Annotated in this window: 58 protein-coding genes, 1 pseudogene and 1 other annotated feature; of the genes and pseudogenes, 45 read left to right on the top strand and 14 right to left on the bottom strand. The window is 35.1% G+C overall.

The window, feature by feature from the left end; genetic code table 11:
* Window positions 1–264: 264 nt before the first annotated feature.
* Window positions 265–480: a hypothetical protein gene (locus tag ABH968_RS19480; RefSeq protein WP_370046630.1), complete on the bottom strand. Its 216-nt coding sequence runs from the start codon at window positions 478–480 to the stop codon at window positions 265–267.
* A 227-nt stretch (window positions 481–707) separates the two neighbouring features.
* Window positions 708–906 (top strand) — a binding site (T-box leader).
* Window positions 907–1,467: 561 nt separating this feature from the next.
* Here ABH968_RS19480 and ABH968_RS19475 point away from each other — a divergent pair.
* The 5 genes from ABH968_RS19475 (at window position 1,468) to ABH968_RS19455 (ending at window position 5,487) form a co-directional block, all read left to right on the top strand.
* The gene (locus ABH968_RS19475; RefSeq protein WP_370046628.1) at window positions 1,468–1,776 is read left to right on the top strand and encodes a hypothetical protein; all 309 of its coding nucleotides are present in this window, start codon (window positions 1,468–1,470) and stop codon (window positions 1,774–1,776) included.
* A gap of 136 nt (window positions 1,777–1,912) precedes the next feature.
* Complete coding sequence (locus tag ABH968_RS19470; RefSeq protein WP_370046626.1) at window positions 1,913–2,512, top strand: hypothetical protein; 600 nt, start codon at window positions 1,913–1,915, stop codon at window positions 2,510–2,512.
* Between the two features lie 38 nt (window positions 2,513–2,550).
* The gene (locus ABH968_RS19465) at window positions 2,551–3,276 is read left to right on the top strand and encodes an AAA family ATPase (protein ID WP_370046624.1); all 726 of its coding nucleotides are present in this window, start codon (window positions 2,551–2,553) and stop codon (window positions 3,274–3,276) included.
* The gene (locus ABH968_RS19460) at window positions 3,276–4,499 is read left to right on the top strand and encodes a GNAT family N-acetyltransferase (RefSeq protein WP_370046623.1); all 1,224 of its coding nucleotides are present in this window, start codon (window positions 3,276–3,278) and stop codon (window positions 4,497–4,499) included. The genes ABH968_RS19465 and ABH968_RS19460 overlap by 1 nt, the downstream gene beginning before the upstream one ends.
* Before the next feature lie 589 nt (window positions 4,500–5,088).
* Entirely contained in the window at window positions 5,089–5,487 is a 399-nt protein-coding gene (locus tag ABH968_RS19455) for a DUF5412 domain-containing protein (RefSeq protein ID WP_370046622.1), read from the top strand.
* A 22-nt stretch (window positions 5,488–5,509) separates the two neighbouring features.
* Here ABH968_RS19455 and pdxR read toward each other — a convergent pair whose 3' ends face one another.
* Window positions 5,510–6,901, bottom strand: coding sequence for a MocR-like pyridoxine biosynthesis transcription factor PdxR (gene pdxR / locus ABH968_RS19450; protein WP_370046620.1), 1,392 nt, complete (start codon window positions 6,899–6,901; stop codon window positions 5,510–5,512).
* Window positions 6,902–7,013: 112 nt separating this feature from the next.
* On the opposite strand from pdxR, the gene ABH968_RS19445 reads away from it, so the two are divergent.
* From ABH968_RS19445 to ABH968_RS19420, 6 genes are all read left to right on the top strand, one after another.
* Complete coding sequence (locus ABH968_RS19445; RefSeq protein ID WP_370046618.1) at window positions 7,014–7,454, top strand: GNAT family N-acetyltransferase; 441 nt, start codon at window positions 7,014–7,016, stop codon at window positions 7,452–7,454.
* A gap of 15 nt (window positions 7,455–7,469) precedes the next feature.
* A complete protein-coding gene (locus ABH968_RS19440) occupies window positions 7,470–7,898 on the top strand; it encodes a GNAT family N-acetyltransferase (RefSeq protein WP_370046616.1) in 429 nt (142 codons plus the stop codon).
* A 588-nt stretch (window positions 7,899–8,486) separates the two neighbouring features.
* On the top strand, window positions 8,487–9,095 hold the full coding sequence (locus tag ABH968_RS19435) for a CPBP family glutamic-type intramembrane protease (RefSeq protein WP_370046615.1): 609 nt from the start codon (window positions 8,487–8,489) through the stop codon (window positions 9,093–9,095).
* Window positions 9,096–9,367: 272 nt separating this feature from the next.
* Window positions 9,368–9,553, top strand: coding sequence for a helix-hairpin-helix domain-containing protein (locus ABH968_RS19430; RefSeq protein WP_370046613.1), 186 nt, complete (start codon window positions 9,368–9,370; stop codon window positions 9,551–9,553).
* Window positions 9,546–9,713 (top strand): hypothetical protein, encoded by a 168-nt coding sequence (locus ABH968_RS19425; protein ID WP_370046611.1) that lies wholly within the window; start codon window positions 9,546–9,548, stop codon window positions 9,711–9,713. The genes ABH968_RS19430 and ABH968_RS19425 overlap by 8 nt, the downstream gene beginning before the upstream one ends.
* 8 nt (window positions 9,714–9,721) lie before the next feature.
* A complete protein-coding gene (locus ABH968_RS19420) occupies window positions 9,722–10,345 on the top strand; it encodes a hypothetical protein (RefSeq protein ID WP_370046610.1) in 624 nt (207 codons plus the stop codon).
* Between the two features lie 89 nt (window positions 10,346–10,434).
* Here the strand turns inward: ABH968_RS19420 and ABH968_RS19415 are convergent, their stop codons facing one another.
* Window positions 10,435–10,932 carry a DUF1648 domain-containing protein gene (locus ABH968_RS19415; protein ID WP_370046608.1) on the bottom strand — a complete coding sequence of 166 codons (498 nt, stop codon included), beginning with the start codon at window positions 10,930–10,932 and terminating at the stop codon, window positions 10,435–10,437.
* Window positions 10,933–11,266: 334 nt separating this feature from the next.
* Between ABH968_RS19415 and ABH968_RS19410 the strand changes: the two genes are divergently transcribed.
* The 6 genes from ABH968_RS19410 (at window position 11,267) to ABH968_RS19385 (ending at window position 16,844) form a co-directional block, all read left to right on the top strand.
* Window positions 11,267–12,007, top strand: a complete 741-nt coding sequence (locus ABH968_RS19410; RefSeq protein WP_370046606.1) for a sulfite exporter TauE/SafE family protein — start codon at window positions 11,267–11,269, stop codon at window positions 12,005–12,007.
* A gap of 328 nt (window positions 12,008–12,335) precedes the next feature.
* Window positions 12,336–13,271, top strand: a complete 936-nt coding sequence (locus ABH968_RS19405; protein WP_370046605.1) for a PD-(D/E)XK nuclease family protein — start codon at window positions 12,336–12,338, stop codon at window positions 13,269–13,271.
* Window positions 13,272–13,550: 279 nt separating this feature from the next.
* A complete protein-coding gene (locus ABH968_RS19400) occupies window positions 13,551–14,297 on the top strand; it encodes a hypothetical protein (RefSeq protein ID WP_370046603.1) in 747 nt (248 codons plus the stop codon).
* 254 nt (window positions 14,298–14,551) lie between these two features.
* Window positions 14,552–15,313 (top strand): hypothetical protein, encoded by a 762-nt coding sequence (locus ABH968_RS19395; protein ID WP_370046601.1) that lies wholly within the window; start codon window positions 14,552–14,554, stop codon window positions 15,311–15,313.
* A gap of 260 nt (window positions 15,314–15,573) precedes the next feature.
* A complete protein-coding gene (locus ABH968_RS19390; RefSeq protein WP_370046599.1) occupies window positions 15,574–16,323 on the top strand; it encodes a hypothetical protein in 750 nt (249 codons plus the stop codon).
* A gap of 293 nt (window positions 16,324–16,616) precedes the next feature.
* On the top strand, window positions 16,617–16,844 hold the full coding sequence (locus ABH968_RS19385) for a hypothetical protein (RefSeq protein WP_370046598.1): 228 nt from the start codon (window positions 16,617–16,619) through the stop codon (window positions 16,842–16,844).
* Between the two features lie 355 nt (window positions 16,845–17,199).
* Here the strand turns inward: ABH968_RS19385 and ABH968_RS19380 are convergent, their stop codons facing one another.
* On the bottom strand, window positions 17,200–18,624 hold the full coding sequence (locus ABH968_RS19380; RefSeq protein WP_370046596.1) for a VanZ family protein: 1,425 nt from the start codon (window positions 18,622–18,624) through the stop codon (window positions 17,200–17,202).
* 442 nt (window positions 18,625–19,066) lie between these two features.
* Between ABH968_RS19380 and ABH968_RS19375 the strand changes: the two genes are divergently transcribed.
* The 3 genes from ABH968_RS19375 (at window position 19,067) to ABH968_RS19365 (ending at window position 20,401) form a co-directional block, all read left to right on the top strand.
* Window positions 19,067–19,366 (top strand): YfzA family protein, encoded by a 300-nt coding sequence (locus ABH968_RS19375; RefSeq protein WP_370046594.1) that lies wholly within the window; start codon window positions 19,067–19,069, stop codon window positions 19,364–19,366.
* A gap of 121 nt (window positions 19,367–19,487) precedes the next feature.
* Window positions 19,488–19,868: a VOC family protein gene (locus ABH968_RS19370; RefSeq protein WP_370046592.1), complete on the top strand. Its 381-nt coding sequence runs from the start codon at window positions 19,488–19,490 to the stop codon at window positions 19,866–19,868.
* Between the two features lie 62 nt (window positions 19,869–19,930).
* Window positions 19,931–20,401: a hypothetical protein gene (locus ABH968_RS19365; RefSeq protein ID WP_370046591.1), complete on the top strand. Its 471-nt coding sequence runs from the start codon at window positions 19,931–19,933 to the stop codon at window positions 20,399–20,401.
* 110 nt (window positions 20,402–20,511) lie between these two features.
* Here ABH968_RS19365 and ABH968_RS19360 read toward each other — a convergent pair whose 3' ends face one another.
* From ABH968_RS19360 to ABH968_RS19350, 3 genes are all read right to left on the bottom strand, one after another.
* On the bottom strand, window positions 20,512–20,757 hold the full coding sequence (locus ABH968_RS19360; protein WP_370046589.1) for a YkuS family protein: 246 nt from the start codon (window positions 20,755–20,757) through the stop codon (window positions 20,512–20,514).
* Between the two features lie 957 nt (window positions 20,758–21,714).
* Window positions 21,715–22,860, bottom strand: a complete 1,146-nt coding sequence (locus tag ABH968_RS19355) for a hypothetical protein (protein WP_370046588.1) — start codon at window positions 22,858–22,860, stop codon at window positions 21,715–21,717.
* Window positions 22,861–23,446: 586 nt separating this feature from the next.
* The gene (locus ABH968_RS19350) at window positions 23,447–24,586 is read right to left on the bottom strand and encodes a hypothetical protein (protein ID WP_370046586.1); all 1,140 of its coding nucleotides are present in this window, start codon (window positions 24,584–24,586) and stop codon (window positions 23,447–23,449) included.
* A 190-nt stretch (window positions 24,587–24,776) separates the two neighbouring features.
* Here ABH968_RS19350 and ABH968_RS19345 point away from each other — a divergent pair, with 190 nt between their 5' ends.
* The 3 genes from ABH968_RS19345 to ABH968_RS19335 all read left to right on the top strand — a co-directional run bounded on the left by ABH968_RS19345 (window position 24,777) and on the right by ABH968_RS19335 (window position 26,249).
* The gene (locus ABH968_RS19345; RefSeq protein WP_370046584.1) at window positions 24,777–24,974 is read left to right on the top strand and encodes a transmembrane Fragile-X-F protein; all 198 of its coding nucleotides are present in this window, start codon (window positions 24,777–24,779) and stop codon (window positions 24,972–24,974) included.
* A gap of 32 nt (window positions 24,975–25,006) precedes the next feature.
* Window positions 25,007–25,672, top strand: coding sequence for an HAD family hydrolase (locus ABH968_RS19340; RefSeq protein WP_370046582.1), 666 nt, complete (start codon window positions 25,007–25,009; stop codon window positions 25,670–25,672).
* A gap of 85 nt (window positions 25,673–25,757) precedes the next feature.
* Window positions 25,758–26,249 carry a hypothetical protein gene (locus ABH968_RS19335; protein WP_370046580.1) on the top strand — a complete coding sequence of 164 codons (492 nt, stop codon included), beginning with the start codon at window positions 25,758–25,760 and terminating at the stop codon, window positions 26,247–26,249.
* Window positions 26,250–26,368: 119 nt separating this feature from the next.
* On the opposite strand, the gene ABH968_RS19330 is transcribed toward ABH968_RS19335, so the two are convergent.
* Both ABH968_RS19330 and ABH968_RS19325 read right to left on the bottom strand, forming a co-directional pair.
* Window positions 26,369–27,616: a nucleoside permease gene (locus ABH968_RS19330; protein ID WP_370046578.1), complete on the bottom strand. Its 1,248-nt coding sequence runs from the start codon at window positions 27,614–27,616 to the stop codon at window positions 26,369–26,371.
* A 264-nt stretch (window positions 27,617–27,880) separates the two neighbouring features.
* Complete coding sequence (locus ABH968_RS19325) at window positions 27,881–28,699, bottom strand: purine-nucleoside phosphorylase (protein WP_370046576.1); 819 nt, start codon at window positions 28,697–28,699, stop codon at window positions 27,881–27,883.
* Window positions 28,700–28,984: 285 nt separating this feature from the next.
* Here ABH968_RS19325 and ABH968_RS19320 point away from each other — a divergent pair, with 285 nt between their 5' ends.
* On the top strand, window positions 28,985–30,202 hold the full coding sequence (locus ABH968_RS19320) for an ROK family protein (RefSeq protein WP_370046574.1): 1,218 nt from the start codon (window positions 28,985–28,987) through the stop codon (window positions 30,200–30,202).
* Between the two features lie 203 nt (window positions 30,203–30,405).
* Complete coding sequence (locus ABH968_RS19315) at window positions 30,406–31,065, top strand: hypothetical protein (RefSeq protein WP_370046572.1); 660 nt, start codon at window positions 30,406–30,408, stop codon at window positions 31,063–31,065.
* A 445-nt stretch (window positions 31,066–31,510) separates the two neighbouring features.
* On the opposite strand, the gene ABH968_RS19310 is transcribed toward ABH968_RS19315, so the two are convergent.
* Window positions 31,511–32,086, bottom strand: coding sequence for an LOG family protein (locus ABH968_RS19310; protein ID WP_370046570.1), 576 nt, complete (start codon window positions 32,084–32,086; stop codon window positions 31,511–31,513).
* Between the two features lie 143 nt (window positions 32,087–32,229).
* Between ABH968_RS19310 and ABH968_RS19305 the strand changes: the two genes are divergently transcribed.
* The 3 genes from ABH968_RS19305 (at window position 32,230) to ABH968_RS19295 (ending at window position 33,790) form a co-directional block, all read left to right on the top strand.
* Window positions 32,230–32,547, top strand: coding sequence for a MazG nucleotide pyrophosphohydrolase domain-containing protein (locus tag ABH968_RS19305; protein ID WP_049667163.1), 318 nt, complete (start codon window positions 32,230–32,232; stop codon window positions 32,545–32,547).
* A gap of 25 nt (window positions 32,548–32,572) precedes the next feature.
* Window positions 32,573–33,016 carry a GNAT family N-acetyltransferase gene (locus ABH968_RS19300; RefSeq protein ID WP_370046568.1) on the top strand — a complete coding sequence of 148 codons (444 nt, stop codon included), beginning with the start codon at window positions 32,573–32,575 and terminating at the stop codon, window positions 33,014–33,016.
* Window positions 33,017–33,283: 267 nt separating this feature from the next.
* Window positions 33,284–33,790 (top strand): response regulator, encoded by a 507-nt coding sequence (locus ABH968_RS19295; RefSeq protein WP_370046566.1) that lies wholly within the window; start codon window positions 33,284–33,286, stop codon window positions 33,788–33,790.
* A gap of 77 nt (window positions 33,791–33,867) precedes the next feature.
* On the opposite strand, the gene ABH968_RS19290 is transcribed toward ABH968_RS19295, so the two are convergent.
* Window positions 33,868–35,040: a multidrug effflux MFS transporter gene (locus tag ABH968_RS19290; protein WP_370046564.1), complete on the bottom strand. Its 1,173-nt coding sequence runs from the start codon at window positions 35,038–35,040 to the stop codon at window positions 33,868–33,870.
* 585 nt (window positions 35,041–35,625) lie between these two features.
* On the opposite strand from ABH968_RS19290, the gene ABH968_RS19285 reads away from it, so the two are divergent.
* From ABH968_RS19285 to ABH968_RS19275, 3 genes are all read left to right on the top strand, one after another.
* On the top strand, window positions 35,626–36,489 hold the full coding sequence (locus tag ABH968_RS19285) for a GNAT family N-acetyltransferase (protein ID WP_370046563.1): 864 nt from the start codon (window positions 35,626–35,628) through the stop codon (window positions 36,487–36,489).
* A gap of 107 nt (window positions 36,490–36,596) precedes the next feature.
* On the top strand, window positions 36,597–37,127 hold the full coding sequence (locus ABH968_RS19280; protein WP_370046561.1) for a GNAT family N-acetyltransferase: 531 nt from the start codon (window positions 36,597–36,599) through the stop codon (window positions 37,125–37,127).
* 191 nt (window positions 37,128–37,318) lie between these two features.
* The gene (locus ABH968_RS19275) at window positions 37,319–37,534 is read left to right on the top strand and encodes a hypothetical protein (protein WP_370046560.1); all 216 of its coding nucleotides are present in this window, start codon (window positions 37,319–37,321) and stop codon (window positions 37,532–37,534) included.
* 63 nt (window positions 37,535–37,597) lie between these two features.
* Here ABH968_RS19275 and ABH968_RS19270 read toward each other — a convergent pair whose 3' ends face one another.
* A complete protein-coding gene (locus ABH968_RS19270) occupies window positions 37,598–38,770 on the bottom strand; it encodes a YhgE/Pip domain-containing protein (protein WP_370046558.1) in 1,173 nt (390 codons plus the stop codon).
* A 154-nt stretch (window positions 38,771–38,924) separates the two neighbouring features.
* Between ABH968_RS19270 and ABH968_RS19265 the strand changes: the two genes are divergently transcribed.
* Window positions 38,925–39,545 (top strand): TetR/AcrR family transcriptional regulator, encoded by a 621-nt coding sequence (locus tag ABH968_RS19265; protein ID WP_370046556.1) that lies wholly within the window; start codon window positions 38,925–38,927, stop codon window positions 39,543–39,545.
* A 211-nt stretch (window positions 39,546–39,756) separates the two neighbouring features.
* Window positions 39,757–40,533, top strand: coding sequence for a class I SAM-dependent methyltransferase (locus ABH968_RS19260; protein WP_370046554.1), 777 nt, complete (start codon window positions 39,757–39,759; stop codon window positions 40,531–40,533).
* 107 nt (window positions 40,534–40,640) lie between these two features.
* On the opposite strand, the gene ABH968_RS19255 is transcribed toward ABH968_RS19260, so the two are convergent.
* Complete coding sequence (locus ABH968_RS19255; protein ID WP_370046552.1) at window positions 40,641–41,042, bottom strand: glucosamine 6-phosphate synthetase; 402 nt, start codon at window positions 41,040–41,042, stop codon at window positions 40,641–40,643.
* A 450-nt stretch (window positions 41,043–41,492) separates the two neighbouring features.
* On the opposite strand from ABH968_RS19255, the gene ABH968_RS19250 reads away from it, so the two are divergent.
* The 12 genes and pseudogenes from ABH968_RS19250 (at window position 41,493) to yiaA (ending at window position 56,830) form a co-directional block, all read left to right on the top strand.
* Window positions 41,493–42,083 carry an undecaprenyl-diphosphatase gene (locus tag ABH968_RS19250; RefSeq protein WP_370046550.1) on the top strand — a complete coding sequence of 197 codons (591 nt, stop codon included), beginning with the start codon at window positions 41,493–41,495 and terminating at the stop codon, window positions 42,081–42,083.
* A 717-nt stretch (window positions 42,084–42,800) separates the two neighbouring features.
* A complete protein-coding gene (locus tag ABH968_RS19245) occupies window positions 42,801–43,250 on the top strand; it encodes an HTH domain-containing protein (protein WP_370046548.1) in 450 nt (149 codons plus the stop codon).
* A 461-nt stretch (window positions 43,251–43,711) separates the two neighbouring features.
* Window positions 43,712–45,841 carry a type IA DNA topoisomerase gene (locus ABH968_RS19240; RefSeq protein ID WP_370046546.1) on the top strand — a complete coding sequence of 710 codons (2,130 nt, stop codon included), beginning with the start codon at window positions 43,712–43,714 and terminating at the stop codon, window positions 45,839–45,841.
* Between the two features lie 259 nt (window positions 45,842–46,100).
* Window positions 46,101–46,943 carry a ferritin family protein gene (locus tag ABH968_RS19235; RefSeq protein WP_370046544.1) on the top strand — a complete coding sequence of 281 codons (843 nt, stop codon included), beginning with the start codon at window positions 46,101–46,103 and terminating at the stop codon, window positions 46,941–46,943.
* A 103-nt stretch (window positions 46,944–47,046) separates the two neighbouring features.
* On the top strand, window positions 47,047–47,577 hold the full coding sequence (locus ABH968_RS19230; RefSeq protein ID WP_370046543.1) for a GNAT family N-acetyltransferase: 531 nt from the start codon (window positions 47,047–47,049) through the stop codon (window positions 47,575–47,577).
* A gap of 557 nt (window positions 47,578–48,134) precedes the next feature.
* Entirely contained in the window at window positions 48,135–48,566 is a 432-nt protein-coding gene (locus tag ABH968_RS19225; protein WP_370046541.1) for a MarR family winged helix-turn-helix transcriptional regulator, read from the top strand.
* Window positions 48,567–48,637: 71 nt separating this feature from the next.
* The gene (locus ABH968_RS19220) at window positions 48,638–50,401 is read left to right on the top strand and encodes an ABC transporter ATP-binding protein (protein WP_370046539.1); all 1,764 of its coding nucleotides are present in this window, start codon (window positions 48,638–48,640) and stop codon (window positions 50,399–50,401) included.
* Window positions 50,394–52,220, top strand: a complete 1,827-nt coding sequence (locus ABH968_RS19215; protein WP_370046537.1) for an ABC transporter ATP-binding protein — start codon at window positions 50,394–50,396, stop codon at window positions 52,218–52,220. Before ABH968_RS19220 ends, ABH968_RS19215 begins: the two co-directional genes overlap by 8 nt.
* A gap of 243 nt (window positions 52,221–52,463) precedes the next feature.
* A complete protein-coding gene (locus tag ABH968_RS19210; protein ID WP_370046535.1) occupies window positions 52,464–53,339 on the top strand; it encodes a phosphotransferase family protein in 876 nt (291 codons plus the stop codon).
* A gap of 685 nt (window positions 53,340–54,024) precedes the next feature.
* A pseudogene (locus ABH968_RS19205) lies at window positions 54,025–55,484 on the top strand (IS1182 family transposase).
* Between the two features lie 196 nt (window positions 55,485–55,680).
* Window positions 55,681–56,106: a hypothetical protein gene (locus ABH968_RS19200; protein WP_370046533.1), complete on the top strand. Its 426-nt coding sequence runs from the start codon at window positions 55,681–55,683 to the stop codon at window positions 56,104–56,106.
* 241 nt (window positions 56,107–56,347) lie between these two features.
* Window positions 56,348–56,830, top strand: coding sequence for an inner membrane protein YiaA (gene yiaA / locus ABH968_RS19195; RefSeq protein ID WP_370046531.1), 483 nt, complete (start codon window positions 56,348–56,350; stop codon window positions 56,828–56,830).
* Window positions 56,831–57,242: 412 nt separating this feature from the next.
* Here yiaA and ABH968_RS19190 read toward each other — a convergent pair.
* On the bottom strand, window positions 57,243–57,671 hold a 429-nt coding region (locus ABH968_RS19190; RefSeq protein WP_370046529.1), incomplete at its 5' end, for a 3D domain-containing protein.

The raw sequence follows: 57,671 nt of genomic DNA, 5'->3' as shown, positions 1-57,671 counted from the left end.
TTAGTCTGATGTAAGAATATCCGTTTGATACATGCTTATTTCAAAAAAATAGGGGGATTCTGAACTAAGCATTGCAGAGTAAAGAAATAATCTATTGATAATGATAATCGTTATCAATAAAAAAGTCAAATTCTTTTCTTGATAATATTTGTTTTATTGAGAACATTTCACGATGGAATTTTTTCTTAAAGTTCGATCCCCGTTTTTTAAAAAAGTTAAAACGCTACCATTAATTGATAGCGTCGGTAGGTAAATAGGGAAGAGCTATCTCTTTTTCTTGCCAATCTCTTTTACTGGTTGTTTTTTAGGCACTTTTTCAAAAATGATACTTACGTGATAGTTGCTGTCGTCGATTTGAACAATCTGGACAATCTTTGCTTTACGTCCTTTAATTTTAATGTTCTCTTCTACGGTAGGTAGACTTACTAGTAACTGGCTTAAAACGGACGTCTTGTTTTCATAAAAATGAGTTACAAACATATTTTTTCTCCTTATAACTTTTTTATTGAACCTAGAAAAAAAGCCCTTCCTTAATTATTTGTATGTAATGTAAAGAGACAGAATTTTTACGAGGTTATTAGCAGGGGGAAGGTTTTACTCAATGTATGAAAAGAACTTATCATATAGAACATTTGTTATACTGCAGGGAACCAATTTTGGATAGACGCTTGACGAAAAAGTAGAAATCAATTATGATGTATCGAAATAATTTAACAATGATTGGAAGTAGTAATGAATGTAGTTTGCTTTAGAGAGGTGATGGCTGGTGAAAATCATCGCAAACCATTTGTGAACTCGTTCAGGAGTTTTTATGCGAATGTAGTAAGCATAAACGGCAGCTACCGTTATAGTAAAGTGAGCTTTTTAGCTAATCAGAGTGGTACCGCGGATAACTTCGTCTCTATATTTATTTGAGATGAAGTTTTTTTATCTTCTTTCAGCAAATGTCTTTTGTAGCGAAAGCGAAGCGTCAGCCACATAAGTCTCCGACCTCTATAGGTGATGAGATGAATGCGGATTTAAGCTACTTTTCAGCGGGTGTCCAAACCCCCGCTGAAATAGAGGAACTCAGTCTAAGAACGTCACGTCCTGTGGCAATTTATCTGTGCGAAAGCGAAGCGGCAGCAACAACACACGACTGAGTGACCAACATCGTGTTGGCCTAAAGCCTCCGGCGGATGTCACAGAATCGGAAAGGAGTTAATAAAGGATGTTAGCCTAAAAATCATCGCATCCATGCGATAATGGCTAACTGACCTGCTTCGGTGCCGCTGCCGCTACGCTTTCGCGCAAAAAACATCTGCAGGTCTAAGCACAAAGCCGATTCTGGACGCAATTATGCCGAGGCATAATTGATTTGGGAAATTGAGAAACGCTCGAATACCAGATCGCTCAGAAAAGATGAATTGCTTCATCGACAAAATTCTCGGGCTGTGTGTGTTTATAAAAATAAATAGGGGGAAATGTATGGAGATTACAAAAAAACAGGCAACTACAGTAGGATTAGTAGCTCTTGTATTTTCAGCACTTTTAACTTCGATGAGCCAGGTTTTCTATGCAAAGCAGGTGCAAGAAGTACCGACATTTTTATTTACGGGTATTAGTTTTTTCATGACAGCTATTTATTTCTCTTTTTTTGCACGCAAACATAAACAAGCTAATCGGTGGAAGGGAAATATTAATGATGTAGTGAAGTTGAATGTCGCATCTGTGTTAGCATTTATGGGCTTTTATTTCGCTTTAACTTCTTTCAGCGGGTGTCCAAACATCCGCTGAAAGAAGTTAAAGCCTCCGGCGGATGTCACGGAATCGGAAAGGAGTTCTTTGTGCAAGCACAAAGCCGATTCCGGACGCAATTATGCCGAGGCATAATTGATAATATGTAGAGTCAGCGATTGTAAGTGCACTTGAGATGGGCATTGGACCACTTTTTGTCTTGGTGTTAGCTGTTTTTGCCAAGGAATCCATTCCGAAAGCACAATGGGTAATTGCCACGGGGGCATTTATTGCTTGTACTATATTAATATTAGCGGTTGTTAGTGGGAAATCAGCTGTTCAAATGGACCTAACATTGCCCGTGATAGTAGCATTAATAGCGAGTGTTGGCTGTGGAGTTGGAGCGGTACTTTGTACGATGTATTCTAAGAGATTAAGTGAGGCTGGTTGGACTACTTCAATGATTTTAGCCAATCGTTATTATGGCATAATTTTATTATCTTTTTTCGCGACTTTCGACATATTTTTTAAATATTTCTCGGGAAATATTTCATGGATAATCGCAGTAACAGCAGTGGGTGTCATGCTTCCAATGTATTTATTGCAGATAGGCATTCAGTATTGTTCACCTTTAATCGTAATGATGAGTTTATGCTTTGTTCCAATATTTACATTTTTCTTTCAGATGTTTGATTCAAGGCTATCATGGTCGCCAATTTCCCTTTTAGGAATAAGTCTATTGTTTATTTTGGGAGTGTGTAGCTTGTATTTGGAGAAAAGGGCGGTTTCAGAGTAGCGAAATCGCGTTATAATAGTAGTAAGGGAGGAAACGAAATGTATTTAAAATCATGTAAGGTAATACAGGGAGATATTGTTGATAAAGACCAGTATCCCTTTAATATACCAAGTTTGCAGGATTTACAGGAGCTAGAGTTTCCTACGAATGTGACCTTCTTTGTTGGAGAAAATGGCTCTGGGAAATCAACCCTATTGGAGGCTATAGCTGATCGCTGTGATTTTAATACAGCGGGTGGCGGCCGTCAAAATTTATTTGAGGTACATAAAGCGGAATCTGCACTCGGGGAATTCATCCGTTTATCCTGGTGGCCAAAGGTTTCCAATGGCTTTTTCCTACGTTCGGAAACGTTTTATCAATTTGCGAGTCATATTGATTTGTTAGAAGATCCAAGAAAATATACCGCATTTGGTGGTAAGTCCCTACATCATCAATCACATGGCGAGTCCTTTTTATCGCTATTTATGCATCGCTTTAAAGGGAAAGCCATCTATTTATTGGATGAGCCTGAAGCGGCATTGTCACCGACTAGACAGCTTAGTCTCCTTAAAATTATGAAGGATTTAGAGCATGAGGCACAATTTATTATCGCTACGCATTCACCTATTTTGCTTGGCTATCCAAATGCTACAATTTATAGTTTTGATAGTGGGGAGATTGAGTCTATCCGTTATGAGGATACTATACATTACATTGTTACAAAGCGCTTTTTAAATGCACCGGAAACCATTTTTTCAGAGTTATTTGATGAGGAGAGGGAATAATGAATCAACGTAAAGGCTTAGTTATGCGAGAAATTCGATTGGATGAAATGGCACAGTCAATAGATTTGCTTAATTATGTTTTTCAAATGTCAATGTCCATTCATAAGGATCGTCGCTTTGTGAATGCTAAAAGTAAGCAATTTAATGAGGGGCATGCAATTGGTTGGTTCGATGGTTCACATCTTGTATCTCAAATTTTAAGCCTACCTTTTGAGGTAAATGTTCATGGTAGGATTTATGAAATGGGAGGCATTACTGCGGTTGGAACGTACCCTGAATATTCTGGGCATGGTTTGATGGAGAGCCTTATTATTGAGAGCCTGGAGCGGATGCGCAATGATGGACAATATATATCCTATTTATTTCCATATTCTATCCCTTATTACCGAAAAAGGGGCTGGGAAATTATGAGTGATATTGTGGAATTTCAGGTCAAGGATACGCAGCTTCCTCACTATAAAGGCTTAAACGGTAAAATCCGCCGTGTCGATCCGAAACATGAAGATGTTGTGACCATTTATGCGCGCTATGCCAAGAAGACGCATGGTGTCATGGTACGTAATAGCATTGCTTGGAATGAAAAGTTTCAGGAGGATTTTTGGGAAGAAAAATTTATTGATAGTGATGTGAACCTCCAGGCAGCCGTGTATTATGATGAGGATGATATGCCACAGGGTTATATGTTTTACCGCATTATGGAAGAAAATTATTACATTGATGAGATTGTCTATTTGCAGGAAGAGGCGCGTAAAGGCTTATGGAATTTTGTCTCAGCACATAGCTCGATGATTTACAATGTCTATGGTAAAACAACTGGCAATGAAGCCGTTGCCTTTTTGTTAGAGGATAGTGAAATTATTCAAAAGGTATCCCCTTATTTTATGGCACGAATTGTAGACGTAAAAGAATTTCTGTTACAATACCCATTCGCGGGAAATGATTTTCAACTTCGACTCGCTGTTAGTGATCGCATTGTAGCATGGAATAATGGCACATTTGTCATAACGAAGCAAAATGGAAAAGTTGCCGTTGAAAAGGTGAGTGAGACACAGTCTGAAAATGCTATTCAGCTAACGGTTCAAACACTTGCCACGATGTTACTAGGCTATAAACGACCGAACTATTTAGAAAAAATCGAACGTTTACACGGCAATGCCATTGAAATTGCACTACTAGAGACGGTACTACCAGTAGGCATTCCAACGTTTATTGATTATTTTTAATAAAATTATGGGAATTTGCGCAGAGGTAGCTGTGCAGATTCCTTTTTTTATGGGTTGAAAAGAAAACTGATCGGGTCAACGCAAGAACTGATCAGGTCTAAGAGAAAACTGATCGGGTTAGCGCGAGAACTGATCGGGTCCAAGAGAAAACTGATCCGGTCATCGTGAGAACTGATCGGGTCCAAGAGAAAATTGATCAGGTCAGCGCGAGAACTGATTGGGTCCAAGAGAAAATTGATCAGGTCAGCGCGAGAACTGATCGGGTCCAAGAGAAAACTGATCAGGTTAGCGTGAGAACTGATCAGGTCCAAGTGAAAATTGATCAGGTCAGTGCGAGAACTGATCGGGCCCAAGAGAAAATTGATCAGGTCAGCGTGAGAACTGATCGGGTCCAAGAGAAAACTGATTAGGTCAGCGCAAGAACTGATCGGGTCCAATAGAAAACTGATCAGGTCAGCGTGAGAACTGATTGGGTCCAAGAGAAAACTGATCAGGTCCCGAAATAACTGCTCTGATGAATGTATTTCCTAATTCAGGAAACAACTACTCTGCTGAAATCGTCTCTATATAAAAAGATTGGGGGATACAGATGAACGATGCCGAGAAGTTAGAAAGCAAGAAAATATATATAAAAACGCTTCTAGTGCTACTTATTTGGATTTTGTTTTTTGCTGGTATTATAGGATATTGTATTTATTGGTTATTTTTTGATTGGACTAGATTTAAACAAGAGCTGATTGCTGAATCTACATCACCACAAGGAACCTATACAGTGAAAGCTTATGTTTCAGACGCTGGTGCGACAACTTCTTCAACAGTGTTGGGAGAATTAGTTTTCAATCATGAAAAGAGAAAGTCTAAGAAAATATATTGGCAATATCGAGAAAGTCGAGCATACATTGACTGGAGAGATGATGATACAGTAAGTATTAACGGTGTGACATTGAATGTGCCTGATGAAACATATGATTATCGAAATAATGAGTAGCCATAACCATTACAGTTATGGCTTATTTTTCTGTGATCCAAGCTTTTTTTAACAGTTGTACGCCAAGGATGATTTCCTCCATCTTTAACTTACTAAAGCCTAATTGTATAATAGGCACAGCGCTTGGCTGTTGTAGAAAATATGGGCTCGTAGGGTAGACCTTGACTCCGTATTGTTGTGCATTTTGAATGAGATGTTCTTCTGAAAATGGCGTATGCACCTTGATCAATATATATAGCCCAGATTGTTCTCCAAGTATCGTAATTTTTTCTCCGAATTGCTTTTTAAGTTCCTCTACAAGAGTATTTATTTTATGTTTATAAGTGATACGCATTCTTTTAATATGTCGTGTCCATTCGCCTTGTTCCATGAATTTCGCCATTGTTAATTGATGTAAGGACGAGGCGTTATGTTCAAAATGAGCAAAGCGTTCTTTATATGGCTGAACAAGTGCTTTCGGTAGCACCATATAGCTTAAACGAATAGCTGGTAAAAATGATTTTGAAAATGTCCCCATATAAATCACACATGACTTGTCGATTGAGGCGAGAGCTGGAAATGGCTGTTGCGTATAACGGAATTCCCCATCATAATCATCCTCAAGTATATAGCCATCAACATTTTTGGCCCACTGAATTAAAGTTTGCCGTTGCTGAATACTCATAGAAACACCGTATGGAAAATGATGAGAAGGTGTGACATAGAGTAAGCGTGAATGTAAATGCGCTAAATGTTCAAGCTGCGCACCGTTTTCTAACACAGGTAATGTCTCTATCTGAAAGCCATGCAGCTTAAATGCTTCTCGGGCACCGTTATAGCCAGGGTCTTCTAATATAATACTTGGGAAATCCTGCTTTAAAAGAAAGCCTAGATAAATTAACATTTGTTGGGTGCTGCTACCGATAATAATGTCCTCTTCATTTACATGAACGCCACGAGCTTGAAGCAAATAATGCACAATCTGTTTCTTTAAAAGTGGCTCACCGAAAGGGTCGCCATATTCATAGCACTTTTGTAAAGGTAATACTTGATTGGCGATTTGACGCCAAATTTTCAGAGGAAAATGCTGTTGATCGACTGCACCAGCACGAAAGTCAATAATGATATCTCTACTGTTATTATTCGTATTTTGAGTAATGCTTGGTCGTTCCTCCTCCTGAAGAAAAACTTGTTCAAATTCATTCATGAAATATCCCTTTCGCCCTTCACCACGTATGTATCCTTCCGCTACGAGCTGTTCATAGGCAGTTAAAGTTGTATTCCGACTGACATGTAAAGTTTCAGCTAACCTTCGAATAGAGGGAAGAGAATCATTCGTTTTCAATTTCCCTTGTTCGATTAACCATTTGATTTGCTGATAAATTTGTTTATATTTTGCCTCTTCATCTGTGAATAAGAAAATTAAATCCTTCATAAAGTCCCTCCTTGACATGTTGGAATGTCTAGAACTGTTTCTTTTTGAATGTCAGTTTGTTTTTTATCATAATACTAGAATTACATATTAAAAGAAATGGGGAGAAACGAAAATGGAGATTTGTACAGTAACGTTAGCAAGAGTTGGAGACGTAGTGCCATTATTTAATGCCTATCGAGAATTTTATGGTCAACTATCCGACTTAGATCAGGCTGAGCAGTTTCTCATGGAGCGTTTAAATAAGGAGGAGTCGGTAATTTTTCTAGCTTATTTGGATGCGCAGCCAGTTGGTTTTGCCCAGCTCTATCCTATTTTTTCATCTGTTGCAATGAAAAAGGCCTTTATTTTAAACGATTTATTTGTGGCAGAGCATGCCAGGAAACAAGGAGTAGCGCAGGACCTAATTGAACAGTGTTATTCATACTGTTTACAGAATGATGCACGTTATATAGCTTTAGAAACAGCGACAGACAACGTTCGTGCTCAAAAACTATATGAGAAGCTCAGGATGAAAATAGATGATGGAGTATTTCATTATATTAAATATTGGTAAAAGGAGGTTCGAAAAATGACAGTAACAATTAAACAATTAACAACGCAGCAGGAATGGATGGAAGCGTATACCGTTTTGGTGCAGCTTCGTACAGAATTAACATTAGAAAAGTACCTTCTATTATTAAAGGAAATGATCCAAGACGGCTATATGTTATTTGCTTTATACGAAAACAAGAAAATGGTTGTTGTCGCCGGATTAAGTTGGAGAGTCAACTTTTACAGTGAATGCCATATGTTTGTCTATGATTTAATAACGGATGAGGCCTATCGTTCAAGAGGCTATGGTGAGAAATTATTGCATTATCTTCACCAATTGGGCAAAGAAAATGGCGCGCACTATATTGCTTTAGAGTCTGGCATTCAAAGAATGAGTGCGCATCGTTTTTATGAAGATCGATTAGGATATGAAAAATGGTGCTATTCTTTTCGAAAAGCATTGTGATGAAATATTGAACGGAATCCGAATAAAGAGTGAAAGCGACTAGAGTTTTTCTAGTCGCTTTTTAAATACTTATATACTGATTAACAATTAATATTTAGTTATAAAAGATAATTATTTAACGATTATCATTAAAATTATCTTGATTTCAACTCGGCTATTTAATATGCTTAACAAGAAGAAGGACAGCAATATAGAGTACCGGCTACTTTTCCACATTAAGCGGCGGAAAAGTAGAAGTTACCGGCGCAATTCGAACATTAAGCGGCGGAAAAGCAGGAGTTAGCGGCGAAGCTTCCACATTAAGCGGCGGAAAAGCAGGAGTTAGCGGCGAAGCTTCCACATTAAGCGGCGGAAAAGCAGGAGTTAGCGGCGAAGCTTCCACATTAAGCGGCGGAAAAGCGGGAGTTAGCGGCGAAGTTTCCACATTAAGCGGCGGAGAAGCAGGAGTTAGCGGCGAAGCTTCCACATTAAGCGGCGGAAAAGCAGATGTTACCGGCGAACTTCAAACAACAACCAGCGATTTCCAGAAAACACCTCATCATCGCTCGTCATTCTTCATGTAAAACATTTTGAACAGGGGGAAAAATTATGGTTTTGGAAAGTGCAATAAGTGCAATTATTCAAGTCATTTTATTTTCAGTTATACCGTTTATTTGGTGGTTTTTCTCAGCAAGAAAGGAACAATCATTTTTAAGGTGGCTCGGCCTTCAAAAGCCTGTCATTGAAAATAAAGGGAATTATTTTGTATGGTTTTTATTCATTATTGTTTTATTATCCGCACCACTTTTTATAATTACCTATTTCTACCTAGACAGTTCAATCTTAGCGTCCAATCGTTTTATAGGACTTGGTTTTTCAGCGCTCATACCAGCCTTCTTCTATGCAATTGTACAAACAGGATTGTCAGAGGAGCTTATTTTCAGAGGCTTTTTAATGAAAAGATTCATGAATAAGTTTGGTTTTCAAATGGGAAATATCATGCAAAGTTTACTTTTTGGCATTTTACATGGATGGATGTTTTATTCTTTTGTTCCTTTTGGAGTTGTAGTATTAGTTGTTATGGCAACCGCGTTTGCAGGTTATTTAATGGGATGGATAAATGAACGAAAATCCAATGGTTCCATCATAACAAGCTGGGGCATACATGGTATTGGCAATCTGATTGCCTCCTTCGTGGCAATGTTTAATGTGCTCTAAAGACCTAGCTCATTTGCATTTCATCATGTTCGATTGCATAATAAAGCAGAGAGGTGATAGAAATGCAATTCATCGAGCAGGTAGTAAAAGGATGCTTGATTGTCGGTTTTATATTATTGGGAGGGCGTATGATCACTGCAATATGCCATTATTATAATATAGCTTTTACGACTTTTTTCGTTGATTATCATGTTGCCTCACTAGTTATACTATTAATAGGTATTTTAAGAACTGAGATACTTAATAGACGAAAAAGGAAGGGACGAGCATAAATGACGGAATGGCCAAAGGGAGTAGCGAAGCCTGCTATACGTGCATTGAATGCGGCAGGCTATACACAATTAGAGCAATTGGAAAAGGTCGATTTATCAATGTTGAAAAATTTACACGGGATGGGACCGAAAGCGCTGGCGGCCATTGAAGTAGCATTGAATGAAGGTAGGAAGCATAGTGAATAAACTGACATTATTTTTATTGGCAATGGTGGTCTATTATATTTTTGTTGTTTTCGTGATTAGCAAGTTATTTATTATTCCTCTCATGAAGTTTATGGCGCTTGTATTCTTCCTTGGAGCAGGCTTTATTTTTTCTCGGAAAATGCGGAAGAAACTACAGTAGGAGGAATTATGAAAATTACAAAACTAGCCATATTTTATTTGTTCATTTTTATTTTAACAATATTACTATCACTAGCAGGAGTTCGCCTATCCATTACAATCGGCATCATTGCCCTTATTGTGATCGCAATGATTTATAGACATATACATATTTTATTTAGGACAAATAATATGAAGATGGTAGATAAACTAGTAAAAGATCGTAAAAATGATCCGTTTTTTGCCTATCTTTACGCTGTTGCTTATGGTACAAGGGAAGACCAACTTCACTCATTAGAAACAGCCATCGTAAAATATAAGCAGCCAGCTATGAAGTATAACTGTAAATTTATAAAGGCAATCATGGAAGAGAATTTAGAGGAAGCAAAGGATGCGGCTAATAAAATAAATAAAGAGCCTTTAACTAGCTATGCAAAATGTTATATCGCTGCCTTTGAAGGACGAACAACTGACATGCGAAGTGATCAGCTTACACAGCCGTGGATGCAGCCAGCAATTGAAGCGGTTTATGCATACAAAATGAAGAATGAAACAGCCCTTCATCATTATGCCCAGGAAAGCATTGAAATGGCTCGTGGTGTACAAAAATATGTGTTAATACATACATTTGAAAAAATGAAAACGGATCTGTAAAAAATAGGATACTTGATGCTTTTGGGTGTCAGGTAGCCTATTTTTTTACTGTTATTTATCATACATTAGTACAGCGTTAAGGGTATGCTTTATTTCTTCTTACTCAATAAAATCCCACGAACGACTCCCATTATAAATATAGTACATAGTACAAATAAAAATAAATAAGAATGCCACTGCTGTAAAATACGGTTATGACCTAAAGCGACTGTTAAGTCATTGAAAAGTGAATATGTAAAGTACAGTAGTATACTATTTTTGATGAGACAAAAAGTAATGATTCCATTTTGTCTCTGTACATGTGAGAGAGTGGGCTTACTTTTACGTAGGGTAGGATAAGCGGCTCTAACCTCTAAGTATTGTAAAAGTAAAAATAGCATGAAGGCAATAAAGGGTAAATAAAAAATAGCGATTTTTGGGCCAAATTGTGCATGCTCACTCGAAAAGCTTTGCAAAACAGGTATAGATGCGGGGAGCTTATTGTATTGAATAAGCGTTGCCGTAATGCCAGCTAAAAAAATGGTCGCGACAATAAGCGTTAATGACTTACAAAAACGCGGTGTAGGTGTTTTTTGTTGTTCAAGCATTCGTTCACCTCATAGTTCATTATCTATTATGCCTCTGCATAATTGCGTCTGGAATCGGCTTTGTGCTTAGGCCTGCGCGAAGCAGGTCAGTTAGCCGTTATCGCATGGGTGCGATGATTTTTAGGCTAACATCCTTTATTAACTCCTTTCCGATTCCATGACATCTGCCGGAGGCTTTAACTTCTGTAGCTGACGTTTCACTGTTGCTACTAAAAGATTTGTAGCTGACGCTTCGCTTTCGGTACAAAAGACATTTGCTGAAAGAAGTTAAATAGCAGTCTGTTATACTGTATCATATGAATACCATCATGTGTGTCATAGAAAGAAGGATTAAATGGAATACTTGTTGTTTTTACTTATAGGTATCACTGGCAACGTCATTGGAACGTTAGTGGGAGGTGGTGGGTTAATTACATTACCGACCATGATGTTAATGGGGGTACCAGTTCATTCAGCGATAGGCGCAAATAAGGTTTCTAATATGGTCAGTGCTTTTTCAAGCTTCTATACGATTTTTAAAAGAAAAGAATTGTTATGGTCAGAAATGCGTTCAGTATTACTTGTTTCCCTAGTAGGTGGTACCCTTGGAGGGCTGTTTGCATCGTTTATGAGCAGTCAAACATTGACGTTCATCGCGATTATTTTATTAGGCTTTGCACTTGTTATGTCCTTTATAGGTGGGGCTGAATTTGGAGAAAAAGAGAGCTTTACAATGAATCGCAAAAACGGTCCAATACTTCTTGGTGTTGGCTTTTATGATGGGATGTTCGGTCCTGGGAGCAGTACGCTGGCACTTTATACATATGCTCATGAGAAAATCTCTTATATGAAAGCTGTAGGCCTGTCACGTGTAGGTGTTTTTGCGATGTGCTCAGGAGCTGCAATTACGTATATTGCCACAGGTAAAATTGATTGGCCATTGACCATCGTTTTAATGGTTGGTTCTGTAATTGGTGCGCAAATAGGAATTATCCTTGCAAGAAAGGTTAAGGCAAATCAAGTAAAGCTATTGCTACGTATTGTAACCATTGTGCTAATAGTACAGCTCTTGTATGATTTTATCTTCATTCAGTAGAAGACACCCATTTATGAAGGTGATGAGATAAATGGAGATGAAATTCCTTTTCAGTGGATATCCAAACATCTACTGAAATAGAGGAACTCAGTCTAAGAACGCCACGTCCTGTGGCAACGACTGAGTGACCAACATCTTGTTGGCCCAAAGTCTCCGGCAGATGTCACGGATTTTGAAAGGAATGAATATAAGGATGTTAGCCTAAAACCTTCGCATCCTGCGAAAACGGCTAACTGACCTGCATCGTGCAGGCCTGAGCACAATTCAAAATCTGGACGCAATTACGCCAAGGCGAAATTGATAAAACAGATATAGGGAGGCGATATCCATGTTTGAAATCACACCTTATCCATCTTTTTCGTGGTCACTGTCACGTCATAAAACGTTAACAAGCTGTGCGCGAAAATATGGCTATGAATATTATTTTTCTCATAATGGCTGGCTAAGCTACAATGTGGAGCCATATCATCAACATGTCTATCGCTTAAAAAAGCTGCAATCCATGCCGATTTTATTTGGGCAAATCGTCCATCATTTAATAGAGCAATCGATCAATGATTATTTGCAAACTGGCAAGGCGCCTACTGTTGCTGAACTAGTAAATCGTGCGCGTGGTCAGCTTAATGCTGCTTTTATCGATTCTACACGTCATGTAGATTTATGGAGACATAAGCCGAATAAATATTATATGATGCAGGAAATTTATTACGAAGGTCAGTTAAATCCTGAACTTGTACAGGACTATAAGGAGCGAATGACGGCTGTCTTTGACAACTTTCTTAACAGTGAAACGTTCCAGCAAATTACTGGACACAAAGGCTCCCTAAGAATCGGTGAGCCTGAACAATTTCGTTCCATGAAAATCGAGGGGATACAAGTTTTCGTCGTAATGGATTTTCATTATTATGACGAGATGGCAGACAAATGGATTATTATCGACTGGAAAACAGGCGGAGAGTCCGATGATGATCGCCAGCAATTAGCGCTCTATGCATACTATATTCAGCAGAAATATCGCGTATCTCTTGACCAAATTGATGTCTATAACGAATATTTATTGACTGGCAAACGAAAAAAATATTCCTTTACAACATTTGATATGGACAATATTTTACATACGTTTCAGCGAAGTGTGCTGGAAATGAAAAAGTATCAGGCTGATATTTTCTCCAATGAACCCGTGGATTTCGAGGAATTTGAGCAAACCCTTGAAAAATGGCACTGTAAAGGGTGTAATTTTAAAGAATTATGTGTGCAGAATTGAGTAGAAGATGGAGCGAGTGATCAAAAAAGTGCCAACTAAATGAAGGCATCAAAATAGTCACTAGCATTATTTTTTATCTTTACTAGTTAAATGGCTTTGAATGTTAACCGTCATTTTTATATCAGAGTGCCTAGAGATGATAAATTATTTTGAGGAAAATCACTCTATTTTTGTTAAATTACTTCCATTATCACGTTCTTATTGGTAGGATATTGGATTGTAAGTATATTATACTAAGAAATTGTGTTTTCCATACTAAAGCTGAGTAGGGAGAGAATAATGAAAAAATTATTTATTGGGTTACTAGCAGCATTTATATTTGTGGTAGTAAATCCAACGAAATCAGAAGCAAAAGTGATGTATGATGGAGCAGAAGTTGTAAAAGGGCAAACGGGAAAAATGACCTTTAAAAAAGACATCAAGGTATACAAGAGAAATCCAGATGGTTCGTTTGATTCGTTAGTAGTTAAGCGAAATAATTTCTTTAAAACGTATGATATTGAGAAATATGATGGCAAAATATTTTACCAGATGAGGCAATATAGGGTACAAGCAACGGATTTAGTAGTTTTCAAAGAAGTACCAATAAAAATTCGTTCATCTTTCTATAACAATCCAACTTATATTTATTTTAATCGTGATGGTATTACTAATAATTACGGAAGTTACTTCAGAGAACAAGACCAATGGTATATTTCTTTCTCGGATACAAATAATGGACAAAAACTTAATTATTGCGCTGCCGATAATGATGGTACTTACGATCCGTGTATTTATTATCTTGGTACAGATCTAAAGATCGCTGAGACAATATCGAGAGAAAGCAATGTACGTTATGAGTTAACAAAAGATGCAGGTGGGAAAAGCACGCCATTAAACGGAGCTAAAACTGAAACAATGTATGCAAAGGGAAATACTTTTTCATCGCATGGTACTGAAATTAATGGTTATCTAGAAGTATTAAGTGAATCGGATCCAAAAAGTTACACTTGGCTTCCGGTAGATTTATTAAAGCCAGTTAAGTGATAGATTAGGAATTATATAAAGCCCTCTTATTAATATTTGTTAAGGGGGCTTTTTGTATAGTAGGTTGACATGCGGATAATTGTACATAAGTAGTACACCGAATATAGAAAATTGGCTGGAATGGTAGAAGGGTGAATTAGGTTAAGGTAAAACACACTGTTTTTGTTAAATTTATCTTGCGTTATTATGTTCTTGTTAGCATGTGATACGAAGGAATTTTGTTTTCTAAACTTAATTTGTGTAGGGGGAGAATAATGAAAAAATTATTTATTGGGTTACTAGCAGCATTCTTATTTGCAGTAGTAAATCCAACAAAATCAGAAGCAAAAGTGATGTATGATGGAGCAGAAGTTGTAAAAGGGCAAACAGGAAAAATGACCTTTAAAAAAGATATCAAGGTGTACAAGAAAAATCCAAATGGCACATTTGATTCGTTAGTGGTTAAGCGAAATAACTTTTTTAAAACGTATGATATTGAAAAATATGATAATAAAATATTCTATCAAATGGGGCAATATCGCGTACAAGCAACGGATTTGGTAGTTTTCAAAGAAGTACCAATAAAAATTCGTTCATCTTTCTATAACGATCCAACTTATATTGTTATCAATCGTGATGGTATTTATAATATGGGATATTACGGAAAATACTTCCAGGGTGGTGGTATTGGTGGTATTTCTTTCTTGGATACAAATAATGGACAACTGCTGAAGTTTTCCGAGAGCTATGGCGGTGAAGGGTTATGGTATGATAAATATCCTGGTACAGATCTTAAAATCGCTGAGACAATATCGAGAGAAAGCAATGTACGTTTTGAGTTAACACAAGATGCTGGTGGGAAAAGCACGCCATTAAATGGAGCTAAACCTTTAACAATGCATGCAAAAGGAAGCACTTTTACATCGCTAGGTGTTGAGGTTAATGGTTATCTATATGTGGACAAAGGCTTAGAAGGAAATGGCGAACAATATTTTTGGCTTCCGGTAGATTTATTAAAGCCAATTAGAGATAAGTGATAGATTAGGAATTATATAATGCCCTCTTATTTATGATAAGGGGGCTATTTTATATGGTAGGTTGACATGCGGATAATTGTACACAATTTATAAGTAGTACACCGAATATATAAAATTGGCTGGAATGGTAGATGGGTGAAATTATGTTATGGAAAAACACTCTACTTTTGTTAGATTTTTGACACCCTTAATTTCTATTGATAAAATATTACATTATTAGTATATAGTACTAATAAATTATATTTTCTAGGGGGAGAATAATGAAAAAATTATTTATTGTGTTACTCGCAGCATTTGTATTAGCTGTAGTAAATCCAACAAAATCAGAAGCGAAAGTGATGTATGATGGAGCAGAGGTTGTAAAAGACCAAACAGGTAAAATGACCTTTAAAAAAGACATCAAGGTGTACAAGAAAAATCCTGATGGTACGTTTGATTCGTTAGTGGTTAAGCGAAATAATTTCTTTAGAACGTATGATATTGAAAAATATGATGGCAAAACATTTTACCAGATGGGGCAATATCGAGTACAAGCAACGGATTTGGTAGTTTTCAAAGAAGTACCAATAAAAATTCGTTCATCTTTCTATAACAATCCAACTTATATCTTTATTAATCGTAATAGTAATATCGCAACTTACGGAATGTGGTTCAATGAAAGTACCAACCCAGGCTTTTCTTTTACAAATAATGGACAAATACTTTCTTATTGCGGTCCCAATGATGTTAGTTCTAAAGAGTGTATACAGTATCCTGGTACAGATCTTAAAATCGCTGAGTCGAAAAGAAGCGAAATAGGCGTGCGTTTTGAGCTAACAAAAGCTGCAGATTTTAAACTCGATCCAATAAAAGCATCTGCAACTATAAGTACATTGAAAAAGGGAAGCATTTTAGTTTCAGAAGGTCTTGAAATTAATGGTTATCTAAGTGTAACTTGGAAAAGAGATGACAACAACGAGTCCAAACATTGGATTCCAGTGAATTTATTAAAACCAGTTGTAGATAAGTGACGGATTAGGAACTAAATAGCTCTCTTAATAAATATTTGTTAAGGGGGCTATTTTATATGGTTGATTGACATGCGATAGGATGTTTGTCGATGTCTTGGGCTGTTTTGAGGAATTTGAGCAAAACCCTGATAAATGGCACTGTAGAGGGTGTAATTTTAAAGAATTATGTGTGCAGAGTTAAGTAAAAGATGGAGCATATAGAATGTCATACCTAACTAGGTGTGGCATTTTATTATGTTTCATATTTTTTGTAATTACAACCCATTATATAAGTAGATGGGAGGTGTTGATTTATGGAGTATGAATATAAAGTAAAGTTTTACTTTGACGAAGGCCGTGAAGAGGAATATAAAATCAAGAATAATATTGAACAAGAAACATTTACAGAAGAACTTTCTGATGTGTTAAATGAGAAGTCTTGGTATTCATTTACTGAAACAGAACATTATAAAACGATTTTAATTAGTACTAAAGAGGTTTATCAAGTAGTAGTAGAAAAAAATATTTTAGAATTTGATTAATCAAATGTATTAAGTCACATCTAACTCGGTGTGGCTTTTTAGCTTTAAAAAAGGTTGTTTTCTAAAAGTATGTTGCTATTAAAAAATAAAGACAGGATAAATCTACAAATTCTTGTAGAATCAATTCTGTCTTTATTTTGATTTTTCGTAAATTGAAGCGCACGCTGTAAAGGATAGTATTATTAAAGATTCACACTTGGAGGTTTTACAAAGTGGAGTAATGACAACAGATCGTTTAGTTGGGGTGTATATTACGATTCAACAACGAGAAAAATAAACAAAGTGAAGTCCAGTTACTCAATTAATATTGAGCCCGGACTTTAGTTTATGGTATGTAAGATCCCGTACAGAATTACTACCTTCTTGCTTGAATTAAGGTGAACCATATATTCCCATTAAATTCCCCGGAAACTCTATATACTGGCTGATAGAAGCCCTTCGTGTCATACATATACGAAAGCTCAATTGTTTCTATTTCAAGTTGGTCCCCTTTTTTTATAGCAAGTTGTTCATCTGTTATCAGAGCATTAATTTTTATTTGGGGAAATTCGCCTTTCTTTATTCGCTCATACACTTCTGCAGGAGATAGTATATTCACTTCTCGTATAAATTGATATTTATTAAGATTATTTGTTAACGAATAAACACTGCCATCTTGTTTAAGACCAAGTGTTAAATCTCCAGCCCAATAATCTATGTTAAGATCATGATTATCCGGAAGATTCCATTCAAATTCGCCATTTTCCAATACAGTAAATTCAGCTTCTTGGGGTAGTATAGAAAGTTCGCCCATTATTGCCTTCGCCTTTTCGATCATTGGCTTGTGCCCTGCAGATGAAGTTTGCTCCGGCGTATAATTTTTCGCTGTTAACGACCAATTTCCCTCTGAACTTATAAACAATGTGTATTGGACTCCTGCTTTGTCTTCCAATAGAAGCTCACGATCGTCATTAAAAACCTGTGTATTCAACTCTGATAATCTTAATTTCTGTTGCAACAGAGCTTCCACTCCATCATTATTAACGATTTTCTTATAGACTGGGGCAGCTGTGGGTAATGAGCTTAATTCCAATGAAGTTGATAAATGAACATCTGACATATTCGATTTTGTATAGAAGTTTATTGCTAAATTACCAAACTCCTGCTGGGCGTAGAAAATATTTATACCAACAAAAATCAAACCCATCGATAGAGGTATTGCAAGGTTTCCAACCAGACTTTTTATTTTTACTTTTTTGTTATGAGCAATGGAAGCCACTAGTCTATATAACTGATATCCAATAATACCGCCGAGTGAGTTGTTAATTATATCATCAAGCTCAAAAATCCCTGCTCCTGAAAGTGTCTGATACGTTTCAATAGATACCGTAGCACTTACAACTACAAGAAGAAGCCACCTAAATTCTTTAAATTTTTGGCTAATTAAAGGCAACATTAATCCTAATGGAATAAACATTAATATATTAAAAATACAATTTTGAAGATCACGTAAAGAGTATTTATTCCACGCTTCAATATAACTACTGAACGGATGAAGGTTCATCTGCAAGTAATGAGAAGTGCCACGGCCAAAAATAGTTAGCTCAAACACAAAAACAATATACCCGATGAAGACTGCACCAAGAAGAAGTTTCTTTATGTGAATCTTTTTTTTTTGATCTGATTGTTGTTTCCTATAATAGAAATAATATAGTGCAATAAGCATGAACTCTATTCCAATAATAATTATTACTGGCAACATTAATTGTCGAATATAACTAGAAATTTCTGTAATATCCAAGGTATGATTCTCCTTACTTATTTTATTTTGGATGATTTCCACACATTTCTAGCGGTCTTCACATGAATAGAAAATTACCCAGATTTTCTATTGGTTTATATTTCATTGATTCCTTCACTTTATTATTATTGTAAATGGAAATTATTAATAATTAATGAGGTTATTTATGAAGATTTCTTAAGAACTTGCACTATTTAAATATGATGTATGTATCTAAGTCGGGAAAAGTAAAAAAAGATATATAAAATCAGCATTGAAGATTCATTTCAAGCGTTCTGTTTTGCAAAACATGAATCATACAAGCAGGATAGTTCAATAAGGACATAAACAATAATAGATGAGAGATTATTAATGTAAAATAGAAAATGATGTTTAATTTTGGAACTTTTCCCTTGATTTTACGTATATCTATAAATAGTATTTAATGGAGGGAGGGAATTACATGGCTAAAAAACAAAATCATATTCCGTTTTTGAAAAGATCTTGGGTAACTTCTATTGGTGTATTCGTATTGTCACAAATCATCTTTATTACATTTGAAGTAACAGGGTGGATACCTAATTATCGAGATATTAGTGGAACGTTATTTGGCAGAATTACTGAATCTTCAATTTTCAGAGAGTGGTTTACTTTTTATGAAACACAACATTTCAATTTACTTACTATCGTTTTTGGCGTCATATTTCTCGTACCTGGAATAATAGGTGCGATAAAAAACGTTTTTTCACCAAGGTCTACATAAAAAAAGACTACTGTCGTCGAGCAATATATAAGGGTACTTTAGTTAAAAAGACAATAGATCATTGTGTTTAATTATAAATTGAAAAAGGATTTAATAAAAAGATTACAAGGAGAATAATTTTATGACTAAACAACTTTTAAAGGGGATGGAAGGTGTTTTTATTCCTGTTAAAGACCCAAAAATTTCAGCCGATTGGTATGCAGAAATACTTGGTTTTAAATTAATCTACATTGAAGAAGAGGCTGCTGTGATGAAGATTGCTGAACATTCTCAAACCGTAGTATGTTTGGTTAGAACTTTAAATCATAAGCCAATGAAGTTTCCGAATAATAATTTTGGTGTGGGAAAATATTATAATTTCATTCCTAATAATGATATTGAAAAAACTTATAAATTTCTAACTGAAAAGAATGTAAAGGTAAATCCTATTCATGGAGAGGGTTCTTCGAAATTCTTTACCTTTTATGATCCAGACGATAATCCTTTAGGTGTTTGTCAATAAAATCCGATTAAAGCCCCACTTAATAAACCAATGGAATTTGATAGTGAAAAGGAGATTTATTTATGCCTATATTAAAAGATTGCTTTAGTAAACCTAGTTGTGAAGTTGAACTAAATATCAAATTTGTTAATGATGAGAGTGTAAAATTTCGCATTGATTTCCGCTCTGGTCATGCTTTTCCTGAGGTGAATACGGAAATCGCTTGTTTAAAAAGAGACTTCCTAAAGTTATTAGATGATCTGCAGCATATTGATAATATCCATCTAAGTATGCTAGAGTTTCATGATCCAGGACTATGTATTTACCATATTCCTGAATATGGTACCTATCATTTTCCTGGATATGGTCTTTTTCAAATGCCTGAGCAGGAAAGACAAGAAAATGAGCCTCGTATTAAATTAATTTTTGTATTGGATGCCGGTGAGAAAAATCATTTAGCTGCAACGGAATGTGGACCTGCATTATGTTTAATCGTAAAAATGGAACAAATTAAGGAATTTGTAGATAGTTTAAAAATGGAGGTTAATTTATAGTATAGAGGATTTTAGTATATTTCTCATATTCGCTTTATTTAAATAGATAGAAAATATTAAAAGGTGCTGCTCCATAGTCAAAAAACTACAGCGACAGCACCAAGCATTTATTAGTGGAAATATTTATCGACACGTTGAAGTACTTCGTCAGCAGAAAGACCATCAGCATCAATAACAGGTCCTGCCATGACAGGATCGCTAATTCCCATAATATCTCTGTCTTGCCCAGTGATTACACAGGCATCACATTTTTTTGCATCTTCTTCAGTACGAAGTTGAATAACTTCATAACCTTTTGCTTTTAAAGCGTCTTCAACGTTTGTTAATGTTTGTTCTACACCAATTATTTTAGACATTATTCTTCCACCTCCTATATGTAATGTGTCATATAGGCTTGCTAATTATTCACTTAATTCATTTTTTTGTTATACATAATTTTAACTTATTTCAGTGGGGGTACAAAAATCCACTTAAATAAGTTAAAGCCTCCGGCGGATGTCACGGAAATCGTAAAAGAGTTAATAAAGGATGTTAGCCTAAAAATCATCGCACCCATGCGATAACGGCTAACTGACCTGCTTCGCGCAGGCCTAAGCATAAAGCCGATTCCGGACGCAATTATGCCGGGGCATAATTGATTGGATTGAAATTGAGATTGAGTAAAATGCATTTTTATTGGAGCAATGATATTGGCAATTATAAATGCTGAATAGGAGGATTTTAAATGGGAAGTCTAAAGAAAAAATAATTAGTATGTTATTTAATGCGGGACCACCAAAGCCTGTTGTATTGTCGGAAGGCAAAGAGGTACCAATAGTTCAAGGTACATATTGCTAGCAAAAAATTATAACTAATGAATGTGTTGATAAAATTTCACCAACAGAAATTATTGGTAATAAAAAAATTGGTCCGTTTTCTGTTTCACCCAAAAGTGAAATCAAAATCAATTTTAAGAAACAACCTATTGATGGGATCGAAGTAGAAAGGGAGATAAATGACGATGAGATTGAACCAATAAAAATGGATATTAATGTTTTTTCTGCACCAAAAGAGAAGGGGATTTATATTTATAGTATTTTTGGAAGGTGGGCTAAAGGAAGTTCTTCTTATATTTTTGCTATAGAAGTAAAATGATTACACTACGGTATAGACTTTGAAAAAATCCCCAATAATTATTGTGGAATCAACAAAACAAAATGATTAGGTACCTAATATAAAATGAATCCTAGTCATTTTATTAACTTCCTTAAGTCAAAAAAAGAGGAATCCCAACAGTCATTTCAATGAATGTTGAGACACCCCGATCCTTCCACTTATTGTGGAAGATATTCTTGGCTGTTAATTGTCACTTTAGAAGCTGAAATAAGAATTTCTTTATTTGCTTTAAAATATGGCTCTAAAATATTGTGAAATGCTTCCCATTTCTCGTCAATTTTTGCTTGTTCTTCTTTGTTATCTAGCTTTAAGATTTCCTCATAAAGCTGTTTTAATTGCTTGCTATCCGCTTCATTAACTTCGAATTCAAAGTCAGCCATGTACTCTTCAAATGTTTGAGGTTTTATGAACTGATTAATGATGTCATAGAATTCACCGAATAGTTTATCAAACAATTCAGGATTGTCATCTTTTTCGGCTTTTCGGGCATCCTCATAAATATTTTTTAGTTCTACTAAAGTTTCAGCAGGGATATCTAATTCCATGTCTTCCATGTACTCTTCAAATGTTTGAGGTGGATAAAGTTCATCTAAATATGGTTGAAGGATTTCATAAAATTCATCCATTTTTTCGTTAGCTTTTTCTTCTTGACCATCTTTTTCGAGTTTTACCCATTCTTCGTAAGTAGCTTTAAGCTGTTTCTTATCATGTTCTGCAATAACTATGTTTTTTTCGCTAAAACCATAATCCCCTATATATTCTTCAAATGTTTGAGGTTCCCAATTAGCTAATATATATGGTTTTGTGATTTTATACATGTCTTGGTGAATTTTATCAATTTCTTCAAATTTCTTTTCTAATTCTTCTTCTGTCATTTCTTTTGACAATTCTTTTTGCAGTTTTTTCGTTTCATTAAACAATTTTTCTAATTTTGTTAGCTCTTCTTCCGTTACCTCTTTAGGCAACCCTTTTTTATAAGCTTCAAATGTAAAGAAGTCTAAATAATCCTCTGCTACGCTACCTTCAACTGTGATTTCCTGTCCTTCTACTAAGTTCATTTTTTCTATTTGTTCATCAGAAAATTTATAGAAGCCGATATAGTAGTTTTTACCATCTCTACCTTTTAGATCAATCCCATCTCCATAAATGCCTTTAATCGTTCCTGTAATTTGTTGTTCGATTTGAACAGTAACACCATTTGTTGGTTCTACTGAAGTAGCACCTGCTTGAAGTGGCGTCAGAACAGCCATTCCTATTGTTAGTGCTGATGCAATCATCCAAGTTTTTTTAATCGGTTTTTTCATGATCATTTCCCCTTTTATTTACTCTGGAACTTAAAGTTTCCAATATTTAGACGGATTACCAGTAGAAAAGGTTCGTTGTTTTTTAAAAAATTTTAAAACATTCCATGTTAAGTGCTTAAATAGTTGTATAACATCAAAGTTTGAGCGGTCTGATTAAATACAGTACCAATAGTACAAGGTACATATTGTTGGAAAAATCTTATAAATAATGAATGCGTTGATTAAATTCTACCACCAGATATTATTGCTAATAAAAGAATTGTTCCGTTTTCTGTTTCACCTCAAAGTGAAATTAAGATTAGATTTAAGAAACCACCTATTGAGGGGATAGAAATAGAGAAATGGTTAAGCAGCGATAAAATTAAGCTAGTAAAAGTACAAGGTAATGTTTTCTCTGTTCCAAAATAGAAGGGGACTTATATCGGAAGATGGGCAAAAGGAAGTTCTTCTTATATTTTTTCTATAGAAGTAAAACTGATTGCACTATGGTATAGACTTTGGAAAAAATCCCTAAATATTATTGTGGAATTAAATAAAAGAGGAATCCCAACAATCATCTTAAATGATTGTTGAGATATTCTTTTACTTATTGTGGAAGATGTTCTTGGCCGTTAATTATTACTTTAGAAGCAGAGATTAGAATTTCCTTATTTGCTTTAAAATAGGGCTCTAAAATATTGTGAAATGCTGCCCATTTCTCTTCAATTTTTGCTTTGTCTTCTTTTATATTTAGCTTTAAGATTTCTTCATAAAGCTGTTTTAATTGCTTGCTATCCGCTTCGCTAACTTTGAATTCATAGTCAGCCATGTATTCTTCAAATGTTGGAGGCTTTATGAATTGATCAATGATGTAATAGAATTCCTCCCATAATTTCACAGACTCATCAGCATTGTCATCTTTTTCTGCTTTTTGAGCATTATCATAAATATTTTTTAGTTTTGCAAAATCTTCAGCAGGGATATTTAACTCAAATCTTTCGATAAATGCCTCAAATGTTGGAGTTGGATAAAGTTTATCAAAATAGGGTTGAAGGATTTTGTGAAACTCATTCATTTTTTCGTTAGCCTTTTCTTCTTGACTATCTTTTTCAAGCTTTACCCATTCTTCATAAATAACTTTAAGCTGTTTTTTATCATTTTCTTCTATAACTATATTTTTTTCACTAAAGCCGAAATTTTCTATATACTCTTCAAATGGTTCAGGTTGCCAAGTAGCTAAATAATATGGCTTAATAATTTTACTCATGTCTACATAAATTTTATGCATTTCTTCATATTTCTTTTCTGCCTCTTCATTCGCTTTTGCAGCTTCTTTTTGCAGCTTCTTCGCTTCGTTAAACATTTTTTCTAATTTTGTTAAATCTTCATTTGTTACCTCTTTAGGCAATTCTTTTTTATAAACTTCGAATGTATAGAAGTCTGAAAAATCCTCTACTGCGCTGCCTTCAACTGTGATTTCCTGTCCTTCTACTAGGTTCATTTTTGCTATTTGTTCTTCAGAAAATTTATAGAAATTGATATAGTAATTTTTACCGTCTCTACCTTTTAGATATATCCCGTCATCACTGATTCCTTTAATCGTTCCTGTAACTTGTTGTTCGATTTGAATAGTAACACCATTTATTGGTTCTATTGAAGTAGCTCCTGCCTGAAGTGGTGTTAGAACTGCCATTCCTATTGTTAGTGCTGATGCAATCATCCAAGTTTTTTTAATCGGTTTCTTCATGATCATTTCTCCCTTTTATTTACTCTGGAACTCAACTCTTCCAATATTTAGACGAATTACCAAATGAAAAGGTTCGTCTTTTTTCGAAAAAATTAAAAAATTTAAACATTTCATGTAAAGTGATTAAATAGTTGTATAACAAAAAAGTTTGAGACTTCAGAAGAATTAACGACAAGAAACTAAATTTGGTATGACGAAAATCTTATATCTGATGGTATTAACAATTGTCTTAATAGTATTAAAGCTCACGGATGTTATAGCATGGTCTTGGTGGTTAGTGCTTTTGCCAGCGATCATATCCTTTAGCATCTACGCATTAATTTTGGTGATGAAGTTAGTAATGGTGATGATAGCGGTAGTGGCAGTGAAAAAACGTAAAGAACTGTAGAATGGAGAATTAAATAAAGGGGATGCATACTAATGATTCAAGCGGTGATTTTTGATTTAGATGGAACATTGTTAGATCGTGACAGTTCATTTCGCTCATTTATTGAACACCAATACGAGCGATTAAAGCCGAATCTATCACATATTTTAAAAGGAAACTATGTTCAACGCTTTATTGAGCTGGATAGTCGTGGCTATGTATGGAAAGATAAAGTCTATCAGCAATTAATCGAAGAATTTTCTATTGAGTTATCTCCAAAAGCAATGTTAGAGGATTACATACGGGAATTTAAGCATTATTGTGTTCCATTTGTAAATTTGCATAGCATGTTGCACAATTTGAAAAAGCAAGGCTTAAAACTTGGCATGATTACAAATGGTTATGGGCAATTTCAATTAGATAATATACGAGCGTTAGGAATTGAAGATGAATTTGACGTGATTCTTATTTCAGAATGGGAAGGCATCAAAAAGCCGAATGCAGAAATATTTGATCGAGTGTTATCTAAGCTAGAAGTGTCAGCTAATGAAAGTATTTACGTTGGAGATCATCCTTTTAATGATGTGGAAGCTGCTAAAAAAGTAGGGATGATGGCTATTTGGAAAAGAAATGATGCATGGCAAAGTGTTAAAGCGGATTACATCATTGATAATTTGATAGAAATTCAAGATATCTTAAAGGTTTTGCAAAAGACATGAAAAATCTAAAATTCATACACCTTCTGATTTTAGGAGATATTAAAAGGAAAATAAAATCAGGAGGATAAAATAACATTTGTAGAAAATGAGTGTATGTCTTTTACTACTTCTATATTTTCAAGTTAAACATGTGGAAGCATTTACTACGGATTTAGAAAAAATCTATTTAGAAGGTGGAGAGTATACAGAAGTTAATGAAGCGATTCAAGAAAGTGAAGCGTTTTTTAAACGTGATATACCTTTACCCACACGACTTCCACCTATTACTTTCACACATGTTTTTGGATCATTTAATCATAAACAGCCTCAACTATCCATCGAATATTTAGTAGAGGACGCAGGTCGTACACATTATACGATAGTAATAACCGACAATGAGTATGGGCGCTCATATCCTAAGCGTGCGAAGACAGTAAAATTACCTGATGGAAATGAAATGATTTATTTTAAAAGCTCAGATTTTGTAATTTATAATATCGTGAAAAATAAATTTCAATACAATTTTATTGTTGATGAAGTCAGTGCAAAAGCTATTACCGTTGATGGCATAGTGAAAATAATTAATTCCATGAGATAGTGGGGAAGGCCAGTGATTCAAAAATGTTGAATACTGGCCTTTTCGTTATTAACTTATTTACTTAACTGATATCTTTTAACTGCAAGGAAATTAGCGGAGGAAAAAACAACTTATTAAAGTTAACTTACATCTTTCATTGCATCGCTATCATACTTATATTTAAAAATTATCGCGAAAGCAATTGCGAGAACGAGTGTATACGCTCCAAAAACCAACCAAATATTTTGCCAATTTCTCACACCATCTACAGTGAAAAAATCAACTACCTTTCCACTAATAATAGCTCCTGCATAGGCACCAACCCCATTTACCATTGTGCTGAATAAGCCTTGAGCGCTTGCACGAATTCGATGATCCACTTCATTTTCTACAAAGATAGCTCCCGAAATATTAAAGAAATCAAATGCACAACCGTAAACAATCATCGATAGTATTAACAAGAGGAATCCTACATCGGATGGATTTCCGAATCCGAAGAATACAAATCGTAACGTCCATGCCAACATACTAATTAGAATTACTTTCTTAATTCCATATCTACGTAAGAAGAATGGAATCGTAAGAATAAAGAATACTTCTGACATCTGTGACACTGATAATAAAATAGCTGGATATTTAACGGCAAAACTATCTTTATAGTCAGGGTTCAACGCAAAGTCATGTAAAAATGGATCGCCAAATGTATTCGTAATTTGTAATGCAGCACCTAATAACATTGCAAAAACGAAAAACATTGCCATTTTCTTTTGTTTAAAAAGGACAAAGGCATCTAATCCTAACTGACTTACCAGTGACTTGTCCTTTTTTATCTTTGATGTTGGGCAGTCCGGAAGTGTAAATGAATACAGTGCAAGCAATATCGAAGCACCTCCAGCTATGTATAGCTGAATATTGCTCAATTCAATTTTTGCTAGACTAATAATCCACATCGCCAGAATAAAACCAATTGTCCCGAAGACACGAATAGGCGGGAAGTTCTTCACTATATCAAGCCCTTTGTTTTCTAAGGAAACATAAGAAATCGTATTAGATAAAGCAAGCGTCGGCATATAAACTAGTGAATTAAAAAACATTACCCAAAACATAATAGAAGGATCTGAAATTTGAGCAGCTGTAAATAATGCAATCGCTCCAAGGAAATGTAATATTCCATATAAAATATTTGCTTTTACCCAACGATCAGCCACAATACCTATAAGACTTGGCATAAGGATTGCAGCAAGACCTTTTGAACTATAAACGACTCCAACTTGTGCGCCAGTAAAATTTAACGTATTGATCATGTAAGCGCCAAGTGTAACAAGCCAAGAACCCCAAATAAAAAACTGAAGAAAAATCATTAATCTAAGACGTGATTTTATTCCCATTTTTTTACCCCTCCTGATTAAGGTGATGAAGCCCATTTTAAGTTTTGAGTGCAATAAGATACTATTCTTTAGTTAACTTCTTATCATTTAGATAAAAAGGGTAGCATAAAAAGGCTCATCACCATAATGTGGGTTTGATTTCCGTTCCAGCATGGAGCTCTTTTTGGTGGCGTGAACCCCTAGTAGTCGCTTGCTTTCGCTTTAATCAATTTCTATTCATGACAAATGATTTAACTTTTGGTGATGAACCAATAAATATAAGATCTACATTCTTGTAATAGTTTCTTTCACTAATTTAATAAATTTATCTCTTGCTAAAGCTGCCACTTCAATGACTTCATCATGACTTAATGGTTGGTCTAAAATTCCACACGCCATATTTGTTAAACAGGAAATGCCAAGCACTTTCATGTTTCCGTGAATTGCTACGATTGCTTCCGGCACTGTTGACATCCCTACAGCATCTGCGCCTAATGTACGTATCATACGAATTTCAGCTGGAGTTTCGTATGCTGGTCCACTCCACCAAGCATAAACACCTTCTTGTAGGTTAATGTTTTGTTCCTTAGCTACCGCAGAAGCAATATTACGTAAATCAAGATTATATACTTGAGAAACATCAGGGAAACGAGTTCCCAATTCATCATTATTTGGCCCAATTAATGGATTTGTACCGACTAAATTAATATGATCAGTAATTAACATTAAATCGCCTGGGGAAAAGCTTGTGTTAATGGCGCCACAGGCATTCGTAATAATAAGATTTTCTACCCCAAGCGCTTTCATTACACGTACTGGGAAAGTAACTTCATCTAAAGTGAAACCTTCATAAAAATGGAAACGGCCTTTCATTGCCACTACTGTCTTTCCCATTAATTCTCCAATTATTAATTCGTTCGCATGACCGATTGCTTCAGATTTTGCAAAGTGAGGAATTTCACTATATGGAATTTTATAAGGGTTTACAATTTCATCAGCAAGAGTTCCTAACCCTGAACCTAAAATTAAACCGATTGTTGGACGATAGTCGGTTTGACTCATGATAAAATCTCTAGTTTCCGAAATATTCTGTGAATTGTGCATTTAATATTCCTCCTTAAAGAATCTTCTCAATAAATTGTTACTATTTTTCCATTTTGAATAACAATCTATTTAAAACAGTGTAATCGATAAAATAGCTAATTTAAATAACTTAAAATCATTTTGAAAAAAAGTATAAATTAATTTAGCTGAAATATACGGTAAGTAATCGCTATGTTCAGCTCTTTTTATATATAATGAAAAAAGACCGGATAATCTAACTTCTTCTTTAGTAAGAAATCAGATAAAATATAGGTAATTGTAAAAATCATTTTTTTGGAGGAGTATATGTTAAAGCAATTTGTGGGTTTAACATCACCGAAAACAAAAAGTCTAAAACTTTTATATAGTTTAGTCCGTAAGTTAGGGCCAGTTAGAATAAATACACTTACTGAATTAACTGGTTACAAACACGTAACGTGTGCACGATTATTAGATGAGCTTGTACAGGAAGGCCTTATATATGATAGTGGAACTGGAGAGTCGAGTGGTGGGCGTAAACCATTAATGTACGTCATTAATCCTGATATATATTGTTTGATTGGAGTAGAAATAACCAGTTTATACACCACGGTGTTGCTCCTAGATTTAAAATTAAATATCATAGATGTCGAAAAATTAAAGATGGAATCACACTGTACAGGAGAGTACACATTGAATTTTGTAACTCGATGCGTTAATGAGTTATTTGATAAACACAACATTCCAAAAGATAAACTTCTAGGAATTGGAGTAGGGGTCATTGATTCAATTGACAAAGATAGCGGAGCCATCATAAATTCTCATTTGTTCTCAGCAGGAGGGTGGGATCATCTAAATATCGTTGACTATTTACAACAACAAAATGCTACTCATGTATTTTTAGATAATGGAACAAATTTAGCAGCATTAGCTGAATACCGTAATAACTATTGGAATAAAACAGATAATTTAATTTTTGTCTCAAGTGATATGGGGATTCGCTGCGGTACAATTTTGCAAGGTAGATTGGTTAGTAATAAAAACGAAATGGCTGATGCTTTTGGACATGTTATCGTTGATGTACATGGGAAGCTTTGTTCGTGTGGGTCATATGGCTGTCTACAAGCATATAGCAGTTTACCAGCCATTCGTAATGAAGTATTACATCGTATGAAGCGTGGTAATTTTTCATCTCTTCAAGAAAAGGTTAATGATGTAGAAGATATCGATTTTCACCATATATTAAATGCCTTAGAGCAAGAAGATCCACTTTGTTTAGAGGTAGTGAAGGATGCAGCTTATTATTTTGGCATTGGTCTCAGCAATTTAATTTTCCTAATGCGTCCAGATATAGTCATCTGTGGAGGAACCTTAGTACCAAAACCGCTTTTCTACGAAGTGGCATCTGAAACAGCACATAATAGACTAATTCACTATCCTAATAGTAATGTCCAGATTATTAAATCAACAACAGCTTACAATATCGTAGCTCAAGGAGCAGGGTGTATGGTATTGGATTATTTTACTGAAGAGTTATTGTCATGAATAGTGGCAGTGCAAACAGGGACTTGAGTTGCATAAGCAGCTCTTTTTTTCAAAATTGAACTATCGGGACAGTTTAGTTGAATAAGAATTATCACCAAAAATATCCGATTTTGGGTTTAATAATGGTAAACTTTAAGATAGGACTAAATATTTTTGCTAACAAAACATGCTCTTAGCAATGTGAATAGTTGGGAGTGGTTACATTGATAAAAGATAAAAAACTTAGTTACATTGCTTTAGTTCCTTTTTTAATTTCCATGGCATTGAATTTCCCCTTTCCGCATAAAAATCCTTATGGCGTGGAAATCGCTTCGGTATTAAATATACCTATTACAACAGTAAATGGATTCAATTATGTTGGAATCACATCGTTTTTGTTACTAATTCTAAGCCTTTATTTACTTGTAAAATCATTAAAAAAGTATCATGTTCGATCGGTATTGATTGCTATTATGGTAGCGATTTTTACACCTCCTATTGTAGCCAGTACTTTTCAAAAAACTATTGCAACTGGCATTTACGCAATATCTTATGAGAGTCAAGAAAGCATTTGTAATTTTGAAATGAAAAATGAGACAACATTGCATGGAGTATGTGAACTTCCTTTTGAAAATTACAGTAGAAATAGTAACCAATTCACCATTGAATTTTATGAACGCTATCCATTTGAAGATGATGTACGAATGGAATCACTTATGAATAACGATGCCCCATATGAGGTCAGGTTAAGAGGGAAAGAACGTAAACGAGTGATGATTGAGACAGATATTGATGTGTCGCAGATGGAAAACCACATAGACGGTGGTCAAGCAAGTTCTGTCACAATTATTATTAAGTCAGGAGAAAAAACAAGAAAGTTATGAGAGTAGTATAAAAATCTAATTAAGCACTGGGGGCTTAAGTTTAGTAAGGAGAGGACTTACGTGGATGATATGATTTCATATATATTTCTCAATCGCTCCTGTAGCTCCACGTGACTCTATTACCACATGCATGCAGGCTCGTTAAACTCTTCTATGAGCTTAGTACGAAAATTATTGTAAAAGTGTCTAATTGCTCATCGGACGCCCCCAGGAAAGCGCCTTTTCGGAACGGAAATCAACCACTCGTTTTGCCGAAGAGCCTATTTTTTTTATAGAACGCCCCAATTTCATTGGCATAATGGTGTTTATTAACAACATGAAAAACAGCTGAATGTATATGTTCAGCTGTTTTTTGAGTATGTAAGATCGTAAAGAAGTTAAATCCTCCGGACGCAATTATGCCATGGCATAATTGATTAAATCCAATACAAGATCCTAAATGCATTCATTTATTAGCTTGATAAGTTTTAACTGCAGGTGGAACATAGGCTGCACATTTATCTAATAGTCCCACAACGTCTTCATCTACAAGTAGGGCATTTCGATATTGAGCTTGTAAAAATTGTTCGTTTTGCATATGGTCAAATAACCCAATGAGTAAATCGTAATAATGATTGATATTTAAAATCCCACAAGGCTTTTGCAGAAGGCCGATTTGATTCCAAGTGAATACTTCAAAAAATTCTTCTAACGTACCAGGTCCTCCAGGTAAAGCGATAAAGCTATCAGCTAGTTCCATCATTTTGCTTTTGCGCTCATGCATAGAATTGACGACGATTAGCTCTGTTAAATGTTTATGAGAAATTTCACGTTCCTCTAACAACGTCGGAATAACGCCAATCACCTTACCACCTTCACGAAGAACCGTGTCTGCGACTGTTCCCATCACACCTACACTCGCTCCGCCATAAATTAAGGTAATATTACGTTTTGCTAATTCTTTTCCTAGAAGAATAGCTCCTTCTTTATATGCCTCAGAAGCACCGATGCTTGATCCGCAAAATACTGCAATACTATCCATCATTGTTCCTCCATATCTAATAGATTTCTTTCCGCATTAACGGGTAGTGAACTGTAAGCGGGGGATGAAAAAACCCCACTGATTCAAGTTTCACTTTTATAGTATAATTTAATTTTGATAGGAAAGAAATGGAGGAAATAGAAATGGAATTAAATGAGTTTCAAAAATGGGTGAAGGATTACTATGATACACGTGGTTGGTCGGATTTAAGTATTTTTACGCGTATTGGTTTTCTAGCTGAAGAAACTGGGGAAGTAGCGAGAGCTATACGAGCGTTAGAAATTGGTAGGGATAGACCAGATGAAAAGATTCAAACTTATGAAGAAAATAAGCAAGAATTAGTAGAGGAGCTTGGAGACGTTTTAGGGAATATTATTGTTATCGCTAATAAATATGATATTTCACTGGAAGAAATTTTTTCAGCCCATCAGGAAAAGCTAATGGAGCGTTATAAAGCATAAAAATACATATGGAAGGGGGATTAATATGGATTATCAAGTAGAGATTTTATTAGAAAAGCACGATGACTTTACTACGTTCTTAAATACAAAGATTAAAGAGTACAACGATGAACATTCACCGTATCATAAAGAAAGTAGACAAAAGGGTTCTGTTCGTCCATTAAACTTAATCGTAACCGATCATCAACAGCAATGGATTGGCGGAATCACTGCTGAGGTGTATTGGGGGTGGGTAGAAATCAATAAGTTTTGGTTTAGTAAAGAATTCCGTGGAAAAGGCATTGGTGGACAGCTACTAGCGAAAGCTGAAGAAACAGCCAAGCAAATGGGAGCAACGAAGGCATTGCTAACTACATATGACTTTCAAGCACGTACGTTTTATGAAGCGAGGGGCTATGAGATTGTAGGTGAAATAAAAGATTATCCGCCTGGAAGTAGCTATTATACAATGGTAAAAAATCTACTTTAAGTTTAGAAAGGCTGTCTGTTTAGCACTTTGTGACAGCCTTCTGTTATATCCTTATTTATCCTCAAATCACAACTAATCAAATTCAATAAGTTTCTCCAAGTTTCTCCAAGTTCCTGTAACCACACCAGAATTGCCAACCTCAATTATTTAAATGTTTAATGCCATTTTCTATAGGTACGTAATCAGATTATTGTTTTAAAAATATATGGCTGAAAGATGACTAAAAAAACGCACTAATGCCAAACTTATAATAAAGGGGAGATTAGTGTGTATTCGATATCAAATTTTAAATTACTTGTTGATAAGCAGACAGAAATTGATACCATTCATCAAAATTGTGATCAATTAATACAGACAACTGTAACACCAAAATTGGATGCGGAAGTCAATACTTTGTTAGATGCCATAAATAAAAAACTAACCGAACAAGGCTTTACGATTACAGTGACATCTACTGGACTAATTGCAAAATATAGTGAAGCAGTTATTAATGTTGACAAGCATTCGAAAGATTTGGAGGAGTGCTTTTTCATTAATTTAAATAATTATGCGGAGGATCAAGTTGCCATTGTTTTAGACGTTTCTGATACAATGATGCCGAAAATCTCCAATAATCTCGATGGCTACGCTGAGATTATCGAGCAAATGACCGATACATTAAAGTACGCAAAAAGTCTTGAAAAAGCTTGTACTTCACCAAAGTTTATTTATAAAACTCAAAGCAATATCATTTTCAATTCTGCAGATGAAGTAGTCAATCATTATTTTCAGTAAAGAACAGCCACCCTAATAGATATATAGGGTGGCCGATAAAGGAAGTGCTATTGATTATATATTCCCGCTACAATATTTTAAACAATAAACCTTCTTCCGAATAATAACAGTATCATCGATAGGATGAAGAAATATAGTGGCATGATCATCAATGAACCATTATGCAGGAAACTCATACCTGACGTTATGAAGCTTACTAGTAAGTAATAGCCTAAGCTGAAAATCGCGCCAGCTGTCCCGATAACGTCCTGAAAGTTAACAAGCGCAAGGCTTAAACAATTAGGTAGAGCAATCCCTGATCCTAATAACGTAATAAAAATGGTTACTAAAATCCCTATTAGTAAGACGATATTAGGCAATGGTAATGTACTAACGATTAGTAGTAATAAAGCACCGACAGTCATCACAAAACAACCGAGATGAATTACTTTTTCTGGCTGATATTTGTTGACGAGTCTTTTGGAAATCATGGCACCAATAATAGAGGCAAGAGCCACAATTATGCCAAGAAAACCATAAAGTCCTGGTGATAAATTGAAATGGTCAATAAAGATAAAGGGAGCTTCAGCATAATAACTGAATAACACGCCATTTATCCCACCAATCAGCAATCCAAATACAAGAACCCTTGGTGATGAAATAATACGTTTTACAACTGGGAAAATAGCAATTCTTTTTCTCGCTGATTTATCTGTTGTTTCAGGAAGTCTGAAATAAGCGTAGATAAACAACAAAATACTCATCGCAACGAGCACAAAGAAAACAGCTCTAAAACCTAGTGCTTGATCGACCCAGCCACCAATCAGTGGCCCTACAGCAGGGGTAAAGGCAATCACCGCAGAAATTTGGGCAAACATCGCATGCCTTTTACTGCCAGATACGCTTTCTCGCAAAATGGTTTGCGTAATTATCGAGCCTGTCGCCGCCCCAAAAGCTTGTATAATTCTACTTACTAGTAGAAAAGTAATTGTTTCTGCGTAAAAACACATGAAACTCCCAATACCATAAAAAATTAAACCGCCAAGCATGGCCGGTCTTCGTCCAATAAAATCAGAAATCCATCCCCAACAAAAGACACCAATAGCAAACCCTATAAAATAAATACTTAAGGTTAACTGAACAGAGCTATTAGAAGCATTGAATGCGTCTGAAATATCAGGTAGAGATGGTGTATAAATTGTCTCGCTAATCTGTGGAAAAGCTACAAGAACAATCATTAATAGTAAAGATGGTGCTACATATTTTTTCAACTTAATGCCCTCCTACAAGCAAAATCTACTTCTTTAGAAAAGAGTAGACGTAGCTAGGGAAACGGCGGGACCATTATAAGTATTCGTTCATAAGATGTCATTTTCAATCACCTAAATATGCTTAAAGTAGGAGTGCATAGTCTAGCTTCTATTATATAGATATTTGCTATTTTTAATAGACTTAAATAGAAATTATTTCAACATTTATTGAAATTTAGGTGGATGATTATGGTATAAGGTTTGAGTGACATGTGTTTAAAACCGTTGCTATGTGTAAAAGTTGATTGGAGTGGAGACTGAGCGACTCCTTGGGGATCAGCAATAGAGGAACGAAGGCTAAAACCATCACATCCTGTGATAACGCCTTCGTGACCAACATCCTTTTGGCCCAAGCGGCTCATCGGACGCCCCCAGGAAGCTTTGCTTTGTGCGAAAGCGTAGCGACAGCAACAACAAAGCGCTCAGTCGGAACGGAAATCAACCACACGTTATGATGATAAATCTAAATTTTTTAAAAATTCCACTTGTACATAATAGAGTATGCATATAAAATAGAAACAAATGTTCTTAAGTAAGGAGAAAAGAATGACTACATTTAATCAATTACAGTTAGTATTATTCGATGCAAATGATATTCCAGGATTAATTGCTCTTTCTGATTCTGTCGGGTGGGATTACGATGAGTTAGAAATTAGAACGGTGATGATGTCAGGCAAAATATTTGGGCACAAAAATGCTGAGGGGGAGATTGTTTCAAGTGCTGCCATAATCACATATGATTCAAATTTAGCTTCGATAGGTATGGTCATTGTGCATGAAAATTATAGAGGGCTCGGTCTAGGCAAGTTAGCTACTCAAAAATGTATTGAAAGTGTTTCAGAACGTACAGCAATTATGCTCGTCGCAACGAAAGACGGTGAACCGTTGTATAAGAAAATGGGCTTTATCACAGTAGATTATGTACATAAATATCTGACTGACAATTATGTCGGTGCCCATAACTTAACTTCTAATGAGTATACGATTGAAGATTTTACTGAGCAAGATTTTGCTGAAATTGTCAGCTTAGATGCTGCTGCCTTTGGAAATAAAAGAAGTAATTTTCTACGGAATAGGATAAAGCAATCAAAGCATTGTATCGTTGTGAGAGATCATCATGCAAATATTATTGGCTTTGGATTGTCCATTTTAGGTCCAATAAATCTAATTTTAGGCCCAATCAGAGCACCTGATTCTAAAACAGCCAGTCTCATAATTAATACTTTAGCGAAAGACCATAATGGAAAACTAAGAATTGATGTACCATCTGGTCATGCTGAATTTATAAAATGGGTAGAGCAAAGTGGCTTTACAGAGGCAAATAAACCTCCTGTTATGATTCTTCATGCCGAGAAAATACCGATAAGAAATAATACATTATTTGCCATAGCAGCGCAAATTTTCGGATAAAATCGCTTAAACAAAGTGAGCACACTTATAATTGAGTGTGCTTTTTTGTTTTTAAAGGATTTAAATGGAAGTATAGAGAATATATGATATCAAAGGGGGAGAATCAAATGTTTCCTAATTTAGAGACAGAAAGACTTTTGTTAAGAGAGCTGACGCAGGATGATGCGGAAAGTGTTTTTAATTGTTTTTCAAATGAAGAAGTCACACGCTATTATGGACAAGAGCCATTTATAGAGATACAGCAAGCTGAAAACTTAGTGAAATTATTTTCAAAGAACTTTGCTGGAAAAAGAGGGGTAAGATGGGGAATTGAAAGAAAGAAAACAAAGGGGATAATCGGGACAATTGGTTTTAACGGTTGGTCGCCTGTTCATAGACGAGCAGAAATCGGTTATGAAATTCATCCTGATTATTGGAGAAAAGGATATACTCAAGAAGCGGTTACCGAAATTGTGTCGTATGGCTTTGAGCATATGGGGCTGACTCGTATTGGCGCTGTTGTATTTTTAGAAAATGAAGCCTCAAATAAGCTGCTTACCAAAATAGGTTTTCAAAAAGAAGGAATTCTTCGAGATTATATGTATCAAAACGGTCAGGAACACGATACATTTGTCTATTCCATATTAAAAAATAGATAAGGAATGCTTTTTCTCGAGAATAAATTCTATTAACCTACGAAAATATAATTACGGCATCTTTACATACCTTTTATTGGTTAATAAATGGTAACTAAGATATGGTTTTGCACTTACTTTTTTCGGTTATAGTGCTAGTAAAGGCTAGAATTTTTATTAGTAGTAAAAAAGTAACTGTAAGGAGCTTAGGGAGAATGGAAATACAATATAGCACAGCTTATTTTGAAAAGTTAGATTTACTTGAAATTCTATATGCAGGGCAGGCAGCGTTAAAAGAAGCGCTACCTACGCACAATGTCAGTAAAAGTAATTTGGAGTGCTTTGAACAAATAGAAGCAGCCATTGCTAAGCTAAATAAGGAAATTCGAATTCTTGAGCTAAACATTATCCAGTCCATAGATTCAAAATAAATTAAATAAAAAAACTCATGCAAAAAATAATTGCATGAGTTTTTTGTTGGGCTTCAATCGATTTTAAACTTCTCCCTCTTTCATATTAGAGCTTATTCCTTCTGGCGAATCATCGTCTACTTTATAGGAACTACGTTTTACCACTGATAGAAGTAATACTAAAATACTTACAACAGCAATCCAGCATAATGTAACTGCTGAAGTGCCCCAAAGTTCTCCACTGAAGAAAAGAATCTCCTTTAATCCTTCAAACATAAAGCGGAACGGTAGCCATGGATAGATCCAATCAGCATAAAAACTAGGCAACATTTCTGGTGCGATTTGTAGAAGCGGTAAACCAAAGAACATTAAAAGAACGAAAATTGGTAAACTCGCAAATTGAATCCATGTAGTGATAGCTAGTATTAATAAAATAAAGGTTGCGCAAGTCAGTGATAAAAATAGGGCAACATGATTAAAATCTGCAAACTCAAAATCCAGCATCCAAGTAGTGTACCAAGTTAATAAATATCCTCCAAATAAACCAATGATCATGGCAATCAAAGCCTGGAATCCTCGGAATTTAAGTTGCTCCAATACAGAATTAAACTTGCGATTTCTTCCAGTGAACCATAAAAGAATAGCACTGATTAAACTGCTCATCCAAATAGGCTGGAAGAATGAAAGTGGTGCATTGCTTAATTTACCGGTTTCATGTACATTGACTATTTCACTTTGGATAGGTGTTGAATAAGTGCGTGCTTGATTAGCATTTAGCGGGATATTATTTTTTTCAGTAACAGCTAATAATTGGGCACTGACATTGTCATTCATTTTTTCGACCATTGTAGATAAAGCTTGTGTAACCATAGTTGCAACGTTTGCATTTTTGCCTTGGTTTATATAAATTTTTAACATTGCTGATGTAGGTGTTGGTGTTTGGAATGAAGCATACTTTTCTGAAAAATCTTTAGGAATATAAATAGCACCATACAATTCTTGATTCGCTAATTTTTCTTTCATTTCTTGTTCATTTTTTAATACAACCCATTTAAAGGGCGCTTCTTTTGTTGCTTGTGAATTTTTCTGAATCATCTCGACAAAAGTTTGCCCCATGTTGCCCTCATCCTCAAGAATAAGACCGATTGGAAGATCTTTAGGTGATGAATGGGCTCCAGGAATTTGTGTTGCTACAAAAATGAAGGATAATAAGAGTACAGCAACAAACGCTATACCGAAAAACTTATTTTCTTTCATAGGTATTCTCCTTTCAGATAATGTACATCGTGTTGATTATTTCTTAGTTTGATTATATACTCTAAAAAAATCACTTCCTATAATCAAAAGCAGCCAAAGTGTTCAATAATAAACATATAAAAAAATGTGTTCATTAAAAGTGAGGAATGATTCCATGACAAAAACGGATCGACGAATTATACGAACAAAAAATGAAATTAAACAAGCATTTTTCTCTTTGCTTTCTGAAAAGAACTTTGAAGCTATCACGGTTCGAGATATTACTGAGCGTGCCAATATTAATCGAGGGACTTTTTATTTACACTACGTAGATAAATACAATTTATTAGAACAGTACGAGAACGAAATTTTTGAAAAATTCAACGCTATTTTAGATGAAACTACCAATTTAGAGTTGGATATCAATCAGTTTAAAGATGAACGATTGCCTGTGATGATCCTAATTTTACAAGTGTTTTATGAAGAAGCTGATTTCTTAAAATTAATATTAGGTCCAAATGGTGATCCATTTTTCCATGAAAAAATGAGACAGTTTTTTGTGAGATATTTCAATGCTTATCTAGGTAATCGTATTGATAAAAGTAATTGGAGGTTTCCGATTGAATTAATATTAGCGTATAACTCAAATGCTATTTTAGGAGTTATTACGTACTGGCTACAACACGATACGCAACAATCCCCAGAGGAAATCGCCACTATGTTGATAGAAACAATGCTAAAAGGAACTTTTGAAGCTAGTGGATTACGTTCAATTATTGAAAAAGATAGTGAGTAGGGAAGATAACGAAGTCCCTTGAATTTAGCTAAGATTTAAATCATTTGAAAACTCAACGATATTTTCTGTATCACTGCTAATTGTCGATAATAAAAACTTATGGAAATCAATAATTAACATTGATTTTACTTATGTATTGAATGGTTGTAAAATAATGTTAGTAAGAATATCCATAAAGATTGGTATAAAAAAACAGAAAAGAGTGATGAAGATGGGCATTGATTTTCACAATAAGGACAATCAAACTACTTATACAACTCGACAGGCTGACCACTCGTGGATGGAAGCAATGAAAGTACTTGTCCCTATCACGAATACTTCGAAGGCTGCAGATATTGGCTGTGGTGGAGGAATTTACTCGAAAGCATTAGCAGATATGGGCGTACTTTCTGTGGTAGGTGTGGATTTTTCACAGACTATGCTCGTTGGGGCTAAAGAAAATTGTAAAGACTATCATAATATTACTTTCAAGCAAGGAAATGCATTGGCTACAGGCTTAGACAATGACAGCCTCCAGTTAGTACTGGAACGAGCTTTAATTCATCATATCCAAGATTTAAAGGCTTGTTTTCAAGAGGCATATAGAATTTTGGAGGATAAAGGGGTTTACATTATCCAAGACCGTACACCTGAAGATTGTTTATTAAAAGGTGATGACTACCATATTAGAGGCTATTTCTTTGAGCGTTTTCCAAAATTAAAGGAACAAGAAATTAAACGCAGACATAGTAGTGAGCTAGTAGGTGAGACACTTAAGGCAATTGGGTTTAGCGAGATTGAAGAAGTAAAATTATGGGAAGTAAGAAATGTGTATGAACAGAAAGAGCAATTGTTAAAAGATTTACGGGAAAGAACAGGTAGAAGTATTTTACACGAGTTAGACGATGACGAATTAAATGAATTAGTGAATTATATTGATAAGTCCATTTCAATTGAGAGTTCAATAGTTGAAAAGGACAGTTGGACCATTTGGAAAGGAGTGAAATGATTAGTTCTTTATGAAATGTATAGAGGAGCTATCCGTCAGTTCAGCATTTCTATCCGTCAATTCAATAAATTGAAGCTCTCGTTCGTAGTTCAAACGAGAGCTTTTAACTATTTATTGCCTACTAATGCGAGAATGTATTTGTCTCGATCTGCTTCCTCCTGCATTTTATTATCGACCAGCATTGCACCGTTTCTCACATTTGTCATATCACGGTCAACTAAAAATTGAACATTTACTTTTGCGGTTTTATTATTGACAGGACAGTCTCCTTTATATTCTACAACATCCTGTCCTTTTTGAGTTTCAAAATACACCCAATATGGATTTTGACAAGCGTTTGCAAAGCTGGATTCTAAAGTTTTACTACTATTTTCGAATGAATAGTTTTTAACATATGTAATATATTCATTATCTGTAATGTCCTTTTGTGGACCGTAAAAGTACCAGAATACCCCTAAAATTCCGATTGGCACTATCCACAGTATGTTCCTTTTGCTTAATTTCCCCATATTTGAAGCCCCCTTTATAAAAATATTTTATCATCTTTATACTGATTTTTGCTAGCTTACTATAATATTTTCTAGTTTATGATTTAATCTTATAGAAAACGTTTAGGGAGAGATATGGATTTTCCTCAGCTCGTCTGAAGTTTGTTGTAATAAAAGAAACTCTGAGGCTTATAATGACGTCATTTATGAAAGTAAGCAGGTATTCAACTGGAATTATTTGAATTAAGTCTCTACTTTTGGACAACTATTACACTAAGCTCACGTTTATCTTCTATTAAATAGAGGACATTACTTGCTACATTTTTAACTTCTTTCAGCGGGTGTCCAAACATCCGCTGAAAGAAGTTAAAGCCTCCGGACGCAATTATGCTGAGGCATAATTGATAAATGAATAGGAGGCACTTTATTTTTTACTGAGAAATCAAAATTACAAGCAAGGAGATTTACAAAATGAATTATGGAATTTTTCACTGGATTAATGATTTAGCTGGTCGCTATCCTTTTCTAGATAAAGGGATGATTTTCATCACTGATAGCGTTCCTTATGTCGTAATCGTATTTATGTTATTTTTATGGTTTACTGCAAACAAGGAAAAAAGAGCAGAAAAACAATATACTGCAATATACATTGTCTTTACATGTTTACTTGGATTGGGTCTAAACGCACTCATTCACTTTTTTTACTATCATGCACGACCATTCATAACGTATAATGTTCATCAGTTAGTACCGCATGCTGATGATTCTTCGTTTGTAAGTGATCATTCAGTATTAGTTTTCTCTTTAGCATGTACGTTGCTATTACGAAAAGACTCGTGGAAGTATCCTGTATTAGTATGGGCCATCTTAGTAGGTATTTCACGTATCTTCGTCGGAGTACATTATCCAGCCGACGTGATTGGCGGAGCCCTTCTGTCATTTGGAGCAAGCTTTGTCATTATCAAGTTCTCCCAAAAATTGGAGCCGGTCGTACAAGTTCTATTCAATATCTATAACAAACTAACGAAACATATCCCTTTTTTAGCCAAATTCGGGCATTAAGATTTAAGTCAGTGAAATTAAAAAGGTAAAGATGGAGAGCCGCATTTTAATGCGGCTCTTTATTTTGTCAATAAAAGAATAAATATATCTCATCCAGATGCTAGTAGTTTCACTAATAACTTTTCGCCTAAAGAAATTTTTAACATTTTATACATTCTGCAATTTGTAGGACAGTTCCTGCTTCTTCATCAAACCTGACCAGTTACTTTAAAAAGAATATAAAACATACCCAATTTACATTAGGATAAAAGAAGTTAAAGCCTCCGGCGGATGTCAAGGAATCGGAAAAGGAGTTCTTATAGGATGTTAGCCTAAAATCATCGCATCCATGCGATAACGGCTAACTGACCTGCATCATGCAGGCCTAAGCACAAAGCCGATTCCGGACGCAATTATGCCGAGTCATAATTGATTATGGCTCTATTAAATGTATATGAAATTTGAAACCTACCTGAAATGTTAGTATAATCAGTTGAGAACGAATGTTTGGTGGTTGTTTGCAAAAAACACATAAAATTTAACATAGCCTTTAGTATAAAAAAGTGGGTGGAGTTTCATTTTTCGCTTCTGAAAAATAGAAATAAGAATGTATTAAAATTATACCTTTATGAACAAAACAAACCGATATTACAAGGACTCAAACAATTGTCGCTTTTTATTATGTGATATTATTATGACTATATTATGATTAACAAATAAACGATGAGGTGTGATATAATGGAAGATTATGAGAATGACGTAGAATTATTTGCTATATCTAATCACTCAAAACAATATGACTACCTTAAAGATCAAACTCTAGAATTAGTTAAAAAATTTAATTTAAATAATCAACAACTATCCAAATTATTAAATTTATCTGTAAGCGAGATAGAACACTTAATGAAAGATTCAGATATCATCACAAATGAAAAGTCCGAAGAAATTGATAATAAATTAACAATGTTAAATTTCGGATTTGAAAATTTCAATGTAAAAGAAAGAGTTAAATTAATATTGAATGATTTGCTAACTGATTATATGTTAACAACAGAAAGTTTATCTAAAATCATTTATGTAGAAGAAAAAGATCTTATAGATTTCAGAAAAAAAACACTACTTGATAGAGATATAGAATTAAAAATATGTGTAAATATTACCTTTCTTCATTTTATTTTACATAAATAATTATAATATATAAAAATTAATCCCAAAAAAGAGCACTTAAGTGCTCTTTTTTTTGATGGTGCGCCCGGCATGCGCATGAACTATAGGGTGCAAGTCCCGAACCCCGAAGACAGAAGTAGAGGTTAGTTATCGAATGACACATATTACATGTTTAAATGCATTAGCGATAGTTCGTAATAAAGTGATAAATGATAATTACTTGGTTTAATCACAGCAGCCTGATTCCGACAAAATTGCACAAATTTTAATGAAGCTAGACGAATTCGATTGGCTTGCGACAGGAGATTTAAAATATTTGAAGGGTGCTCCTGGTGCAAAGATTTTAGTAAGTGATATTTTAAATTGTTTAAAGTAAAATAGTAGTAAGGTATTTCACAATAAACTCAACTAATCTGATTAGTTGAGTTTTATGTTTTTATATAAAAAGCTACTAAAATATTTTAAAGAAGATGTGATGATTAATGGGGAAAATCGCAATTTTAGCAGAGAAACCATCTCAAGCAAGAGCTTATGCAGACGCATTTAAAATTAAACAAAAAGAGAAAATATTTATTGAATTGGAACCTTGTTCTACTTTTCCTGAAGGTGCAGTAATTACCTGGGCAGTTGGTCATCTTGTTGAATTAAAGGAACCAAAAGAATATCGAAAGGAATGGGAGAAATGGTCGCTTGGATCATTACCTATCATTCCACAAAAATTTGAAGATAAAGTTGTTTCTAAAATGTATTCACAATTTAATGCTGTAAAAAAAATCTTTAGTGATCCGCAAGTAACAATGATTTATAACTGCTGCGATAGTGAACGTGAGGGTTCAAATATCTTTTATTCACTTTTAAAAATGACGAAAGTAAATAAGCCTGTTAAACGATTATGGATCAATTCATTAGAAGTTGAGGAAATTCGAAAAGGTTTTAATAATATGCAAAGTAATGAGCGTGATTTGCTCATGTACCAAGAAGCAAAAACACGTCAAATTAGCGATTGGTTAGTAGGCATGAACTGTAGTCGCCTATATACGCTACTTTTACAAAAAAAAGGCTTTAAGGGTAGTATCTCCATCGGACGAGTGCAATCGCCGACCGTATATTTAATTTATAAAAGACAACAGGAAATAGAACATTTCAAGCCGGAAAATTTTTATGAAATTGAAGGGATTTTTAAAGCACAAAATGGTGTATATAAAGGGAAGGCAAAGTTAAAAACAAAAGAGCGTACAGAGGCTGTGCAATTATTGCAACAACATGGGGTTGAACCGATGGATACAGGTCTAATTACGAGTGTAACGAACAAAACGAAGCGTATTGCACCACCCAAACTACATGCGTTATCAACATTACAAGCCGCCGCCAATAAACGTTGGAAATATAGTCCGTCGCATGTGTTGAAACTTACGCAATCACTTTATGAGAAAAAGCTCGTTTCTTACCCTCGTACCGATTCACAGCTCATTACACATAATGAATTTGCCTATTTAAATGAATCATTGGCAAAATATCAGCAGCTAGTGGGAAAGTCATTTAATGCGATAAATCGAGGGAATAACAAACGCTACGTCGACAGTGCCAACGTTGGGGAGCACTATGCTATTATTCCAACGAAAAAAGTGCCGACAGAAAAAGCATTACAATCAATGAATGCTGATGAACGAAATATTTATTTCGAAATAGTTAATACGACACTCGCCATGTTTCACCAAGATTATGAATACGATGAAAAAACGATTATAACGAATGTCAAAAATTTAGAGTTTAAAACGGTAGGGAAAACAGAACTTGTAAAAGGGTGGCAAGAATTGTTTTCAAGTGAAAAAGAGTTGAAGGAGCGGGAGAAGTCGTTACCTGTCGTATTCCAAGATGAGATGGTACAAAGTAAGGTTTCTATTCTAGAAGGCACGACAACGCCTCCTAAGCCTTATACAGAAGGGCAACTCATTACGATGATGAAAACATGTGGTAAATCAGTTGAGGATGAAGAAGAAATCGAGGTGCTGAAATCGATTGAAGGTATTGGTACAGAAGCAACTCGGAGTGGCATTATAGAGACGATTAAAAAGCATGGATTTATTGAAGTACGAAAAAACATAGTGAGTATTACACCTAAGGGGGCGCTTTTATGTCGGTCAATTGAAGGGACATTACTTTCAAGTCCATCTATGACTGCAAAATGGGAAATTTACTTAAATAAAATTGGACGTGGGGAAGGCTCCGCAAAACATTTTATTGAAAGCATAGGCAAATTTGTTAATCAATTATTAGCGGAGGTACCTAAACAGTTAGAGTCACTTACAATTGAAGCTGAGCAGTTTAAACCAGCTGCTGTGAAAGATATTGTGACGTGTCCGACATGTAAAGTAGGGAAAATAGGTTTGCGTAAAAGCTTTTACGGTTGTTCGAATTATAAAAATGGTTGTAAGCAAACGTTCCCAGGAAGGCTATTAGGAAAAAAACTAACTGAAAAGAACATTAATGATTTATGTAAGATTGGTAAAACAGCTATGGTTAAAGGGTTTAAATCAAAAAATGGTAAACAATTTAATGCGTCACTCCGTTTGGTAGAAGGGAAAATTGAATTTGAGTTTAATGAAAAGTAATAACGGAAGAGATTTTTTTACCGTCAATGCTGCATTAATTCTCTACTACCCTAAACTTCCAAAATGAAATAGGATAGCGTGTTCACTATAGAACATGCTATCCTATTTTTATGCGAAATAGATATAATAAATAGATATTCAAAAAATTGACTATTAGATATAATATCATTAGTTGTTTTTATTCGTCAGGGGATAAAGCCCGCAGGCGTAGTATAGTAGGTAGACTAAGTTACTATAAATCTTTAAAAGGAGATATGTGATGACTACTATTAGAGAAATTGGAAGCTTATGTGTTATTGATAGAGATGGCCACATTATTAACCATTCTGATTGGAATAAAATCAACCCAATTTTTCTTCCTGTGATATACGATGTGATTAATACGTATTCCACCCTTCTTCAAGATGACTTACATAGTATATACATAAGAGGGTCAATTCCAAAAGGAATAGGTATTGAAGGGGTAGCTGATTTAGACACAATAGCGGTTACTAAGCAAAAACCTAATAAACTGCGGTTTAAGCGGATAAAAGAAGTAGAACAAGAATTAAATCAAAAACATACTTGTGTAGATGGTATTGAACTAAGTTTCTACTGCATAGAAGATATTTTAAATGCGTCATCTTTTTCTATAATTAGTTTCATACTCCAAACCCATGGATTATGTGTGTTTGGAGAAGATTTGATACCTCAATTACCAAGATATAAAGCTAACGAAGCTTTAGCAAATGACCACCTTATTCATTTACAAGGCCAAATTAAAAATGCCTGTGATGATCTTCAAGATAATTCTGATATAGAGGATATTAAAGATTGTTGCAAGTGGATTATGAAAATTATAGTAAGAGCAGGACTTGCACTTGCCATAACTATAGAAAACACATATACAAGGGATTTATATCCTGCTTATAAATTGTTTTCAACATATTTCCCTGAAAAGGAAAGCGACATGAGAAAGGCACTTGAATATGCCATAACACCCATAATAGATACAAACTTATTGTTATCGTTTTTAAATGAAATTGGAACGTGGATGGTTAGTGAAGCTGATAAATGGCTACAATGCTATAACCCTAATAGAGAATTAAATATGAAAATATAATAACTTCCGAAATCAAATTCTCGTTAGCAGCCACAAATGGAATTAGCTTTGTTTTGGATGTTTTCGAAAAGATTGCTGCTATTCAACTAAAGGAGAAGGATTGTTGAATAAGGAATTGAATATTTATAATAGTGATTTATTGAAGAATAGGGAAGAGGAAGTAACCATGAACTACATAATAAGATTAGCGAATGAAAACGACTTATCGGGTTTATGTGATATTAGAAATAATAAAGATTTATTCACGAATTATTTAAAGCAATTAGCAAAAAGGGAAATATATTTGGCAATCGCTGAACAAGACTCACTTATATTTGGTTTTGGAGTTCTTAAATTAAAAGGCACTTTGCTTCCTAAATTAAGTGACCTAAATGTAAAAGAGGATTATCGGGGTAATGGTATAGGTTCAGATTTAATTAGGTATAGAGAAAATATTGCGAAGAGTTTAGGGTATTCTGAGATATTTGTGAGTGTTGACCCAATAGAAAATCCCAAAATGATAAAGTTAATTAGCAAACACGGTTACAAACCTATCTCCGACCCATATTTTAAAAAAGCCATATTTTATAATGATGATGGTACGACCTATAATAAAACCTACAAAAGAATTGATTTAAAGAAGTTGTTGAACTAACGGGGTGCTGCTTAGTTGAAGAACATAGCCAAACCAGAAGCGACAATCTTTGAAAAGACAGCCTTGTTTTTTAGCCTACAGACGGAATTAATTCCACATACAGAAAAAGGTAATCACATTTTAGTCTTGTCTAATATGTGACTACCTTTTATTTTTTAGCATTTTTAGATTTTAGGTCAATCATTAAATCCTACATATATTGAAGTGCCAAATTAATATAAATCATCCGTATTCATGAGGTAGCTAAAATTTCGAGGTATCATTGTAGGTATATCGGTATACCTTACTCTCTAACAATTTTTGTTAATCCGTACTTTTTGTAATTTATTTATGCACCCAAGCACAATGTCATTGTTATTTTGACATTTATAAGCATACTTTATTGTTGGATTATTTAAAGACAATATGGCAAACTGAATACGAAGATAAATCTCAGCATGATCCATCGGCACCTAAGGACATAAGTATCTTTATTATGGAGATGTTCCACCAGGAAAGCTAATAAACTAGGTTTTAAATACGATAGTTTGGCCATAGAAATATTGGAGGTTGTAAAATTGAGCAAAAGGAGATCAGTTGGATTAGAGTTGCGTACATTATCGCTTTTAATGAGAAGACAATTGGATCATTCACTAATGGAAAAAGATAACCTTACTGCCATGCATGGGTGGACGATTAGTTATCTTTGCAAAAACCAAGATAAAGATGTGTTTCAAAAGGATTTTGAAAGAGACTTTTCTATTCGTAAATCAACAGCATCTAGAACACTAAAGTCTATGGAAAATAATGGTTTGATTACAAGGCAATCTGTTCCCTACGATTCAAGACTAAAAAAAATTGTCTTAACAGAAGATGCGCTGAAAATACATGAAAGTATCATGACTCGTAGAGCGATTCTGGAACAAAAATTACTATCAGGTATCCCGGAAGAGAAACTTGACGTTTTTTTTGAAGTAATGGATGCTATGAAAGAAAATATAGAATCTTGAAGAAGATGCTATTTTAAAGTTTTTATGACTATATAGTTAGCATGCTAACTAAAATAAGGAGGACTGCAAACATGTTGAAAATATTTAAATACTTAAAACCAAAAGAATGGACGCTAATTGTGGCCAGCATTGTGTTCATAGTAGGGCAAGTTTGGCTGGATTTGAAGTTACCGGATTATATGTCCAAAATCACAACCCTTGTACAAACGGAGGGCAGTAAGACCAGTGAGATATGGACAGCTGGAGGGAAGATGCTTTTATGTGCTCTTGGCAGTATGATATTGGCAGTCATTGTGGGCTATTTTGCGGCAAGGGTAGCAACGTCTCTTTCAAAGGAATTGCGAAAAGGAGTATTTAACAAAACTCTATCTTTCTCTATGGAGGAGATTAATGGTTTTTCAATCGCAAGCCTAATTACTCGTTCTACTAATGATATAACGCAAATACAGCAAACTGTTGCTATGGGTCTTCAAGTTATGATTAAGGCTCCTATCCTTGCAACATGGGCTATTTTGAAGATTACCGGGAAAAGTTGGGATTGGTCAGTGGCAACAGGAGTGGCTGTCATTGTTTTACTTATTATGATAGGCAACCTGATCATCTTTGTGCTACCGAAATTTAAAGTCGTTCAAAAAATGACAGATAATCTTAACCGAGTAACAAGAGAAAGTTTAACTGGTATTCGTGTTGTTCATGCCTATAACGCACAACAGTATCAGGAAGAAAAATTTGAAAAAGTAAATAAGAATTTAACTGATACAAATCTTTTTGTGAACCGCCTTATGGCCATTATGCAGCCGGGGATGGGTCTGATTATGTCAGGTTTAACTCTTTCTATCTACTGGATTGGAGCTCATTTGATTTCGAATGCAGGGGGTATGGATCGAATCGGTTTGTTCAGTGACATGGTAGTATTTTCATCTTATGCAATGCAAGTAGTTATGGCATTTATGCTATTATCAATGACGTTCATTTTGCTACCGAGAGCAGCAGTATCTGCAGCACGTATTAATGAAGTACTAAATACACCTCAGACAATTATTGATGGAGAAACACAATTGTCGCCTAAGGGAATCGAAGGTGAAATCGAACTGCGTAATGTTAGCTTTAAATATCCTAATGCAGAGGACTATGTTTTAAAAGATATTAGCTTTACAGCACATAAAGGCGAAACTGTCGCTTTAATCGGTTCTACGGGTAGTGGTAAAAGTACGCTGATTAATTTAATCCCAAGATTTTACGATGCTACGGAGGGAGAGGTATTAGTCGACGGAATGAATGTGAAAGAATATGCACATGAAGCTCTTTATAATAAGCTTGGCTACGTTTCTCAAAAAGCCGTATTATTTTCAGGTACGGTAAAATCTAATGTTGCCTACGGTGATAACGGCCAGACTTCATCAACAGATGAGGAGATCAAAAAAGCGGTGGAAATTGCCCAAGGGCAAGAATTTGTGGAGAAAATGGACGGCGAATATGAAGCGGCTATTGCTCAAGGCGGAACAAATCTTTCAGGAGGACAGAAACAACGTCTTTCTATTGCAAGAGCAGTGAATAGAAATCCAGAAATTTTTATTTTTGATGACTCGTTCTCTGCCCTAGATTATAAAACAGACCGTCAACTTCGTTCTACCTTGAAAAAAGAGACGAAAGGTGCAACCTCTTTGATTGTGGCACAGCGAATTGGAACGATTAAAGATGCTGATAAAATCATTGTTCTTGATGAAGGTAAAATCGTTGGTATGGGAACACATGGTGAATTGTTGAAAACTTGTAAGACTTATCAGGAAATTGCCTATTCGCAGCTATCGAAGGAGGAGTTGGAAAATGAGTAATACACAAAATAAGCCTCGAAAAGGTCCCGGTGGTCCAGGTCATATGATGGCTCCTGGAGAAAAGCCAAAGAATTTTAAAAAGCCTTGGGGAAAGTTGATTGCCTATTGTAAACCTTATTTACCAGCGATAATCTTTGCAATTGTATTGGCAGTTGCAGGAACAATTTTTACGATCATTGGACCCAATAAGCTTAGTGAGATCACCGATTTGATATTGGATGGCATGACTGGTGAGATAGATATTACGGCTATAGGGAAAATTGGTCTGTTACTTGCTATTTTGTATGGATTGAGCTTTATATTCAATTATATTCAGGCGTTTATTATGGCTACTATTACGCAGCGAGTTTCCAAAAGGTTACGGACAGATATTTCGAACAAAATCGATAAATTACCGTTGAAATACTTTGACTCTACAACCTACGGAGATGTATTAAGTCGTGTCACGAATGATGTGGATATGATTGGACAGTCTCTAAACCAAAGTATCGGTTCGTTAGTGACAGCGGCCGTTATGTTCTTTGGATCTTTAATTATGATGTTTTCTATTAATGTTACGATGACACTTTCTGCCATTGCTGCAACTTTCGTTGGATTTGTATTCATGACCTTTATTATTTCCAAATCCCGAAAATACTTCATACGCCAGCAGCAAGACCTTGGTAGAATAAACGGCCATATTGAAGAGATCTATTCTGGGCATGGTGTCATGAAGGTTTATAATGGAGAAAAAGCGGCGACGCAAGAATTTAATGAAATCAATGAAAGTCTTTTTAATAGCGCTTGGCGAGCACAGTTTATGTCAGGGATGATGATGCCTCTCATGATCTTTATTGGAAATTTAGGTTATGTTGTTGTTTGTGTAGTAGGTGCTGCATTAACAATGAAAGGTTCCATTACATTTGGTGTTATTGTTTCATTTATGGTCTATATCCGCTTATTTACGCAGCCGTTGTCTCAGTTAGCACAGGCAGCTACAAGCTTGCAGTCAACTGCCGCAGCAAGCGAACGTGTATTTGAGTTCTTACAAGAAGAGGAGCTTAAAGATGAAAGTGATAAGAAAGCCACTTTAGATGCTAAAGATGTTAAAGGTAATGTGAAATTTGAAAACGTTAAGTTCGGATATACGAAAGAGAAACTTATTATTAAAGATTTCTCTGCTCAGATAAAAGCAGGTCAAAAAGTTGCCATTGTCGGACCTACTGGGGCAGGGAAAACAACGCTTGTTAATCTACTCATGCGTTTCTATGAAGTAGATAGCGGGGAAATCATGATTGAGGATGTGTCGACTAAGTCAATTACTCGTAAAAATGTTCACGACCTATTTTGCATGGTGCTGCAAGATACTTGGCTTTTCGAAGGTACCATTAAGGAAAATATCGTTTATAACAAAGAGCATGTAACCGATGAAGAAGTGGTTGCTGCTTGTAAGGCAGTAGGTTTGGACCACTTTATTAAAACGTTGCCGAAAGGTTATGAGACAGTTTTAAATGATAATACAAGTTTATCAGTAGGACAGAAACAGCTTATTACGATTGCAAGGGCAATGGTTAAAAAAGCACCATTGCTTATCTTAGATGAAGCTACTAGTTCCGTTGATACGCGTACTGAAGCACTTATTCAAAAAGCAATGGATAAATTGATGGTGGGAAGAACATCATTTGTTATTGCACATAGACTTTCAACAATTAAAAATGCCGATTTGATTTTAGTTATGAAAGACGGAGATATTATAGAAAGTGGTAATCATGAAGAACTGATTGCAGAAAAAGGATTCTATGCGGATCTATATAATAGTCAGTTTGAAGATGCTTCTTAAAATTGAAATTATTAATGGTTGTAGGGAATTTGCAACAAATTGCTTTCGATTAGGGCAGAATGTAGCTTAGTAAAAAAGATTGAAAAGAATCACCTCGTGTTAGAGGTGATTTTTTTATTGGATATTTATGTTAAAATAGATTTAAATTTTGTGAAGAAATGTAGTTAAACTAACTGCGCAGGATAGTTCAACAAGAGTTTAGGAATCAAAACAATAGAAAGAGACCAAAGGGGGTATTTCTAAATGAATAATAACTTTATTGAAAACATTCAATCCTGTTATTCTGACCTTTCTATTGAAGACTTTTATCTTAATGAAATTGGACAGAATAATGATGTGTTAATTGTAAACAAATCTTTGGTTTTTAGATTTCCAAAATATAAAAATGGCATCATTCAATTAAGAAGAGAGACGGGAATTTTGAAATATATTAAAGGGATCGTTTCCACTCCTATACCGAATCCAATTTATCAGTCTTTTGAAGAGGTAGAACCAGGTAAGGTCTTTACTGGCTATAAACTAATAGACGGTGTTCCTTTGTGGAAGGAAAGTTTAACAGATGTTAAGAGTGTTGAAATGGTGAAAACGTTGGCAAATCAACTTGTTTCTTTTCTTGTAGAACTCCATTCTATTTCAGGAGAAAAAGCAAGTCGAGATTTGAATCTAAAGGTTCGTAAACCTAGTGAAGAGATGTATAACTTGTATGATAAGATTCAAAATACATTATTTCCTTTTATCAGAAAAGACGCTCAAAAGGAGATATCACAATCCTTTGAAACGTTACTAAAAGGGAAAGCATTCTCAAATTTAGATATAACACTTATACATGGAGATTTCGGAGCATCTAACATTTTGAGGAATCCGGAAACAAGTATGATTTCAGGGATAGTAGATTTTGGTGGTTCGGGTTTAGGAGATCCGGCGTACGACTTTGCTGGCATACTCTCTAGCTATGGTGAAGATTTTTTTGAAATGTGTATTAACCTATATCCTAACGGTAATGAAATATCTGAACGAGTTAAATTTTATAAAAGTACATTTGCTTTACAAGAAGCCTTGCACGGGATTGAGAATGACGATAGAAAGGCTTTTGAAAGTGGAATAAAAGATTATAGATAGATTACTTGTTCAACTAAAGGGTGCGTTGATTACGGAAGAATTAACGCTTTTTTTATTGAACTTTTTGTACTAATGTTGCAGTTTAGTGGATTAAGAACTTTCCAAGTGGGTGAAAATTGGAAATAGTTTTATATGATACAAGAAAATTTCGATGCACACACTGATTCACATTTAAAAGTATTGAGTGAATTTAGTGCATTTTCTAAGACACACGAAATTGAATTCTTGTTGCGCGGTGGATGGGCAATTGATTTTTTACTAGGCAAGATTACTTGACCACATTGATAAGGAAGGATGCATTTTTTTGAATGTTTGCTTTTTAATATTCAGGGGTTCTTATTGAAGTAACAGAGTGCGTTAATTAAAGATCATTGAGTTGCATAGGAGGGCACTGAAAAAGTCCATATCTTCTCACATTGCGAGGTATTCAACGATTAAATCGTTGAATACCTCGCTTTTTTCATTTGGCACTGTGACTCTACTGTTGTTTTCCGAAGCATTCCGCTCGCTTTCCGCGGGCGAGCGCCGAGCCTCCTCCTACGCTTCGCTTCGTGCGGGGTCTCGTCTGTCTCGCTTTCCCGCAGGAGTCGAGCGATGCTTCTCCAAACAACGCAATGTATCACACTATTATTTTAGTCACGCTTTCCTTTATAATAAAAGAATTAATGTGCAGGTGGTGCCCCCGATGATTTCAAATCAAGAAACCCTTAATTTAAGTCCATATATGGCGATCTACGATATTGTTGTGCCAAAAGATAATATGCTTCGCCAAATCGATGAACTTGTTGATTTTTCATTCATTTTAGAAGAGTTAAAAACAAAATATTGTTTAGACATGGACGTAATACCATTCCTCCAATTCGCATGTTTAAGTACTTATTATTAAAAGCGATTTTTGATGTATCAGATGTCGACCTTGTAGAACGCTCAAAGTATGATATGTCATTCAAATATTTCTTGGATATGGCGCCAGAAGATCCGGTCATAGATTCAAGTTCGCTTACAAAATTTTGTCGGCTTCGTCTCCAAGACGTAAGCTTATTAGACATGCTCATTGGGAAAACAGTTGAGGTCGCATTGGAGAAAAAAATTATCAACAGTCAAACGATTATTGTGGATGCCACACATACAAAAGCACGTTACAACCAAAAATCACCGAAAGAATTTTTACAAGAGAAATCAAAAAACGTTCGAAAAGCTGTTTATAAAATAGACGAATCGATGAAAGAAAAATTCCCCGCAAAGACCACTTCTAACGAAGTAAAGGATGAATTAGCTTACTGTAAGGAAGTCATTTCAGTCATTGAAAAGGAACCACAAATTGCACAAATACCGGCTGTCAAAGAAAAGCTGAATGTCTTAAAAGAAGTCGTAGAAGATTTTCAAGAACATCTAAATTACTCTTCTGATGCGGATGCGCGAAAAGGGCATAAGACGGTGGAATCTTCTTTCTTTGGGTACAAGACACATATCGCGATGAGTGATGAACGTATTTTTACAGCGGCTGTCATTACAACGGGTGAAAAAAGCGATGGGAAATATCTTCAAGAATTAATTGAAAAAAGCACACAAGCAGGTATGAAAATTAATACAGTTATTGGAGACGCAGCTTACTCTGAAAAGGCAAATATCGAATATACTAAAGAAGAGAAAATCGCACTTGTGGCAAAGTTGAATCCTATTCTTACACAAGGCCCACGAAAAGAAGAAGACAAGTTTGAGTTTAATAAAGACGCTGGAATGTTTGTTTGTAAGGCCGGTCATCTCGCGACAAGAAAAGCACGTACGGGTAAAAAAGGAACGAGTAAGAGTCAAAGTCAGACATATTATTTTGACATTGAAAAATGCAAAGTATGTCCAATGAGAGAGGGCTGTTATAAAGAAGGCGCAAAAAGTAAAACGTATTCTGTCACAATTAAGTCGGATACACATGCCGAACAAGAGGCATTTCAAAATACGGAAGCTTTTAAGCAATTAGCCGCAAATCGCTACAAAGTAGAAGCGAAGAATAGTGAATTAAAAAACAGACACGGGTACGATACGGCATCGACAGCGGGTCTATTTGGCATGGAAATTCAAGGTGCTACAACGATATTCGCTGTCAATTTGAAACGGATATTAAAGCTACTAAACGAAAATGAATAAGGAATAGAGACAGAAATAAGGCACTTCCTGTTCAAAATTGAACAAGAAGTGCCTTATTTTTATCTGAAAAGGGTTCGCTTTTATGAAAACGTAAGTTTTTCAGTGCCCTCGTTGCATAGTCAGCTCTTTTTTTCTCATGAAAGAACGTAGTATTCTTTCATTCTCTGTTGTGTAGCGTTAGTTTTGCGCTATATGGATGGCTAAAGAGAAACCGATTTTAGCATTGACTGGAACACATATTCATATAAAAGGAGGAAGCGATAAGTTGAAACTGATTTGTAAAGCATGTAATTTAGAAATTTCTGAACCATTATCGGAATTAAAAGACCTAAATTTGATTAATGAAAACGATGGTCAAGATTATATTCCTAGAGGCTTTTATTTAATTCAAGAGGAAACAGCTTTTGAAATATTAAAAGGATCTATCATTATCAACATCAAGGATTTAATCAATTCAAACCGCCATTCAGATAGCAGTAGATTAAATGGTTGTTGTGGTCTTGACGGGTGTGATGGAATGAACAGGGTTTGCTTGAATGACCACGAAATTGGTACAGAATACTCTGATTGTTGGAGGTTTCATAAAGTTGTATTAAATCCAGAGTTAGTACAACTGATTTAAGATTTACACTCATATCTCATGCAGGCCTACGCACAAAGCCGATTCCGGACGAGGCATAATTGATCGCGGAAACCTAATGGTTGTGAAGTTATGTTCTTCATGCTAATGAGCATATATTTTAATAACGAAGATCGTTTTTTCTTGCTCAACTTATTGGCTGGTTAGTTATGTAAAGAAGGTGCACTATAGTGTCTCTGGTGCTCCATTTTTATTAGATTAAAAGTTGGAGGCGAAAAATTGAATGTCCAATGATAATAAAGTTTTATTGGATGAAGAAAAACGAAATGATTTAAAAGTGAAAGTAGAAAGGAAAGTAGAAAGGAAAGAAGGAGAACCGACTCCAGCCTTCAAAGGGGCTTCGTGGGCAGCGCTATTAGTAGGTGTTGCGTCTTATCTTATAGGTTTGTTTAACGCATCTATGCAATTGAACGAAAAGGGATTTTATTTTGCAGTTTTAGTATTCGGACTTTATTCGGCGATATCTTTACAAAAAGCAGTTAGAGATAAAGATGAGGGAATACCAGTTACTAATATTTATTATGGTATTAGTTGGTTCGCACTTATTGTATCTATTGCATTAATGGCCATCGGTTTATACAATGCAGGAAGTATTATTTTAAGCGAAAAAGGATTTTTTAGTATGGCATTTGTTCTTAGTTTATTTGCAGCTATAACGGTTCAAAAGAATATAAGAGATACACAGAGGGCAAGAGAAAGAGGTTGAGTTATGAACCACAATGGAGCAGAATCCTACTATGCTGCAAGGAGTTACCGTGGCTCGTTAAGGGGATAATAGCGACTAAAAGATACACATTTTAGATCAAGTGAAGTGACTCCTAATTGTTAGACATAGTTGTTTCATTAGGCTGCGGTTTGGGCTTGGGTTGTACGAGGGAAAATAAGTAATACAATTTAACATTAGTTTATGTGAACCGTACCATAAGTAAGTGCGGTTTTTAAATGAACCACCTGGAGCGTTGAGAAGAAGTAAGTGAGACGATAAACGAACCAATTGGAAAGGCTGAAAAAATAAGCAAAAAAAGAACCTAATCTGGTTCTTTTTTTGCTTAATAAGGTTTTAAGTCACCTTTTTGTACATATATAGAAATCCTAAGGATAGGCTGGTAATAGATATGTTAGTTTAATATTGTGACCTTTAATCGTTTTACTCCAAAATTGATTGCATCCTGTTGAGAAGGAAAAAAGACATCGATTCGATTTCCTTTAATGGCTCCGCCAGTATCTCCTGCAATCGCTTCTCCGTAGCCTTCTACATAAACTTTACTACCAAGTGGAATTATAGCTGGGTCAACTGAGATGACCTTTGCATTTGGGTTTGTTTTAAGGTTAATTCCAGTAGCGGTAATACCGGAACATCCCTCACATGAAGCCGTATAGGCTGAAGCTTCCACTGTAATTTCCTTTGAAGCTGAATTACTTGTTGATGGAGCATTTGCTGCAGGTGTATGATCCTTTGAAGCTGAATTACTTGTTGATGGAGCATTTGCTGCAGGTGTATGATCCTTTGAAGCTGAATTACTTGTTGATGGAGCATTTGCTGCAGG

It is taken from the genome of Lysinibacillus sp. RC79 (assembly GCF_041262405.1).
Classification (GTDB): domain Bacteria; phylum Bacillota; class Bacilli; order Bacillales_A; family Planococcaceae; genus Lysinibacillus.
Note: the sequence above shows the minus strand (reverse complement) of the source record. Positions and strands in the feature narration are given on the sequence as shown.

What these genes read in the sequence shown, in the direction of transcription:
- ABH968_RS19365 (WP_370046591.1), top strand. Translation starts at nt 19,931, where the DNA reads ATGCCTATATTAAAAGATTGCTTTAGTAAACCTAGTTGTGAAGTTGAA.
- ABH968_RS19270 (WP_370046558.1), bottom strand. Translation starts at nt 38,770, where the DNA reads ATGAAAGAAAATAAGTTTTTCGGTATAGCGTTTGTTGCTGTACTCTTA.
- ABH968_RS19420 (WP_370046610.1), top strand. Translation starts at nt 9,722, where the DNA reads ATGAAAATTACAAAACTAGCCATATTTTATTTGTTCATTTTTATTTTA.
- ABH968_RS19215 (WP_370046537.1), top strand. Translation starts at nt 50,394, where the DNA reads ATGAGTAATACACAAAATAAGCCTCGAAAAGGTCCCGGTGGTCCAGGT.
- ABH968_RS19265 (WP_370046556.1), top strand. Translation starts at nt 38,925, where the DNA reads ATGACAAAAACGGATCGACGAATTATACGAACAAAAAATGAAATTAAA.
- ABH968_RS19345 (WP_370046584.1), top strand. Translation starts at nt 24,777, where the DNA reads ATGACGAAAATCTTATATCTGATGGTATTAACAATTGTCTTAATAGTA.
- ABH968_RS19375 (WP_370046594.1), top strand. Translation starts at nt 19,067, where the DNA reads ATGGCTAAAAAACAAAATCATATTCCGTTTTTGAAAAGATCTTGGGTA.
- ABH968_RS19340 (WP_370046582.1), top strand. Translation starts at nt 25,007, where the DNA reads ATGATTCAAGCGGTGATTTTTGATTTAGATGGAACATTGTTAGATCGT.
- ABH968_RS19355 (WP_370046588.1), bottom strand. Translation starts at nt 22,860, where the DNA reads ATGAAAAAACCGATTAAAAAAACTTGGATGATTGCATCAGCACTAACA.
- ABH968_RS19465 (WP_370046624.1), top strand. Translation starts at nt 2,551, where the DNA reads ATGTATTTAAAATCATGTAAGGTAATACAGGGAGATATTGTTGATAAA.
- ABH968_RS19435 (WP_370046615.1), top strand. Translation starts at nt 8,487, where the DNA reads ATGGTTTTGGAAAGTGCAATAAGTGCAATTATTCAAGTCATTTTATTT.
- ABH968_RS19260 (WP_370046554.1), top strand. Translation starts at nt 39,757, where the DNA reads ATGGGCATTGATTTTCACAATAAGGACAATCAAACTACTTATACAACT.
- ABH968_RS19395 (WP_370046601.1), top strand. Translation starts at nt 14,552, where the DNA reads ATGAAAAAATTATTTATTGGGTTACTAGCAGCATTCTTATTTGCAGTA.
- ABH968_RS19350 (WP_370046586.1), bottom strand. Translation starts at nt 24,586, where the DNA reads ATGAAGAAACCGATTAAAAAAACTTGGATGATTGCATCAGCACTAACA.
- ABH968_RS19360 (WP_370046589.1), bottom strand. Translation starts at nt 20,757, where the DNA reads ATGTCTAAAATAATTGGTGTAGAACAAACATTAACAAACGTTGAAGAC.
- ABH968_RS19240 (WP_370046546.1), top strand. Translation starts at nt 43,712, where the DNA reads ATGGGGAAAATCGCAATTTTAGCAGAGAAACCATCTCAAGCAAGAGCT.
- ABH968_RS19460 (WP_370046623.1), top strand. Translation starts at nt 3,276, where the DNA reads ATGAATCAACGTAAAGGCTTAGTTATGCGAGAAATTCGATTGGATGAA.
- ABH968_RS19430 (WP_370046613.1), top strand. Translation starts at nt 9,368, where the DNA reads ATGACGGAATGGCCAAAGGGAGTAGCGAAGCCTGCTATACGTGCATTG.
- ABH968_RS19415 (WP_370046608.1), bottom strand. Translation starts at nt 10,932, where the DNA reads ATGCTTGAACAACAAAAAACACCTACACCGCGTTTTTGTAAGTCATTA.
- ABH968_RS19480 (WP_370046630.1), bottom strand. Translation starts at nt 480, where the DNA reads ATGTTTGTAACTCATTTTTATGAAAACAAGACGTCCGTTTTAAGCCAG.
- ABH968_RS19200 (WP_370046533.1), top strand. Translation starts at nt 55,681, where the DNA reads ATGGCTAAAGAGAAACCGATTTTAGCATTGACTGGAACACATATTCAT.
- ABH968_RS19390 (WP_370046599.1), top strand. Translation starts at nt 15,574, where the DNA reads ATGAAAAAATTATTTATTGTGTTACTCGCAGCATTTGTATTAGCTGTA.
- ABH968_RS19410 (WP_370046606.1), top strand. Translation starts at nt 11,267, where the DNA reads ATGGAATACTTGTTGTTTTTACTTATAGGTATCACTGGCAACGTCATT.
- ABH968_RS19300 (WP_370046568.1), top strand. Translation starts at nt 32,573, where the DNA reads ATGGATTATCAAGTAGAGATTTTATTAGAAAAGCACGATGACTTTACT.
- ABH968_RS19385 (WP_370046598.1), top strand. Translation starts at nt 16,617, where the DNA reads ATGGAGTATGAATATAAAGTAAAGTTTTACTTTGACGAAGGCCGTGAA.
- ABH968_RS19475 (WP_370046628.1), top strand. Translation starts at nt 1,468, where the DNA reads ATGGAGATTACAAAAAAACAGGCAACTACAGTAGGATTAGTAGCTCTT.
- ABH968_RS19325 (WP_370046576.1), bottom strand. Translation starts at nt 28,699, where the DNA reads ATGCACAATTCACAGAATATTTCGGAAACTAGAGATTTTATCATGAGT.
- ABH968_RS19405 (WP_370046605.1), top strand. Translation starts at nt 12,336, where the DNA reads ATGTTTGAAATCACACCTTATCCATCTTTTTCGTGGTCACTGTCACGT.
- ABH968_RS19280 (WP_370046561.1), top strand. Translation starts at nt 36,597, where the DNA reads ATGTTTCCTAATTTAGAGACAGAAAGACTTTTGTTAAGAGAGCTGACG.
- ABH968_RS19370 (WP_370046592.1), top strand. Translation starts at nt 19,488, where the DNA reads ATGACTAAACAACTTTTAAAGGGGATGGAAGGTGTTTTTATTCCTGTT.
- ABH968_RS19245 (WP_370046548.1), top strand. Translation starts at nt 42,801, where the DNA reads ATGGAAGATTATGAGAATGACGTAGAATTATTTGCTATATCTAATCAC.
- ABH968_RS19305 (WP_049667163.1), top strand. Translation starts at nt 32,230, where the DNA reads ATGGAATTAAATGAGTTTCAAAAATGGGTGAAGGATTACTATGATACA.
- pdxR (WP_370046620.1), bottom strand. Translation starts at nt 6,901, where the DNA reads ATGAAGGATTTAATTTTCTTATTCACAGATGAAGAGGCAAAATATAAA.
- ABH968_RS19445 (WP_370046618.1), top strand. Translation starts at nt 7,014, where the DNA reads ATGGAGATTTGTACAGTAACGTTAGCAAGAGTTGGAGACGTAGTGCCA.
- ABH968_RS19440 (WP_370046616.1), top strand. Translation starts at nt 7,470, where the DNA reads ATGACAGTAACAATTAAACAATTAACAACGCAGCAGGAATGGATGGAA.
- ABH968_RS19220 (WP_370046539.1), top strand. Translation starts at nt 48,638, where the DNA reads ATGTTGAAAATATTTAAATACTTAAAACCAAAAGAATGGACGCTAATT.
- yiaA (WP_370046531.1), top strand. Translation starts at nt 56,348, where the DNA reads ATGTCCAATGATAATAAAGTTTTATTGGATGAAGAAAAACGAAATGAT.
- ABH968_RS19455 (WP_370046622.1), top strand. Translation starts at nt 5,089, where the DNA reads ATGAACGATGCCGAGAAGTTAGAAAGCAAGAAAATATATATAAAAACG.
- ABH968_RS19285 (WP_370046563.1), top strand. Translation starts at nt 35,626, where the DNA reads ATGACTACATTTAATCAATTACAGTTAGTATTATTCGATGCAAATGAT.
- ABH968_RS19470 (WP_370046626.1), top strand. Translation starts at nt 1,913, where the DNA reads ATGGGCATTGGACCACTTTTTGTCTTGGTGTTAGCTGTTTTTGCCAAG.
- ABH968_RS19235 (WP_370046544.1), top strand. Translation starts at nt 46,101, where the DNA reads ATGACTACTATTAGAGAAATTGGAAGCTTATGTGTTATTGATAGAGAT.
- ABH968_RS19250 (WP_370046550.1), top strand. Translation starts at nt 41,493, where the DNA reads ATGAATTATGGAATTTTTCACTGGATTAATGATTTAGCTGGTCGCTAT.
- ABH968_RS19210 (WP_370046535.1), top strand. Translation starts at nt 52,464, where the DNA reads ATGAATAATAACTTTATTGAAAACATTCAATCCTGTTATTCTGACCTT.
- ABH968_RS19310 (WP_370046570.1), bottom strand. Translation starts at nt 32,086, where the DNA reads ATGGATAGTATTGCAGTATTTTGCGGATCAAGCATCGGTGCTTCTGAG.
- ABH968_RS19275 (WP_370046560.1), top strand. Translation starts at nt 37,319, where the DNA reads ATGGAAATACAATATAGCACAGCTTATTTTGAAAAGTTAGATTTACTT.
- ABH968_RS19400 (WP_370046603.1), top strand. Translation starts at nt 13,551, where the DNA reads ATGAAAAAATTATTTATTGGGTTACTAGCAGCATTTATATTTGTGGTA.
- ABH968_RS19335 (WP_370046580.1), top strand. Translation starts at nt 25,758, where the DNA reads ATGAGTGTATGTCTTTTACTACTTCTATATTTTCAAGTTAAACATGTG.
- ABH968_RS19320 (WP_370046574.1), top strand. Translation starts at nt 28,985, where the DNA reads ATGTTAAAGCAATTTGTGGGTTTAACATCACCGAAAACAAAAAGTCTA.
- ABH968_RS19330 (WP_370046578.1), bottom strand. Translation starts at nt 27,616, where the DNA reads ATGGGAATAAAATCACGTCTTAGATTAATGATTTTTCTTCAGTTTTTT.
- ABH968_RS19255 (WP_370046552.1), bottom strand. Translation starts at nt 41,042, where the DNA reads ATGGGGAAATTAAGCAAAAGGAACATACTGTGGATAGTGCCAATCGGA.